Raw genomic sequence first — 56310 nt, 5'->3', positions numbered from 1 at the left:
CGCCTGCGAGCATCGCGGCGATGAGACCCACCCACGGGCTGCCGGTCGCGGATCCCACGACGGCGGCCATGAACGCACCGGCGAGCAGCTGCGCCTCGATGGCGATGTTGACCACACCCACCCGCTCGCCGATCACGCCGCCGAGGGCGCCGAAGATCAGCGGGGTCGCGAGCGCCAGCGCTCCGCCGAGCAGGCCGATCATCGGCAGGGTGCCGCCGGCGGATGCCCAGGCGAGGAACCCGACCAGCAGGACGACGACGTAGACGACCGTGAGCCACAGCGGCAGCCGGCGGCGGGCGCGCGTCCACACGATCGACAGGACGGTCACAGCCGCGAGCAGGACGACGGCGACCCACGCGGTGGCGTTGGCCGGCAGCACGAGCTCGGGGAGCTGGATCGCGGCATCCGCGGAACGGACCAGTCGGAAGGTGCTGTCGCCCTCCCGCGGCGCGAGCAGCGGGAGCAGTGCGAACAGGACGGTGAACAGGCCGAAGATGATCGGCGTCTTCCAGGAGGTGATCGTGACGTGACGCTGCTCGTCACTGACCACCGCTTCAGCCGTGATGGTCATGCGGACACCTCCTCGGCGATCTGCGCCGCATTCTTCTTCGGCTTCTTCGGTCTCTTCGGCTTTCTGCGAGCACCCGGCTGCGGCAGGCCGAAGATCGCGCGCACCAGCGGAGGCGCGGCGATGAACAGCACGATCAGCGACTGGACGACGAGCACGATCTCGATCGGCACGTTCTCGGAGGCCTGCATGGCGAAGCCACCGGCCTTGAACGCGCCGAACAGGATGCCGGCGGCGAGGATGCCCAGCGGCGTCGAGCGGCCGAGCAGCGCGACGGTGATCGCGTCGAAGCCGATGCCGGCGTCGATGTCGCCGCCGAAGCCGCTGGTGACGGTGCCGAGCACCTGGCTGACGCCCGCGATGCCGACGAGGCCACCGGCGATCAGCATGACGTACAGGTACATCCGGCCGACGCTGATGCCGGCGACCTTGGCTGCGGTCGGGTTCTCCCCCACCGCACGGAACCGGAAGCCGAGGCTGGAGCGCTCCAGTAGCCACCAGGTGAAGGCGACGGCGATCAGGGCGACGATGAAGCCCGCGTGCAGGTTGTACTGCGGACCGAGGATGTCGGGCAGGATCGCCGACTCGGCCATCGCCGCAGTCTTCGGGTTGTTGGAGCCAGGCGCCTGCAGGATTCCCTGCGTCGCCAGCATCCATGCCAGAAGGTAGAACGCGATGTGGTTGAGCATGATCGTGACGATCACCTCGTGCGCGCCGGTGCGCGCCTTCAGGATGCCGGCGATACCGGCCCACAGCGCTCCGGCGACGACGCCGGCGACCATGGCGACCAGCATGTGCAGCGGCCACGGCAGGTTCATGCTCGTGGCCACCCAGCCGGCGGCCGCTGCGGCCATCAGCATCTGTCCCTGACCGCCGATGTTGAACAGGCCGGCGCGGAACGCGAGCCCGACGCCGAGACCGGCTGCGATGAGCGGGGTCGCGAACTTGAGCGTCTCGGTCAGCGGCTTGACGCCGGCGGCGAAGCCGTCGACGCGGAAGTTGTAGACCGCTCCCTGGAACAGCGCCACGTAGGCACCGGAGACCGACTCCCAGACCGCGACCAGCATGTCCTGCGGGCGGGCGAAGAAGTAGCCCGCGGTGCGCTGGACCTCCGGATCGGTGAAGGCGATCATGATCGCACCGGCGATGAGCGCCAGGATCACCGAGAGCACGGAGATCAGGCCGTTGCCGGTGACGATGCGCCGGAACGCGCCGTGCCAGCGGCCGGGCTCGGCGCCGGCGGGCTCGGTGCCGAAGTCGGCGGGCGCCGCCGCGATGGGCTTCAGCTCGGGGCCGGTCATGCGCTGGTCTCCTCGGTCTCGGATGCCGACGCGGCGGCGACCGTCGTGTCGGTCTCGATCATTCCGGCCATCATGAGACCGAGCTGCTCGCGGGAGGTGTCGCCGGGCACGATGCCGACGACCTTGCCGCGGTACATCACCATGATGCGGTCGGCGAGAGCTGCCGCCTCATCCAGTTCCGTGGAGATCACGACCACCGGGATGCCGGAGTCGCGCGTCTCGATGATGCGCTTGTGGATGAACTCGATCGAGCCGACGTCGACGCCGCGCGTCGGCTGCGCTGCGACGAACAGCGACAGGTCGCGGCTGAGCTCGCGCGCCAAAACGACCTTCTGCTGGTTTCCGCCGGAGAGTCGGCCGGCCGCCTGCGCCGGCCCCTGCGTGCGGATGTCGAACTCGGCGATCTTCTCCTTGGCGAAGGTGTCGAGGGCGCCCAGCTGCAGAGTGCCCGCCTTCACGAACGGAGCGCCGACCGAACGGTCGAGCATGAGGTTCTCGGCGATCGAGAACTCCTTCACGATGCCGTCGACGCTGCGATCCTCCGGCACGAACCCGACGCCGTCGTCGAGGATGTCGCGCACCGAACGGCCGATCAGCTCTTGGCCGCCGAGCAGGATGCTGCCGTCGACGCGGGCCTGGAGTCCGACGATCGCCTCGGTGAGCTCGGTCTGCCCGTTGCCCTGCACACCGGCGATCACGAGGACCTCGCCGCCGCGCACCGAGAACGACACGTCGTCGACGAGGACGGTGCCGAACGGGTCCGTGACGGTGAGGTCCTTCACCACGAGTGCCTCGTCGCCGAGCTTCGGGGCTTCCTTCTGCACCTTGAGCTCGACGGCGCGGCCCACCATCAGCGAGGCGAGTTCCTCGTTGCTGGCTGTCGGCGAAGCCTCGCCGACGACCTTGCCGAGACGGATGACCGTGATGCGGTCGGCGACCTCTCGCACCTCGCGGAGCTTGTGGGTGATGAACACGATGGATGTGCCGCCGGCCTGCAGCTGACGCATCGTCGCCATCAGCTCATCGGTCTCCTGCGGCGTGAGCACGGCGGTCGGCTCGTCGAACACGAGCACCTTGGCATCGCGCGAGAGCGCCTTGATGATCTCCACCCGCTGCTGCACGCCGACCGGAAGGTCTTCGACGACGGCATCCGGGTCGACGTCGAAGCCGAAACGATCGGAGATCTCGCGCACCATCGCACGGGCCGCAGCGAGATCGAGGCGACCACCGAACGTCGTCTTCTCGTGACCGAGCATGACGTTCTCGGCGACGGTGAAGACCGGGATGAGCATGAAGTGCTGGTGCACCATGCCGATGCCCGCGGCCATCGCGTCGCCGGGGCCGGCGAAGTGCTGCTCGACGTCGTCCAGCAGGATCTCGCCCTCGTCGGCCTGGTACAGGCCGTAGAGCACGTTCATCAGCGTCGACTTCCCGGCGCCGTTCTCCCCGAGGAGGCAGTGGATCTCCCCCGGTTCGATCGTGAGATCGATGTGGTCGTTGGCCGTCAGCGCGCCGAACCTCTTCGTTATGCCGCGCAGTTCAAGCTTCATATTCAGATCCTAATCAGGGAAGGTGCTTCGTCCCAGGTTCCTGTGGGCACCCGGGCATCGGCGAGGGGAGGCCGGCGGGTCGCCGACCTCCCCTCGGTTTCGTCCTCGGTCAGCCGAGGTACGAGGTGACGGTGACCTCACCGTCGATGATCTGCTGCTGCAGGTCCTGGACCGCGGTCCAGAGCTCGGCGTCGACCTTGTCCTCGAAGTTGTGGAGCTCGGCGATGCCGACGCCCTCGTTCTCCAGGGTTCCGACGTACGCCTCGGCGTCGAACTCGTCGTTCGCGCTGCTCATGGTCGCCTCGTAGACGGACAGCTTCATGTCCTTGAGGATCGAGGTCAGCACGAAGTCGGCCGTCGTCGGGTCGGTGACGAACAGGTCGGCATCCGCACCGATCAGTGCGATGTCACGACCGGACTCCTTGATGGCCTGCAGGCCCGACTGGTAGATGGGTCCACCGACCGGCAGAAGCACGTCGACGCCCTGGTCGATGATGTTCTGCGCGACGGTCTTGGCCTCGGGGCCGGCCTCGAAGCCGCCGGTGAAGGAGCCCGACTTGCCGTCCCAGCCGACGACCTCGACAGCGGCGTCGTTCTGCTCGTTGTAGTAGTTGACGCCCTGGTAGAAGCCGTCCATGAAGATGGTCACGGTCGGGAACTCCATGCCGCCGTATGTGCCGACCTTGCCGGTCTCGGAGTAACCGGCGGACAGGTAACCGGCGAGGAACGCGGCCTGGGCAGTGTCGTACAGCAGCGGCTTGACGTTCTCGGCATCCTTCTCGCCGTCGAAGTCGTTGTCGGCGGCGTCGTCGACGAGGATGTAGTCGATGCCCTCGTTGGCCAGAGCCGACTCGACGGTCGCGGCGGACAGCGCGAAGCCGACCGAGACGACGGCGTTGCAGCCCTGCGAGACGAGGCTCTCCAGGTTCGGGGCGAAGTCGGTCTCGCTGTTGGACTCGACGTTCTTGTACTCGACACCGAGCTCGTCGGCTGCCTGCACGACGCCCTCGAAGGAGAGCTGGTTGAACGACTTGTCGTCGAATCCGCCGGCATCCGAGACGATGCAGGGCAGGAAGTCGATCGTCTCGCCTCCGGCGTTCCCGCCGTCATCCTCGGGAGCAGCTCCGCAGCCTGCGAGAGCGACGGCGACGCCGGTCGCCACGAGCGCGGCCAGAGCGCGCTTTCGGGTGGAAATGGTCACGTAAGCCTCCACGACTACTGGCCTGCGCCGATCGCTAGGCCCGTCTGGCTAAGTTACCCAGTGTTACCGCATCCAGAAGCGTCGCGACGGTTAATGGTTATGAACTCGCAATAGACGCGTCCACAGGGCTACAGGACGTCGCCGCGGCCGGAGAGCTTCAGCGACTCGACCACGCCCTTCACGCGCTGCGCGTGCTCGGTCGTCGTGACCAGCAGCGCGTCGGGGGTGTCCACGACGACGATGTCCTGCACGCCGATGAGGCTGATCACGCGCGAGGTCTGGCTGACGAGGATCCCCGTCGCGGCATCCGACAGCACTCGGGCCTTGGGACCGAGCACCGCGAGGTCGTTCTTCCGCCCTGCGGAGATGAGCTTCGTGAGCGAGGCGAAGTCCCCCACGTCGTCCCAGTCGAAGTGGCCGGGGATGACGGCCAGGCGCCCCTTGTCGGCGGCGGGCTCGGCGACGGCATAGTCGATCGCGATCTTCTTGAGCCTCGGCCACACACGGTCGACGGTGGGCCCGCGGCGCTCGCGGTCGTCCCACGCCTCGGCGAGCTCGAGCAGCCCCGCGTGCAGTTCCGGCTCGTTGGCTGCGAGCTCGTCGAGCAGCACGCTCGCCTTGGAGATGAACATGCCGGCGTTCCACAGGAAAGACCGGTCGGCGTAGTACTGCTTAGCAGTCTCCAGGTCGGGCTTCTCGACGAATCGCTCGACGGTGGCCGCTTCGGGTGCACCGTCGACGACCAGCTCATCGCCCTTGTGGATGTACCCGAAGCCGACCGAGGGCTCCGAGGGCTGGATGCCGATGGTGCAGATGTATCCGGCGCGTGCGACTGCGACGGCCTGCTGCACGGCGAACTCGAACGTGCGGGTGCCCCGGATGACGTGATCTGCGGCGAAGGATCCGATGATGACGTCCGGGTTGCGCCGATGGAGGATGGCCGCTGCGAGGCCGATCGCGGCTGCCGAATCGCGCGGCTCGGACTCGAGGAACACGTTCATGTCGGGGATGCCGGGAAGCTCGGCCTCGACGGCCGCCCTGTGCGCGCGGCCGGTGACGACGGAGATGCGCTCGGGGCCGGCGAGGGGCTCGAGGCGATCCCAAGTGTCGCGCAGCAGGGAGTTGCCGGAACCGGTCAGGTCGTGCAGGAACTTGGGCGCATCCGCGCGGGACAGGGGCCACAAACGGCTCCCGATGCCGCCGGCCGGGATCACTGCGTAGAAGTCGTCGAACGGCTCGCTCATGCTCCTCAGCGTAGTGCGAGGAAGGAATCTCGACGTCGAGAGACTTAGGTCACCCTTCGTCGCTCTCAGCGTTTGAACAGGAATAGGATGGATCCCGATCGGGCATGCCCTGAGGTCGGTTTCGGACCCAGCGCTTGCTACCTCGCATCGACTAGGGAGGACGACTGTGTCCGCAGGCTCACGCCCCGCACCGTCGATTTCGGAAACCACGTCCAGGACCCCGCGCGGAACGCTGTATCGCGGCCGTGAGGGCATGTGGTCGTGGGTGCTTCACCGCATCACCGGAGTCGCGATCTTCTTCTTCCTGCTCGTCCATGTGCTGGACACTGCGCTGATCCGGGTCTCCCCCGAGGCGTACAACGCCGTGATCGGCACCTACAAGAACCCGATCATGGCGCTCGGCGAGGTCGTACTGGTCGCCGCCATCGTCTTCCACGCCATCAACGGCCTGCGGATCATCCTCGTCGACTTCTGGTCGAAGGGCGCCCGCTACCAGAAGCAGATCTTCTGGGGCGTGCTCGCCGTATGGGTCGTACTGATGGCCGGCTTCGTGCCGCGCCACCTGATGCTGGCATTCGCCGGATTCGGAGGGGGTCACTGATGTCCGCGCAGACTGTCGCCGCACCCGCGCGCCGCCGCCGCGGCGTGAACCTCGAGAAGTGGGGCTGGGTGTTCATGCGCGCATCCGGCGTCGTGCTGATCGTGCTCATCTTCGGCCACCTGTTCATCAACCTCATGGTCGGCGAGGGCATCCACGCCCTCGACTTCGCCTTCATCGCCGGCAAGTTCGCCACGCCGTTCTGGCAGTGGTGGGACGTGCTGATGCTGTGGCTCGCGTTCATCCACGGCGGCAACGGCATGCGCACGATCGTCAACGACTACGTGACCACCGAGAAGGTGCGCAAGGCGCTGGTCTGGGCCATCGGCCTCGCCGCAGGCCTGCTGATCATCCTCGGCACCCTGGTCGTGTTCACCTTCGACCCCTGCCTCGGCGTGACGGAGTCCAGCACGCTGTGGGACACCTGCGTGGCCGCGGGCGTCGTCGGCAACTGAGAAGAGAGCAACGAGAAGTGACTACCGAGACTCAGGATTCCGTCGTCCGCGACGGCGTGCACTACCACCAGTTCGACGTCGTGATCGTCGGCGCCGGAGGCGCAGGCATGCGTGCCGCCATCGAGGCCGGCCCCGGTGCGAAGACCGCCGTGATCAGCAAGCTGTACCCGACGCGCTCCCACACAGGTGCGGCGCAGGGCGGTATGGCAGCGGCCCTCGCGAACGTCGAGGAGGACAGCTGGGAGTGGCACACCTTCGACACGGTCAAGGGCGGCGACTACCTCGTCGACCAGGACGCGGCGGAGATCCTCGCCAAGGAGGCCATCGACGCGGTCATCGACCTCGAGAACATGGGGCTGCCGTTCAACCGCACCCCTGAGGGCAAGATCGACCAGCGCCGCTTCGGCGGTCACACCGCCGAACACGGCAAGACCCCCGTGCGCCGCGCCTGCTACGCCGCCGACCGCACGGGCCACATGATTCTGCAGACGCTGTTCCAGAACTGCGTCAAGCTCGGCATCAACTTCTTCAACGAGTTCTACGTGCTCGACCTCATCACGGTGAAGGGCGAGGACGGCAAGACCGGCGTCGCCGGTGTCGTCGCCTACGACCTCTCCACCGGCGAGCTGCACGTATTCCAGGCCAAGGCCGTCATCTTCGCGACCGGTGGATTCGGCAAGATCTTCAAGACGACATCCAACGCGCACACCCTGACCGGTGACGGCGTCGGCATCATCTGGCGCAAGAACCTGCCGCTTGAGGACATGGAGTTCTTCCAGTTCCATCCGACCGGCCTCGCCGGTCTCGGCATCCTGCTCACCGAGGGCGCCCGCGGTGAGGGCGCGATCCTGCGCAACGAGTCGGGCGAGCGCTTCATGGAGCGCTACGCCCCGACCATCAAGGACCTCGCCCCGCGTGACATCGTGGCGCGCTCCATGGTGCAGGAGGTTCTCGACGGGCGCGGCGCCGGTCCCCACAAGGACTACGTCTACCTGGACTGCACGCACCTCGGCGCGGAGGTTCTCGAGACCAAGCTCCCCGACATCACCGAGTTCGCCCGCACGTACCTGGGCGTCGACCCGGTCACCGACCCGGTCCCGGTGATGCCGACCGCCCACTACGCCATGGGCGGCATCCCGACCAACAACGACGCCGAGGTCCTCGCCGACAACGACACCGTCGTGCCCGGTCTGTACGCCGCCGGCGAGTGCGCCTGCGTCTCGGTGCACGGCTCCAACCGTCTGGGCACCAACTCGCTGCTCGACATCAACGTGTTCGGCAAGCGCGCCGGCAACAACGCCGTCGCGTACGCCAAGACCGCCGAGTTCGTGCCCCTGCCGGAGAACCCGGCCGGCTTCGTCAAGGACATGCTCGAGAACCTGCGCCACAGCAACGGCACCGAGCGCGTCGCCGTGCTGCGCAAGAAGCTGCAGGAGGAGATGGATCGCGGAGCCCAGGTGTTCCGCACCCACGAGTCCCTCGAGCACGTCCTCGGCGTCATCGCCGAGCTGCGCGAGCGCTACAAGAACGTCTACGTCGACGACAAGGGCCACCGGTTCAACACCGATCTGCTCGAGGCCGTGGAGCTGGGCTTCCTGCTCGACATCGCCGAGGTCGTCGTCTACGCCGCGCAGAACCGCGAGGAGAGCCGCGGCGGTCACATGCGCGACGACTTCCCCAAGCGCGACGACGCCAACTGGATGAAGCACACCATGGCCTACCTGACGGGCGACCCGCACTCGTCGACCCCGGCCGACCACATCAAGCTCGACTCGAAGCCGGTCGTCCAGACCCGCTACCAGCCGATGGAGAGGAAGTACTGACCATGTCGAACGCTGTCGCCGAGGCTCCCGCCGCCGCAGATCCGGCGGTCCAGTCCTTCCTGGTCACCTTCATCGTCCGCCGCTTCGACCCCGAGAAGGATGCCGAACCCCGCTGGGTCGACTACGACGTCGAGCTGTTCTCGACCGACCGCGTGCTCGACGCGCTGCACAAGATCAAGTGGGAGGTCGACGGCTCGCTGTCGTTCCGCCGCTCGTGCGCGCACGGCATCTGCGGATCCGACGCCATGCGCATCAACGGCCGCAACCGCCTGGCCTGCAAGACGCTGATCAAGGACCTCGACATCTCGAAGCCGATCTACGTCGAGGCGATCAAGGGCCTGCCGCTCGAGAAGGACCTCATCGTCGACATGGAGCCGTTCTTCGCCTCCTACCGCGAAGTGCAGCCCTTCCTCGTCGCCGGCTCCACCCCGGAGAAGGGCAAGGAGCGCGTGCAGTCGATCGCCGACCGCGCGATCTTCGACGACACCACCAAGTGCATCCTGTGCGCCGCGTGCACCTCGTCGTGCCCGGTGTTCTGGACCGACGGTCAGTACTTCGGCCCTGCCGCGATCGTGAACGCGCACCGCTTCATCTTCGACTCGCGCGACGACAACGCCGATGTGCGCCTGGACATCCTCAACGACAAGGAAGGCGTCTGGCGCTGCCGCACGACCTTCAACTGCTCCGAGGCGTGCCCGCGCGGCATCGAGGTCACCAAGGCGATCGCCGAGGTCAAGCAGGCCGTCCTGCGCGGACGCCCCTGACCCGGCAGCATCCCTCGCACGCCCCCGCCCTGCAATAGGGTGGGGGCGTGTCTGATTCTGAGGCCGGTGCTTCCGAGGCCGGCCGGCTGGATGCCGCGGTCGTGCGAGCCACCGCGATCACGCGACGGACGCTCGGCCTGTTCCCAGTGCGCGTGTGGCGGCACTTCCTGCAGAACAACGGCTTCCTCCTCGCCGCCGGGGTCAGCTACCAGGCCCTCTTCGCGATCTTCGCGGCGATCTATCTGGCGTTCGCGATCGCTGGTCTCTGGGTGGGCGGCAGCACCGAGGCCGTCGACGCGCTGATCGGCGTCATCAACAGCTACATCCCCGACCTGATCACCGACGACAGCAAGTTCGTCACCCCCGCTCAGGCGCACGAGATCGCCGCAGGCACCACGGGTGTGCTGGGCGTGACCGGCGCGATCGCCCTCGGCGCCGTGATCTGGACGGCGATCGGGTGGGTCACCTTCTCGCGCCGCGCCGTGCGGGACATGTTCGGGCTGCCGCCGGATCGCCGCAACTACGTACTGCTGAAGGCACGGGACCTGGTCGCGGCGTTCCTGTTCGGCGTGGCGCTCCTGGCAGGTTCGGCGCTCAGCTACGCGAGTGCCGCCGTGCTGCAGTGGCTGCTCGACCTGCTCAATTGGGATGCCGGATCCTCGACGCTGAACCTCCTCATCCGTCTCGGAACCGTGCTCATCTCCTTCGTTCTGCTCTCCGGCGCGCTGGCGGCGATGGTTCGCTTCCTCACGGGCACGTCGCTGCGCTGGCGCACGATCTGGCCGGGCGCGCTTCTCGGCGGCGGCGCCATGACGGTGCTGCAGTACGGAGCCGGTTTCCTGCTCAGCTACACTCCCACCAATCCCCTGCTGGCGACGTTTGCGATCTTCGTCGGACTGCTGCTGTGGTTCCGCGTCACCGGCGTCGTGATGTTGGTCGCCGCAGCCTGGATCGCCGTGTCGGCGCAGGATCGGGATCTTCCGCTGCTCCAGGAGACGGAGTCGGAGCGCATCGCGGCCGAGTATCAGGCGCTGCTGACGGCGGCACGCGTCCGTCTGCGTGATGCTCGACGGGCACGGCGCGATGCCCCCTGGTATCGGAGCCTCGGCACCGCGCGCGCGGTGCGCAGAGCTTCGGCCGAGCTAGACGAACTCCTTGCCGATCCCCCGCAGACCGCGGCACCGGTGCCGTCCGGGGCGCAGCGGATGCTCTCGGAGTTCCTGCGCTCACGCGGCGATGTCCGGGGCCCTCAGTAGGCTGGAGGAATGCCTCATCTGCGTATCGCCTCGGTCAATGTCAACGGGATCAGGGCGGCGGCCCGCAACGGGATGAGCGGGTGGCTCGACGCCGCCGACATCGACATCCTGACGCTCCAGGAGGTTCGAGGGCAGGACGAGCATCTCGAGGCCGCGCTGCCCGGGTGGTCCATCGTTCACGACGAGGCGACCGCCAAAGGACGCGCGGGCGTCGCCATCGCGAGCCGCACGCCCGCGCTCGAGTCGCGCACGACCTTCGGGGCCGACGACTTCGACTCGAAGGGGCGCTGGATCGAGGGCGACTTCCTGATCGGAGACCGCCCGCTCACGGTGGTGAGCGCGTACGTGCACAGCGGCGAGGCCGATACCCCCAAGCAGGATGAGAAGTGGAAGTTCCTCGACGCCTTCGGCATCCGGCTCGCCGAGCTGAGTCACGACGGCGCTCTCGCCCTCGTCACCGGCGATCTCAACGTCGGTCATCGTGAGTTCGACATCAAGAACTGGCGCGGCAACCGCAAGAAGGCCGGGTTCCTTCCGCGCGAGCGCTCATACTTCGATCGCTTCCTCGGGGATGCCGGCGCCGAGGTGACCGGCGTGGACGGCACGATCGGCACGGGGCTCGGCTGGGTCGACGTCGGGCGCCGGTTCCACGGCGAGGTCGACGGCCCCTACACATGGTGGTCGATGCGCGGGCAGGCGTTCGACAACGACACCGGCTGGCGGATCGACTATCACCTGGCCACTCCCCCGCTCGCGGAGCGCGCACAGGACTATCGCGTCGCGCGAGCGGCCAGCTACGCCGAGCGGTGGAGCGACCACGCTCCGGTGATCGTGGACTACACGTACTGATCCCCACGCCCACTGCGTCGAAGGCGCGGGCATACGACGCCATAGGATTGAGACGTGACGAAACCTCGCCTTTACTCAGGAATGCAGCCATCCGCCGACTCGCTTCAGATCGGCAACTACATCGGCGCACTCCTGCAGTGGCGTGATCTGCAGGGTTCTTACGACGCGTTCTTCTCAGTCGTCGATCTGCACGCGCTGACGGTCGCCCAGGACCCCAAGGAGCTGCGCGAGAAGACCCGTCGCACCGCCGCACAGTACATCGCCGCGGGCATCGAGCCGTCGAAGTCGACCCTGTACGTTCAGTCCCACGTGCGCGCGCACGCCGAGCTCGCGTGGATCCTCTCCACCATCACCGGGTTCGGCGAGGCCGGACGCATGACGCAGTTCAAGGACAAGTCGGCACGCTACGGGCAGGACGCCACGAGCGTCGGCCTGTTCACCTACCCGGTGCTGATGGCCGCCGACATCCTGCTCTACCAGAGCGATGTCGTGCCGGTCGGCGACGATCAGAAGCAGCACGTCGAGCTCACCCGTGACCTCGCAGAGCGATTCAACTCACGGTTCGGGGAGGCCTTCGTGGTGCCGATGCCGGTCATCCAGAAGGACACCGCACGGATCTACGACCTGCAGAACCCCACGTCGAAGATGTCCAAGTCCGCCGAGAGCGATGCCGGTGTCCTGTGGATGCTGGATGACCCGTCGAAGTCGGCAAAGAAGATCATGCGGGCTGTGACGGACAATGAGGGGTCTGTGCGCTTCGACCGGGAGAACAAGCCCGGCGTCTCGAACCTTCTCACGATCTACGCAGCCCTCAGCGGCCGCCAGGTCGCGTCGATCGAAGACGAGTACGCCGGCCGCGGCTACGGCGACTTCAAGAAGGGCCTGGCCGAGGTCGTCGTCTCCGAGTTCGAGCCGGTGCGGGGTCGCGCCCTTGAGCTGCTCGACGACCCGGCAGAGCTCGACCGCATCCTCGCGGTGAACGCTGCTCGCGCAGATGCCGTCGCGGATGCGACGCTCTCCGACGTCTACGACAAGGTCGGGCTGCTCCGCCGCGTCTGAGCGCTTCTGTCACGCGCCATAGGATGGGTGCGTGACAGATCCGCAGCTTCCGCCGCCCTCGCCCTACGGATCGGCGCCGCCGGTTCCTCCCGCGCCTTCGTACCAGACGCCTCCGGGTGCGTACACGGCGCCGGTGGGTGGCTACAGCACGCCTCAGGGGGCATATCAGGCGCCCGTTCAGGCACCCGCGCCGCGGTCGGCGATGCTCGGCATCCTGTCCTTCGTGCTCTCGCTGGTCGCCGTCGTGGTCGCACCGATCATCGCAGGCATCGCCGGCTACGAGATGGGGTTCCGCTTGCCATCGGTCGCCGCCGACGTCAGTGCGGCGACGTCGGACCTGTCGATCTTCTCCCCCGTCCGCGATCAGGTCCTGCTGGGTGAGATCGGCTTCTGGGTGGGAACGCTCACGGGCATCGCCGCCATCGTTCTCGGCATCGTCGCCATCGCGAAGCGCCGAGGGCGCGTGTGGGGAGTCATCGCCCTCGTCCTGGCGATACTGGGCCCTGTGCTCTTCTTCCTCGTGTTCGGAATCGCATTGGGGGTCGGCGCCGGGACTGGCGCGGTCTCGCCGTACGGGGCCTGACCCGCGCGATTGGTCGACGCGCCCGCTCAGCGCGGCGCGTGATGCTTCTGCTGTGCGGCGAGGAGCCCCTCGGCGACGAGGAGCTCGACGGCATCCGCGGCATCCGACACCAGCACAGGGAGGGTCTCCCGTTCGGTCTTGCCGAAGGGCGAGAGCACCCAGTCGGCCGGGTCCTGCCGCCCCGGCGGGCGGCCGATGCCGACGCGCACGCGTGGGAAGTCCGCAGTTCCGATGGCACGGGCGACGTCTCGCACGCCGTTGTGGCCGCCGTGTCCGCCGCCGGTCTTGAGCTTGAGAACGTCGAACGGAATGTCCAGTTCGTCGTGGATGATCACCGTGCGCTCCGGAGGCACGGAGTAGAAGCGCGCCAGCGCCGCCACCGGGGTGCCGGAGACGTTCATGAACGAGTTCGGCTTGGCGAGGACGATCTTGTCCGCGCCCGGCCGCAGCCAGGTCTCGACGACGCGTGCGCCGCCCTTGTGCTCACGGAAGGTCTCGCCGCGACGCCCGGCGAGCTCATCGACGACCATCTGGCCGACGTTGTGACGGGTCGTCTCGTACCGGGGGCCAGGATTTCCCAGCCCCACGATCAGCCAAGTGTCGGCCATGGGCTCTCATCTCTCGACGTCCGTTGGGACAGGTCAGGATACGACAGAGGGGACGCGATGCTCTCGCGTCCCCTCTGCAGAAAGCAGGTGATTACTCTGCAGCAGCCTCTTCGGCCGGAGCCTCGGCAGCCTCGCCCTCAGCGGCCTCGGCGCCTTCCTCGGGCTCAGCGGCGGCCTCTTCGGTCGGCACGTAGACCGCGACGATGAGGGTCTCGGGGTCGGCGAGAAGCGTTGCGCCCTTGGGCAGCTTCACGTCGGCGGCCGTGATGTGCTGGCCCTCTTCCAGGCCCTCGACGGAGACCTCGACGTGCTCCGGGATGTGCGTGGCCTCGACCTCGACGGTGATCGACGTCGCGTCGAGGTTGGCGACGGTGCCGGCGAACGGCTCGCCCGTGACGATGACGGGAACGTCGACCTGGATCTTCTCGCCCTTCTTCACGACGAGAAGGTCGATGTGCTCGATGATCTGGCGCACCGGGTCCTTCTGGACGTCCTTGACGAGTGCGAGCTGGTCCTTGCCGTCGATGTCGAGCTCGAGCAGCGCGTTGGCGCGGCGGATGATGAGCGAGACCTGGTGGCCGGGCAGTGCGACGTGCACGGGCTCGGTGCCGTGACCGTAGATGACGGCGGGGATCTTGCCGGCAGCGCGCAGGCGACGGGCGAAGCCCTTGCCGAACTGCTCGCGGACCTCGGCGTGGACCTTGGTGTCCTCAGACATTGATTCTCCTTCGGGGCACGCGGCGAACTGCTCGCCGCGTGGTGGTCTTGTGATCGGCTTCCCGACGCAGACGTGCGAAAGAGCCACGGGGCTGTATTCGCCGCGTCGATTACGGATGCCGCGCACGCGAAGCATCCCTCGCCGAGGAACTCCTCTATCGTACCCGATGACCAGATAGGCTGAAACACAGTCCTCGTCCCCCTCAGAAATCGGAGTCCGGCATGTTCGACGGCGCTTTCCTCTCGCACGCCATCTTCTGGCTGATCGGCGCCATGACCGTGTGCGCCACGGTCTTCACCATCGGTGCGCTCTTCTCGATGGGACGCACGGGCTACCGCAAGGACTGACCCCGAGGCGGCAATTCCCGGCATCCGGTCGCCCCGGTGCATCTCGCTGTCGTTCGCAGCGATACCCTGAAGGCCTTCCCCCACTTCACGATCGAGGAGCTGTCTGTGCCCGAAACATCAGCGAACATCGGAGTCGTCGGACTCGCTGTCATGGGTTCGAATCTCGCCCGCAACCTCGCCAGCCGCGAGGGCAACACGGTGGCGATCTTCAACCGGAGCTACGAGAAGACGCAGACGCTGCTCGATGAGCACCCCGAAGCGGAGTTCGTCCCGGCGTCGACTTACAAGGAGTTCGCTGCGAGCCTGCAGAAGCCGCGCACCGCGATCATCATGGTCAAGGCCGGCGCGGGAACGGATGCCGTGATCGACGAGCTCGTTCGGGTGTTCGAGCCCGGTGACATCATCGTCGACGGCGGCAATGCCTACTTCCCCGACACGATCCGCCGCGAGAAGGCCGTCCGCGAGACCGGCATCAACTTCGTCGGCGCCGGCATCTCCGGCGGTGAGGAGGGCGCTCTGCTGGGCCCCTCGATCATGCCGGGCGGCTCGGACGAGTCCTGGGTCACCCTCGGACCGATCCTGAAGTCCATCGCCGCTGTCGCCGAGGGCGAGCCGTGCGTGACGCACATCGGCCACGACGGCGCCGGCCACTTCGTGAAGATGGTCCACAACGGCATCGAGTACGCCGACATGCAGCTCATCGCCGAGGCCTACGACCTCATCCGCCGCGGCACGGGCAAGACCCCGGCCGAGATCGCCGACATCTTCGCCGAGTGGAACAAGGGCGAGCTGGAGTCGTACCTGATCGAGATCACCGCCGAGGTGCTCCGCCAGGTGGATGCCGAGACCGGCAAGCCCCTCGTCGACGTCATCCTCGACCAGGCCGGAGCCAAGGGCACCGGCGCGTGGACCGTGCAGACCGCCCTGTCGCTCGGCGTCCCGGTCTCCGGCATCGCCGAGGCCACCTTCGCCCGCTCGCTCTCCAGCCACCCGGAGCAGCGTGCCGTCGCCGCGGGCCTCCCCGGCCCTGACGACGCCTTCTCAGTCGACGATGTCGACGCGTTCATCGAGGACGTCCGCCTCGCCCTGTACGCCTCGAAGATCGTCGCCTACTCGCAGGGCTTCGACGAGATCCGCGCCGGTGCCGCCGAGTACGACTGGAACATCGACCTCGGCGCCGTGTCGAAGATCTGGCGCGCCGGATGCATCATCCGCGCCCAGTTCCTCAACCGCATCGCGGACGCCTACGCCGCCGAGGCCGACCTGCCCGTGCTGATGACCGCCCCGTACTTCGCAGAGGCCATCACCCGCGCCCAGGCCGCATGGCGCCGCGTCGTCGTCGCCGCCGCGAACGCCGGCATCCCCTCCCCCGCGTTCAGCTCGTCGCTGTCTTACTACGACGGCATCCGCGCCGACCGCCTGCCCGCCGCCCTCGTCCAGGGGCAGCGCGACTTCTTCGGAGCGCACACCTACAAGCGCGTCGACAAGGAGGGCACCTTCCACACGCTGTGGTCGGGTGACCGCACCGAGATCGAAGCCGTCGACACGCACTGACACCGACACTTCGACAGGCTCAGCGATCGGTCCCTGAGCCTGTCGAAGGGCGGCCCTCACTGCGTCAGACGGCGATGTTGTGGTTGCGGCGGAACACGTTCTGCGGATCCCACTTCGCCTTGATCGTCCGGAGCCGCTCGTGCGCCTGCGGAGTGAACATGCCGGGCACGGCATCCGGGCGCTCGGTGTCTGCGAAGTTGCCGTACTCGGCGAGCCTCCCCGCCTGCATGCGTTCCCAGTCCGCACGGATCGCCGCGCGGGCGGCGTCGTCGATCACGCCCGGGATGTCGAAACCGCCGGCCATGACGAACCAGTTCGCCTCGCGGGCGGGGAATGCCGCGCTCTCCTGCGGCACATCGCCGTAGGCGCCGCCGAGCGAACGCAGGAACACCACCGACGCCGGGTAGGCCTCTCGAAACGCGACGAGCCGGTCGATGAGGTCGTCGTCGAGCTCGGCGAACAGTCCGTTGCCGCCGATGAATCCGGGAGGCGCCTCCGCGCCCTCGGGCGGCTCGGGCATCTCCAGGAGGATGTCTCGGTACACCGGCGTCGTGTATTCGGCGACGACGCCGTCGAGGTCGGCCACCGGCGCCATGACCTGTCGCAGGCGCTCGGGGTCGGCGTCCGCCCAGACCGCGCTGATGCGTGCGCCGGCCGGAGCGCTCGGGTCCATCGGCGGCACGTCCATGTACGTCACGGTCAACTCGCGCGGAGCATCGTGCATCAGGTCGCGCATGGCGCGCATCACGCCGCCCGCGTCCTCGTCGATCACGTGCTCGCCGAATGCGATGCCGTTGATCGGATGCGCCCGGAAGTCGAAGCGCGTCACGATGCCGAAGTTGCCGCCGCCGCCGCGCAGCGCCCAGAACAGATCGGGGTTCTCGTCGGCGGAGACCTCGACGATGTCGCCGGTCGCGGTCACGACCTGCGCGCCGACCAGTTGGTCGGCCGCGAGGCCCCAGGACCGGACCATCCAGCCGATGCCTCCGCCGAGGGTGAGTCCGCCGACGCCGACGGATGCCGTGTCGCCGGAGCTGATCGCAAGTCCGTCGTCGGCGAGAGTCGCAGCGACATCACCCCAGACTGCGCCGCCTCCGATGTGCACGACGGCGTCGTCGCCGTCGAGTGCCAGGCCCTCGATCTCGATGTCGGAGAGGGCACCGAGTTCGATCCGCATTCCTGGTTCCCGGGCCTGCGACCAGGGGCCGTGTCCGCCGGCGACGACGGTGATGGTGAGGGATTCGCGCTGTGCGCGCCGAACGAGGTCGGCGACCTCGGCGGCGGTGGTGGGGCGGGTCGTGACGATGTCATCGCTCATGCGAAGAACGCTAAACCCCGCATCTGACATTCAGCCACGCCGTGAGAATTGCCTTGCCTGCTCAGAATGGCGCTGGCAGAGCCATTCTCACGCGGCAAGGCAATTCTCAGGGTCTGCGCCCGGGGACCACGACGGTCTTCAGCCCCTCGCCCCTTGTCGCGGCATCCAGCGCGTCGAAGAATCCTGTCAGCGGCACCCGCTTGGTGATCAGCGGCGTCAGGACGACGTCGCCCGACTCGATGAGCCGCATCGCGGCGCGCCACGACGTCGGCGTGGATGCGAAGCCGCTCGTCACGGTCAGCTCTTTGTAGAGCACCAGGTCGATCGGCAGGGTGACATCGCGGCCGAAGATCCCGACCTGGACGTATCTCGCTCCACGTCGCGCTGCCCGCAGGGCCGCGGCGGCCCCCGGTGCAGAGCCCGAGCACTCGATGACGATGTCGTAGAAGTCCTCTTCCGGCGGCTCGGTCGTGGTGCGGATGCCGAGACCCTCGGCCACCGCGAGCCGAGACGAATCCGCGGGGAGTCCGGCGAGGGTCACGAGCCCTCCCGATGCCTTCGCGACCTGGGCGGACAGCTGCCCCATCGCTCCCGGTCCCGTGACCAGCACGCGGTCTCCCGGCTGCACGACGGGCGGGTCGAGCAGACAGTGCGCGACGCATGCCAAGGGCTCGCTCAGGACTCCGTCCAGCTCGCCCGGCGTCGCCGGCATCCGGTGCAGGTTGCCCACCGGAACCAGCATCTGCGCCGCGAATCCGCCGTCGCGGAACGAGCCGATCGAGCGACGGTCGGCGCACAGGTTCCGGCGGCCGGCACGGCACAGGTCACACGTCTCGCACGCCGAGAAGTACGTCTCGACCGCGACCTTCGCGCCCACCCACCCGGCGTCCTCGGCCGATCCGACGGACGAGACGACGCCCAGCACCTCGTGCCCCATGACGACAGGGCGCTCGTGCGCGTACTCGTCATGCGCGATGTGCACGTCGGTGCCGCAGATGCCGGTCGCGAGGACGTCGACGACCGCCTGGCCCGAGCCCGCCTCGGGCACCTGGGCCGTACCGATCTCGATGCCCGCGACGCCGTCACCGGCCTTGATGACGGCGGGCATCGTCCGCGTCTCGGCCGTCATGACGTCGCCCGGACGGCATCACGGAACGCCGCGGCGCGCTCCGCCAGTGCGCGCAGATCTCCCCCGGGGCGAGCCGCATCGCCCACCAGCGGACCCCCGACCCCGAAGCCGAAGGCTCCCGCGTCGAGGAAGCCCGGGATCGTCTCGAGCCCGACGCCGCCGACCGGGATGATGCGGGCGCCCGGGAACGGATCGCGTACGGCGCGGATGAATCCCGGTCCGAGCGCGGATGCCGGGAACAGCTTGACCGCCGCTGCCCCTAGGTCGAGCCCGCGCTGGATCTCGGTGGGCGTGTAGACACCGGGGAGCACTCCGATCCCCTGCCCGATCGCGTACTCGACGGATGCCGTGAGCGTGGGCGTCACGATGAACTGCGCCCCGGCGTCCACCGCCCGGTCGACGTCCGCCGCGGTGAGGACGGTGCCCGCACCGATCAGAGCCTCTGCCGGGGCGTCCGCCGTGATCTGCGCGATCGCCTCTTCGGCATCCTGGAGTGTGAGCGTGATCTCGAGCGTCGTCACGCCGGCGCCGATTAGGGTGCGCGCGGCGGTCACCGTCGCGTCGACGTCGGTCCCGCGGAGGATCGCCACCAGCCGATCGGCGCCGACCCGCTCGCGCAGCTGCGCATCGTCCACTGTCGTCATCTGATCACCATCCCGCTCACCATTCGGCCATGGATCCGTCTGCGTGCCGCCAGACCGGATTCTGCCATCTCTCCCAGCGCGCCGAGGCCTCGCGCACCGCCTTCTCGTCGATCTCGATCCCGAGCCCCGGCCCTGTGAGCAGCGGGAAGCAGCCGTTCTCGAATGCCAGCGGGGCCTTGTCGACGACATAGTCGAGAACCTCGGCGCCGGCGTTGTAGTGGATGCCGATCGACTGCTCCTGGATGAGGTGATTCGGCGTCGCGAATGCGATCTGCAGGCATGCCGCGAGCGCGAGCGGGCCCAGCGGGCAGTGCGGGGCGAGCAGAGCGTCGAAGGTCTCGGCGAGCGAGGCGATCCGCCGCACCTCCGAGATCCCGCCTGCGTGCGAGAGGTCGGGCTGGACGATCGACACCCCCGCCTGCAGCGCAGGCAGGAACTCCTGCCTGCTGTACAGCCGCTCCCCCGCCGCGATCGGGATGGACGTGGCATCCGCCACCCGCCCTATCATGTGCGTGTTCTCGGGGACGACCGGTTCCTCGATGAAGAACGGATGCAGCGGCTCCAGCATCGGCGCGAGCCGGCGGGCGGTGGCCACGGTGAACCGTCCGTGCAGGTCGACCGCGACGTCGCGGTCGGGGCCGAGCACCTCGCGGGCGCTGGCGACCCGTGAGACGACGCCGTCGAGCTCGGCGACAGAGCCGTTGAGGTTCATGCGCCCCGAAGCGTTCATCTTCACGGCTGTCAGGCCGGTCTCGATCTGCGCAGAGATGTGGTCGGCGACCTCGGCGGGGTCGTCCCCGCCCACCCAGCCGTAGGCGCGGATGCGGTCGCGCACCGGCCCACCGAGCAGATCGTGCACCGGCACCCCAAGGCGCCTGCCCTTGAGATCCCACAGCGCCTGATCGATCCCCGACACGGCACTCGCGAGCACAGCGCCGCCGCGGTAGAACTGGCTCTTGGTGAGCACCTGCCAGTGGTCCTCGATCGGGCCTGGATCGCGTCCGACCAGATATGCGGAGAACTGATCGACGGCGGCGCGGACGACATCGGCGTACCCCTCGAGCGACGCCTCGCCCCAGCCGACGAGACCGTCGTCGGTCTCGATCCGCACGAACAGCCAGCGCGGCGCGACGGGGAAGGATTCGACTCGGGTGATCAGCGATCGTACGGTCAACGCTCAGCCCTTCGTCGCGCCGGCGGTGAGACCCGAGACGATGTAGCGCTGCGTGAACAGCGCGATCAGCATGATCGGGGTCGTCACGACGACGGATGCCGCCATAAGCGCACCCCAGTCGATCGAGGCATATCCGATGAAGTCGAAGATCGCCACCGGAAGGGTCTTGGTGGCGGCGCTGGAGAGCACGAGCGCGAACATGAAGTTGTTCCACGAGAAGATGAACGACAGGATCGTGGCCGTCGCGATGCCGGGCACCGACAGCGGCAGCGTGATCCGGAAGAACGCCCCGATCGCGGTCAGGCCGTCCACTTGCGCGGACTCCTCCAGTTCTTCGGGCATCTGGTCGAAGAACGACATCATGATGTACAGGATCAGCGGCAGCGAGACGAACATGTGCGAGAGCACCAGCGGAAGGTATCCGCCGGTCATCTTCAGCTGGGCGAAGATGAAATACCACGGCACCAGCAGGCTCACACCGGGGATGATGCGGGCCAGCAGCACCACCATCGCGGACTTGTTCATGATGAACCGGCTCATCGCGTACGCGGCGGGTACCGCGAGTACGAGCGAGAGGGCGGTCGCCATGAACGCGACGAAGAACGAGTTCCAGATGTAGACGAGGTAGTTCCCGCGGCGCGGGTCGAACACCGTGCCGTAGTTGGTCAGCGTCGGATCGAAGATGAACGCCTTGCTGGCGTCGTGGATCTGCACGTTGTGCTTGAAGCTGGCCAGCACCATCCAGACGATCGGTCCGAGGAAGGCGAGCACGATCAGCGCGAGCCCGACGAACCGGCCGACCGTTCCCCAGCGGATCTTCCGCCTGCGGCGGGTCACGGGCGCGGGCTTCGGCGCGACGGTCGCGCGGGTGTCGAGGGCGGTCATGAGTCCTTGCCCTTTCTCTGCATCTGCAGGACCCAGATCACGGCGAGGATGATCAGGAAGAAGAGGATCAGCACGGCCGAGGCGAGGCCGTACTCGTTGTAGTCGAAGCTCAGGCCGTAGGCGTAGACGTTCAGCGTCTCGACGTCGTGGAACGCGCCGCCGCCCTTGCCCTTGGTCGCGTAGAGGATGTCGAACGTCTTCAGCGCGTCGATGCCGCGCAGGAGCACGGCGGCGATGATCACGGGGCGCATCAGCGGCACAGTGATGTACCAGAAGCGCTGCCATCCGTTCGCTCCGTCGACCCGTGCGGCCTCCTGCGGCTCCTCGGAGAGGCTGGTGAGGCCCGCCAGCAGGATCAGGGCCACCATGGGCGTCCACTGCCAGATGTCGACGAAGGTCAGCGTCGCCAGCGACGTGGACGGGTCTGCCAGCCAGGGCTGGGGCGGGATGCCGACCCAGGACAGCATCTCGTTGACGAAGCCGATGTTCGGCTCGAAAAGCAGCCGCCACATCATTCCGACGGCGACCGGCGTCGCCACGAGCGGAAGCAGCACGATCGTGCGGACGATGCCCTGGCCGCGGAACGGCTTCCACAGCAACAGGGCGATCACCATCCCGAGGATGAGTTCGAACGTGAGCGCGCCGCCGGTGAACGCGAAGGTGCGCCACACCGACGGCCAGAACCGCTCGGTGTCGGTGAGCACTTCGACGTAGTTCTCGACGCCGTTGAAGCCGAAGTCCCGCCGCACTGACCGCCTGGCATCTGTGAAGCTCAGGAACAACGTCCACGCGAGAGGGATGACCAGCAGCAGTGCGGTGAAGGCGATGGACGGCGCGGCGAACAGCCACTTGCGGTGCCGGTCGGCCCAGCGGCTGAAGCGCTCGCGCGTGCTGAGCTCGTCGGGGGTCTTGAGTGCAGTCATGTGTTCTTCCCTCGAGAGGGGTCGCCGCCGCCGTGGGGACGGAGCGGCGGCGACCCGAAGGCGATTACTCGGAGTCCTCGAGGAGGAACTCGTCGAAGGCCGCGTTCGCTTCATCGATGGCGGCATCCACGTCTCCGCCGGCGATCGCGACCACGATCGGGTCGCCGACGATCTCGCGCGCCTTGGCGACGTCGATCACGAGCGGGCGGTCCTTGCCGACGCCGTTCTCGCCGTTGACCTTGATGGCCTCGACGAGCTCGGTCGGGAAGTCGGCGATGGCGGCGTCGTCCTCCCACGCGGAGGTGCGTGCACCGGTGACGCCGAGCTTGGTCATCTCGATGGTCTGCGCCTTGGAGGTCGCCCACTTGATGAACGCCCATGCCGCGGACTGGTTCTCGCTGGTCTCGTTGACGGCGAGTGCCCACGCGGCGACGTTGTACGGCTTCGCGCCGTCGGCACCGGCGGGGAAGGCCGCGAAGCCCACCTGATCGGAGACCGTGGACTGCTCGGGGTCGATCATGTTCTTGTAGAGGCTGTCTGCATCTGCGATGAAGGCGGCCTTGCCCTGCTGGAAGACCGCGAAGGCCTCTGCCCAGCTCATCTCCGGGTTGATGGTCGCATCCGTGTGGTTGCGGATGAGGTCGCCGTAGTACGTGTACGCCTCGCGCGCCTCGTCGCTGCCGATCACGGAGGTGCCGTCCTCGCCGATGAAGTCCCCGCCCGAGCTGAACAGGAAGGCGCTGAACTGCGTGACCGCGGCGGACTTGCCGGTGCGGCCGATGTAGCCGGCGACGTCGGGGTTCTGCTCGTGGATGGTCGCGGCTGCGGCTTCCAGCTCCTCGAGCGTCGTGGGGACCTCGAGGCCGGCCTGCTCGAGCAGGTCCTTGCGGTAGTAGAGCACCGTGCGCTCGGTGATGATCGGCACGCCGACGACCTCGTCCTCGTACGTGGTCAGGGCGGCGGGGCCGTCCTGGAAGTCGTCCCAGTCGAACTCCTCGTCGTTCTCGACCAGTTCGGTGAGATCGGAGAGGTAGCCGTTGCTGGCGAACAGCTTGTTCTCCTGCAGCGGGCGGTACATCAGGACGTCGATCTCGTCGGTTCCCGCGTTGAGCTTGACGTTGTACTGGTCGGAGAGCTGGTCCTCGGCGAGCTGCGAGATCTCGACCTTGGCGCCGGTCTCCTCCTCGAACTCCGGGATCATCTCCTTGATCGTCTCGGTCCAGACGTGGTTCGCGAGGGTGACGCGGATCGTCGTGCCCTCGATGCCCTCATCCGGGTCGATCTCCGATCCTGCGCTGCAGCTGACCAGCGCACCGGCGACTACAGCTGTGGTTGCCGCCGCGAGGAAGCGGGCGGTCTTGGATCCGTACTTCACTGTGACTCCATCCTGAGCGTCGCGTCATCGCGAGGTCTCCTGGCGCAGATGCTGCGTTACATCTGCTCAGTGGCCAAGATAGCCATGACAAGTCATACTTTTCAACCCGTGATACCTAAAAGATAAGATCAAGCCATGGCCACCCCTTCGGGCATCGATGTCGATCCCGCCCGCACCCCCGCGCGTGATCTGCGCGATCTCGTGCTCGACACCCTCGGGCGCGAGATCTGCGCCGGCATCATCGCGGTGGGGATGACCTTCACGACGGAGTCGATCGAGAGTCGTTTCCATGTGTCTCGCCCCGTCGTCCGCGAGGCGCTGCGCGCGCTCGAGGCGCTGGGCCTCATCGAGGCGAAGCGACGGGTCGGCGTCCGCGTGATGCCGGCGACCCGCTGGAACGCCTACGACCTGCAGGTGATCCGCTGGCGGCTGGCGGGCCCCAGCCGTGTGGCGCAGCTGCGCTCGCTCACCGAGCTGCGCGGGGCGATCGAGCCGGCAGCTGCCAGGCTCGCCGCGATCCGGGTGCCGCTGAACGAAGCCGGGGAACTGGTCGGGCTCGCCGGCCGCCTGTGGGCTGCCGGCAAGCAGGGCGACGCGGCGGAGTTCCTGCGACTGGACCTGCAGTTCCATCAGATGATCCTGCGCCTCAGCGGTAACGAGATGTTCGAGCAGCTCCACCACCTCGTCGAGGAAGTGCTGCGCGGCCGTGCGCAGTACAACCTGATGCCGAAGTATCCGGCCACCGAGGCGCTGCAGTGGCACGTCGACATCGCGACGGCGATCCAGACCGGCAACGCCGAGAAGGCGTCGCAGTCGATGGTCGCCATCACGGAGCGGGCGCTCACCGAGATGAGCACGATCTGGGACAGAGACGGGGACGCCCCGATCAGCGAGGAACGCTGACCGGGGCAACCGAGGTGTGCAGCCTCAGGCGGTGATGTCGGTCACCACTCCCTTCGCGAGGCGCAGCCGCCGTGATGCGCGTCGGGCGACGGCAGAGTCGTGCGTCACCACGATCAGCGTCAGCCCCTCGGCGCACAGCCTCTCCAGCAGGACGAGGATCTCGTCGCGCATGCTCTCGTCGAGGTTGCCGGTCGGCTCGTCCGCGAGCAGCACCTTCGGCCGCTTCACGATCGCGCGGGCTATCGCGACGCGCTGCTGCTGACCGCCGGAGAGCTCGGAGGGCAGGTGGCCGCCGCGGTCGGCGAGCCCGACGTGCGCGAGGGCCTCATCAACCCGGCCCTGTCGCTCGGCCCTGTCGAGGCGGGTCGTCTCCAGCGCCATGTCGACGTTCTCCGCGGCCGTGAGCGTCGGGATCAGGTTGAACCCCTGGAAGACGAACCCGATCTCCTCCGCGCGCAGGCGGGTCAGCTCGGCGTCGGACGCTGTCGCCAGCTCAGTGCCTCCCAGCGTGAGCGATCCGCCGGTCGGACGGTCCAGCGCACCGAGCAGCTGCAGCAGCGTCGACTTGCCGCCGCCGGTAGGGCCCTGGATCGTGACGAACTCGCCGGGCGCGATCTCGACGTCGATCCCGGTCAGGGCGCGGACGACGCGGTCCTTCTGGGTATAGGTGCGGGTGACGCCCGACAGCCGGTAGACCGGCTCTGCAGTGGTGGTCATGTTCTCTTCTCTCGCCTGTGTCGTCTCGCTGCTCATCAGGCCACCGACCGCAGGGCCTCGGCCGGGCTCAGGCGTGCAGCGCGCCATCCGCCGAACATGCCGGCGAGCAGGCCGCCGAGCACGGCGATGCCCACCGCGACGAGGATCACCACCGGTGTGAACGGCGCGCTCAGCACGATGTCGCTCGCCGCGGCCGCGGTGTCGAACATCCCGCCGCCGGTCGGGCCACCGCCCGGGCCGCCCGCTCCGCCGGGCATCCCGCCGTCCATCGACGGCGACGCGGATGCCGATGCCGAGATCGTGGGGTGCACGACGTTGATCACGACGATGCCGATGATGCCGAGCACCAGGCCGCCGATGCCGCCGATGAGGCCCTGGACCATGGACTCGCCAGCCACCTGGCGAACGACCCGGCTATTCGACCAGCCGATCGCCTTCAGGGTGCCGAACTCGCGAGTGCGTCGCGAGACGCCGGAGATCGTGAACAGCACCGCCATGAGCAGAGCGACGGCGAGCACGATGACCGACAGCCAGGTGCCGAGGTTCGTGATCATCGAGGTCGCGCTGGTCAGCGAGCCCGAGACGGTGGAGGCGAGATCGGACTGCGAGCTGACCGTGGCATCCGGCAGCGCGGTTTCGAGGTCGGACTGGAGCGCGTCGATGCCCGACGCGGATTCAGCCTGCACGTAGACGGTCGAGATAACGTCGTCGACGCCGGCGAGAGTCTGCGCGGTCTGCAGCGGCAGATACACGTCCGACGCGGTGTCGGCGGAGTCGGAGGTGGATGCCACGACGCCGACGACCTCGACGTCGGAGCCGGCGACGTCGATCACGTCGCCCACGGCGATCTCGGCCGTCACCGCGTAGGAGCCGTCGACGAGCGCGACGAGGGCGTCAGCGTCATCGGAATCGAAGCCGCGTCCGTCGGAGACTTCCACGGACGCGAGTGGTCCGATGGCCGAGCCCGCCGCATCGATGCCGAGCACGCTGAAGGAGTCGAGCCCGAATGCGCTGCCGCCGGCGCCGTCTGCTCCGCCCTGCGGCGGTTGCCCACCACCGGACATTCCTCCCTCTGCCGACTGCTGGTCGCCGCCGAGACCACCGGTGGGCAGTTCGCCGGAGAATGTCGTGTTCGTGAGGCTGAGGGCTGCCGTCGCTGCGCTGACGCCGGGGGTCGCGAGAACATCGTCGAGCACGCTCGAGTCGAGCGTCGCCCGCATCATCTCGGTCATCAGCTGCGACGAGCTCAGAGTCGTCGTGTCGTCACCGGCCTCACCGGCATCCGCGCCGAATTCGAACCGTGGGCCGCCGCCCTCTCCCGGCTCGGCCATCGCTCCCGTCACGGTCAGATCCGTGCCCACCCCGTAGACCGACTCGAGGGCCTGCGCCTGCGCGTCGCGCACTCCCGCGGTGAGCGCGTTGACGATGATCACCAGTGCGATCGCCACCGCGAGTCCGACGGCGACGATCACCGTCTGCTTCTTGCGTCCGGCGAGCTCTCGCCGGAGATATCTTGCGTACATCTCTCTCCTTCGGTCGGGACGATCCGCGACTCGACTCGACGCTATGGAGAGCGGATATGGACATCAGATGACGAAGTGATGAGATTCCTATCGGCGGGACTCACAGGGCACGCATAGCGCACTCCATAGAAATCACATAGACGATTCCACAGAATGGAGGCATGACCTCCGACCAGCCCGAACTGCGCCATCCCGATGGATCCGCGCTCCGCATCCTCGCCGTCGACGATGAGCAGATGCTCACCGACCTGCTCGCGATGGCGCTTCGCATGGAGGGCTGGGAGGTGCGCACGGCATCCTCTGGTCTCGAAGCGCTGCAGGTCGCGCGCGACTTCGAGCCCGACGCCCTCGTGCTCGACATCATGATGCCCGACCTCGACGGGATGAGCGTGCTGCGGCGCCTCCGCGAGTCCGGCAATCTCGTCCCCGTGCTGTTCCTCACCGCGAAGGATGCCGTCGGCGACCGCGTCGCGGGACTCACCGCCGGCGGCGATGACTACGTCACCAAGCCGTTCAGCCTGGAGGAGGTCATCGCACGCCTGCGCGCGATCATCCGCCGCACCGGCGTCGCGACGGCCGACGACGGCCAGTCGATCCTGCGCGTCGGCGATCTCACCCTCAACGAGGACAGCCACGAGGTCGAGCGCGACGGCACCGAGATCGAGCTGACCGCGACCGAGTTCGAGCTGCTGCGCTACCTGATGCGCAACGAGCGCCGCGTGCTGTCGAAGGCGCAGATCCTCGATCGGGTGTGGAGCTACGACTTCGGCGGCAAGTCGTCGGTCGTGGAGCTGTACATCTCGTACCTGCGCAAGAAGATCGACGCGGGCCGCACTCCCCTGCTGCACACCGTCCGCGGCGTCGGATACATGATCAAGGCGCCGCAGTGATCGAGAAGAGGATGCACCGACCGCACACCCTGCAGACGCGGCTGATGACCGCCGTCATCGGGTTCGTGTCGCTCATCCTCATCATCGTCGCCGTGATCACCAGCGCGACGCTCGGGCAGGCGCTGGAGGGTCGGCTGCAGGATCAGCTGCGCTCGGTCTCGGCCCAGACATCCGTGCTGGTCAAGCAGGCGCAGTACCTGACGGTCACCGGCCGACCCCTCACGGCCCAGACCGTCCTCGCCGGCCAGCACTACCCCGGTCTGCTGCTGGCCATCGCGACCGAGGGCGGCACCAGCGGGGCCATCGTGACGCCGGATGGCACGACGGCCCTCACCGCCGACGAGCTTCGCACGCTGAGCGAGGCCGTCCAGCACGCTCCGAACACCGCAGTGACCCTCGACAAGCTCGGCTCGTTCCAGGTCACAGTGCAGGAGAGCGACGGCGTCGGGATCGTCACCGGCCTTCCACGAGACGAGATCCAGAGCACGATGGCGCAGCTGCTGACTGTGATCACGCTCGCGACGCTCGGCGGTCTCATCCTGCTCGCGCTCACGACGGCGGTCACGATCAGATTGAGTCTGCGCCCGCTGCGTGCGGTGGCGGGGACCGCGACGCGCGTCGCCAACCAGCCCCTCGATCGGGGTGAAGTGGAGATCACCGAACGCGTGCCGGAGTCGGAGGCGGATCCGCGCACCGAGACCGGGATCGTGGGGGCATCGCTGAACAAGCTGCTCGACCACGTCAACGACTCGCTCGCCGCGCGTCAGCGCAACGAGGAGCTGATGCGGAAGTTCGTCGCGGACGCCAGTCATGAGCTGCGCACGCCGCTGGCATCCATCCGCGGATACTCGGAGCTGTCGCTGCGCTCCCTTCGGCAGGCTCAGGGCTCGGGGGCGGGAGCGGACGCCGCCGGCACCGAGACCGCGCTGGAGCGCATCCAGGCGCAGTCGCTGCGGATGACCCGGCTGGTGGAGGATCTGCTCCTGCTGGCACGGCTCGATGAGGGCCAGGAGCTCGTGCACGGGACCGTCGATCTCACGCAGCTCGCCCTCGAGGGGGTCTCGGATGCTCGGCCGACAGCGCCGGATCACGAATGGGCCATCGATGTACCCGAGGAGCCGGTCGTGATGCTCGGCGATGCCGGACGGCTGCATCAGGTCGTCGCGAACCTGCTCGCCAACGCGCGCACGCACACGCCCGCCGGAACCCGGATCACGTTGCGGGTCTCCCGCGAAGAAGAGGAGGCCGTCATCCGCGTGCACGATGACGGCCCCGGCATCGACCCCGCCGTGCGCGACGAGCTGTTCGCGCGCTTCGCCCGCGGCGACAGCTCGCGCGCACGTCAGACCGGCGGCACGGGCCTCGGCCTCGCGATCGCGAAGGCCATCGTCGAAGGCCACCACGGGACGATCTCGGTGCAGTCGGAGCCGGGCGACACGACGTTCACGGTCCGGTTCCCGATCACGCCGGTGCCCACCGCCGCACCGTCGCCCCCCTGAAGAGATCCGGCCGTTCCAAGCGTGTCTCAGTTGTGGTGAGCGGCTGCAGCTCCAACCCACAACTGGGACACGCTGTCCGGGCGTGTCTCAGTCGCGGCGGGTACCGGCGGTCCGCAGCAGCCACAAGTGAGACATGCCGTGCGCGCCCGAGCGGCCCCGTCAGTACCCGGCGAACGCGTCGGTGGTGACCGAGTGTGCCTTCTGCAGAGCAGGGGCGAGATCGGCGATCAGGCGTGGCGGCCCTGAGATGAACGTGTGACGCGCGGCGATGTCCGGAACCACGCGCTCGAGACCCGCGGCGTCGAGGCGGACGCCCTGCGCCCACGTCCAGTGCGCGGGCAGGTTCTCGGGCCGGTCGCGGCAGAACACGATCGTCGGCACGCCGGTCGCCTCCAGCTCGGTGCGGAAGGCGAGTTCCGACGCCTCGGATGCCACATACACGAGCACGACGTCGCGCTTTACGCCGTCGGCCTGCAGCTGACGCAGCTGCGACACGAAGGGCGTGACGCCGATTCCGGCGGCGACCATGAGCACAGGCGCCTCGCCCTTCGGCAGCAGGAAGTCGCCCCAGGTCCCGGTGACGGCGAGCACGGTTCCCGGCTCGGCGGCCGCGAGGGCCCGCTTGTACGACGACGGATGCTTCTGATCGCCGTTCTTGTACGCGATCCGCAGCGTCGGCAGATCAGCCGGCGCCGAGACGATGCTGAACTCGCGGCGCGTCCCTCGCGCATCGGGCCGGTGATGCGGGACATCGAGCTCGAGGTACTGCCCCGGTCGGAATCTCAGCTTGCCCCTGGCCCTGAACGTCAGTTCCTGTGCGGTCGGGGTGATGAACTCGCGCTTCTCGAGCGTGAGACGTACCGATCCGCGGAGCGCGAACGTGAGAGCGAGGAGGTTGCCGATCAGCAGCGCCCGCTCCTGGCCCAGCGTGAAGAGGTCGCCGATCATTATCGGCCAGCCCGCGAGCACACCGACGACACCGGCGACCCAGAACTGCTGCCAGCGGCGCGGCGGGCTGGTCAGCGGCTCCGAGACCATGAACACCCCGAGGAACAGGAACGGCGACTGCAGTACCGCGAATGAGAGCGCCGTCGGCAGCGCGAACTCGATGTCGAACTGCTGCGACTGCACTGCCTGACGCACCACCGAGGTCCCGACGGCGATCAACAGGAAGACCAGCACGACGCGCACCTTCTCGGTGCGCCACAGCACGGCAAGGCCCAGCACGGCGACCGGGATCGCCATCGCGGCTGTCCCGACCCACCAGGATGCCGATGTCCCGAGCCACTCGAAAGCGCCGAACGCACCTGCGATCGACACGACCGCGGCGCCGAACGCCGCCGGGTTGAAGATATGCCGCCCGCGCCATGCGATGAGGTACTTCGAGATGCTCGCAATGGCGCCGGCGAGTGCCAGTCCGATCAGAGCAGGGCCGTCCACGCCTGGCCGCATCACGAACAGGAGGATCAGGGCGGTGACCAACGACGACTCCACGCGCCACGGCAGATGCAGCAGCCGCTGTGCCGCAGCATCCACCGCCGAGATCACCACGGCGAGCACCACGAACGACACCACGAGCTCGAGCGGCGAAGGACCGACGAGACCGAACAGAGAAAGGATCAGCGCGATGCCGGCGAGGATGGCCAGGCTCGACAGGGCCAGGCGGTACATCGACACGGCGCCGAGGACGGCGAGCACCCGCTGGCGCATGGAGGTGAATGAGGTCACGACATCAACTCTTCCCTATGAACAGCTCCACTGGCGCGTCCGGCGACCGTTCCGCGATGCCGTTCGTGCTCATCCGCACCCACTCGACTCCCCACCGCTCTGCCAGTGCCGGACCGCCGTCGAAGAACAGGGCCGTGGCGACGGCATCCGCGTGCATCGCATCGGGGGCGAACGCCCATGTGGCCGCCCAGGTGCGCACAGGGATGCCGGTACGGGCGTCAAGCACGTGATGGAGGCCGTCGCCCCACGCGCGCCGGTTCGTCGCAGACGCGCACAGCGCCTGATCGCGCACGTTGGCGTTGCCGATCGCCTTGGTCGTGTCGAAGGGATGCTCCAGGCCGACGCGCGTCTCGCCGCGCACGGCCATGTCGCCGCCGGCATCCACGACGAGGGCGCCGGCGACATCGTCGAGCGCTGCGGCCACCAGGTCGACGAGCCGTCCCTTACCGAGGGCTCCGATGTCGATGAGCGCGGCGGATGCCAGGCTCATTCGGTCCGCGTCCCAGGTGAGGACCTCCGGCCAGTCCTGCGGCGCCCCGACCGGGTCGCCGGCGCTGAGCGAGTACGAGGCGTCGTAGCCGAGCGCGCTCAGGCTCGCACCGACCAGCGGGTTCACGGCACCGGCGGTCGCCGCGGAGAGCTCGCGATACGCGTCGAGCATGGCGACCGCATTCGCCGGCGTCGTGACCGTGCCGCCCGACTGCGCGAGGCGGCTCACGACCGAATCGTCGCGGAACCGCGACCAGGTCGCATCGAACTCGGCGACCACCGCTTCGACACGTGCGCGGCGCTGAGGCTCGAGCGGCTCGACGGTCTCGATCTCCCAGCGCGTGCCGATCGCATCGAACCGCCACGTCGACATGTCAGGCCGCGGCCTGGTCCTTGATGTCCTCGACGGCGGCGTTGAATCCGCCACTGGTGAGCGAGGAGCCGGCGACGCGACTGACGTCGAGCTCGTCGATCGGCCGGCCTTCGACCTCTTCGGCGATGCCGGCGATGAACTGGCCCTGGTACTGCTCGGTCTCGCGGGCCTGCGGGTCGCCGGTCACCTCGACGTCGGTCACGACGCCGTCCTCGAGGGTGAGGGTGACCGAGATCTGCTCGACGGTCTCGGGCGTCTGGTAAGAGCCCTCGGCAGTGTAGGTGCCATCGGTGTACGAGCCGGCGCCGGAGCCGGAGTCGGCGGACGTGCCGGAATCCGCCAGCGGGTCCTCGGCGTCGGCGGCGCCGGAGCATCCGGCGAGCACGAGCATTCCCGCGATGCCGGCGACGGCGGCACCCTTGCGAACAGACGGTGAGACGGCCTGACTGATCATGGGATCGAGCCTAAGAGCCACCGCTATGCGCGGGCTGTGTCTCAGGCGTCGCCACCGAACATGCTCGTCACGGACCCGTCCTCGAATACCTCGTGGATCGCCCTGGCCAGCAGCGGAGCGATGGGGAGGACCGTCAGGTTCTCCCACCGGCGCGACTGCGTGAGCGGGATGGTGTCGGTGACGACGACCTCGTCGATCGAGGCATCCTGCAGGCGCTCGCTGGCGGGATCGCTGAAGATCGCGTGCGTTGCGGCGACGATGACGCGGCGTGCACCGTTGGCCTTCAGCGCCTGCGCGGCCTTGACGATCGTGCCGCCGGTGTCGATCATGTCGTCGACGAGCAGGCAGGTGCGGCCCTCGACCGCGCCGACGATCTCGTGGACGGACACCTGGTTGGCGACCTTGGGGTCGCGGCGCTTGTGGATGATCGCGAGCGGGGCGCTCAGGCTGTCGGACCACGTGTCCGCCACGCGCACACGACCCATGTCGGGAGAGACGATCGTGAGGGTCTCGCGGTCTTCCTCGGTGAGGTTCGCGCGGAAGTGCTCGAGCAGCACGGGCTTCGCGAACAGGTGGTCGACCGGACCGTCGAAGAAGCCCTGGATCTGCGCGGCGTGCAGGTCGACGCTCATGACGCGGTCGGCACCGGCGGTCTTGAGCAGGTCGGCGACCAGGCGGGCGCTGATCGGCTCGCGGCCGCGGCCCTTCTTGTCCTGGCGCGAGTACGGGTAGTAAGGGGCGACGACCGTGATGCGCTTGGCGGATGCGCGCTTGGCCGCGTCGATCATGATGAGCGTCTCCATGAGCCACTCGTTGACCGGTTCGCCGAAGGTCTGGATCAGGAAGAGGTCGCAGCCGCGGATCGACACCTCGAACCGGGAGTAGATCTCGCCGGAGGCGAAGGTGCGGTGCTCGACGGGGACCATCTGCGTGCCGAGGACCTCGGCGACCGCATGGGTCAGCTCAGGATGAGAGCGGCCACCCGCGACGACGAGGCGCTTCTTCGTCTTCGCGATGAGGCCGGGGGCCACACCGTTGTCCCGATCCAGTGCAACGGTCTTCTTCTTCTGGCCCATGACCCGCCTTTACTTTTCGGTTCTGCTGGCCCGGCTCGCCGCCTCAGCGGCTCCCGTACCGGCCCGATTCTTCTCGACCCACCCCTCGACATTGCGCTGAGGGGCGACACTCAAGGCCAGAGCACCCGCGGGAACGTCCTTGCGGACGACCGCTCCCGCTCCGGTCTTCGCACCGTCTCCAATCCTAACCGGCGCGACGAAGACGTTGTGCGAGCCCGTGTGCACCTCATCGCCGATCTCGGTGCGGTGCTTGACGATGTCGTCGTAGTTCGCGGTGATGGCGCCGGCGCCGAGATTGACGCGCTCGCCGATCGTGGTGTCGCCGATGTATGAGAGGTGGGGAACCTTGCTGCCGGCGCCGATCTGCGAGTTCTTCGTCTCGACGAAGGTGCCGATCTTGCCCTTCTCGCCGAGCACAGTGCCGGGCCGGATGTACGCGAACGGTCCGACGGTGGCGCCCGCGCCGATGACGGCGAGGGTCGCGTCGGAGCGGCGGATGACGGCATTCTCACCGACCTCGCAGTCGAGGAGCGACGTGTCGGGGCCGATCACGGCGCCGGACTCGACGACCGTGGCCCCCGCGATGTAGGTGTTCGGCATGAGTGTCACGTCGGGGGCGAGCTTCGCGTCGTCGTCGATCCAGGTGGTCGCCGGGTCGACGACGGTGACGCCTTCTCGCTGCCAGCGCCGGACGATGCGGTCGTTGAGCACGCGACCGGCCTCGGCGAGCTGAACGCGGTCGTTCACGCCGAAGGTCGCGGCGGTGTCGGCGGCGATCTCGGCGGCGACCGTCTCCTGCGCCTCGCGCAGCAGGCCGATCACGTCGGTCAGATACAGCTCGCCCTGAGCATTGTCCTGGTCGATCTTGGTGAGGAAGGTGCGCAGGGATGCCGCGCGGAAGACGTAGACGCCCGAGTTGATCTCGTTGACCGCAGCCTCGTCGGCGGTGGCATCCTTCTGCTCGACGATGCGCGCGACCGTGCCGCTGTCGTCGCGGATGACGCGGCCGTACCCGCTCGGGTCATCGAGCAGCGCGCTGAGGACGGTGGCGGATGCCGCGGCGGACCGGTGCGCGTCGACGAGCGCCTGCAGCGTGCCGGCCTCGAGCAGCGGGACGTCGCCGGAGAGCACCAGCACGTCGCCGCTGAAGTCAGCGGGCAGCGCGTCGATCGCGACCTGGACCGCGCGCCCCGTGCCCGGGATGTCGTCCTGGTCGACGATCACGGCATCCGGATAGCTCTGGCTGAGGACCTCGACGACGCGATCGCGCTCGTGACGCACGACGACCTCGATGTGCTCCGCGCCGAGATGGGATGCCGTGGTGAGCACGTGCCCGACGAGCGGGCGCCCCGCGATCGGATGCAGCACCTTGGGAAGGCGTGACTTCATGCGGGTGCCCTGTCCTGCTGCGAGGACGATGATGGCGAGTCTGTTCTCCGTCATGCTCCGCCGCCAGGACTCGAACCTGGACCTAACAGCTCCAAAGGCTGTCGTGCTGCCATTACACCACGGCGGACCACAGCCCGCGGGCTGCCAGACAAGTCTGCCATGACCGGCCGGTGTGTCCCTGCGGGATCGATTCGGTCGGTGATGGGGCACTCGGAACGGACGCTTTCCATCCCGCGTCCGTCCGCATCGGATAATGGAGGGATGAACGAGGCAGACGAGGTCGACAGGATCGTCGGCGCATGGAACACCCAGCGTCCCGATCTGGACTTCTCCCCCCTCGAGGTCCTCTCCCGAATGGACCGGCTCTCCCGCCATCTCGACCGTGCCCGACGCGACGTGTTCCGTCGCAGCGACATCGAGCCCTGGGAGTGGGATGTGCTCTCGGCGCTGCGTCGCGCGGGCGCTCCGTTCCAGCTCTCCCCCAAGCAGTTGCTGCAGCAGACCTTGGTCTCGAGCGGCACGATGACCAATCGCATCGACCGCCTCGTCGGACGCCGCTTCGTGCGGCGGGAGGCCGACCCCGGCGACCGGCGCAGCGTGCTGGTCACGCTCACCGACGATGGCCGCATCCGCGTGGATGCCGCCATCACCCGCCTCGTCGATGTCGAAGCCGAGCTGCTCAAGGCGCTGTCCCGCTCCGACCGGGATCGAATGGCGTCCCTGCTGCGCAAGCTCAGCCTGAGCTTCGACTCGTGATGGCGGCATCCTGATGGCGATGCGCTCGCCCCTCCCCATCCGCGACGGCGTCGGCGCCACTCGTCTGCATGTTCCGCTCTCGGGCCCGTGGCCGACCGTGAGCGCGTACATGGTCGAACGCTTCTTCCATCTCGACCCCGAGCACCTGCGGGAGCGCTTCGACCGCGGCGAGATCGTGGCCTTCGACGGATCCGCCCTGACGCGCGACACCGCTCTAGGCGCCGAGGAGTTCGTCTGGTACTACCGCGAACCACCCGTCGAGGTCGACATCCCGTTCGACGTGGAGATCCTCCACCAGGACGACGATCTCCTCGTCGTCGACAAGCCGCACTTCCTCCCCACGACACCTGCCGGCAAGTACTTGCAGAACTCCGCCCTCGTGCGCCTGCGGCGAGAGCTCGACAACCCCGACCTCGCGCCGGTGCACCGGCTCGACCGTGCGACAGCGGGTCTGCTGATGTTCTCGACTCGCCCGCAGACCCGCGGCGCCTACCAGATGCTCTTCCAGGCTCGTGCGATCGAGAAGGTCTACGAGGCCGTCTCCGCCCGGCCAGAGGGGTGGGAGGACCGGTTCCCGCTGACCGTGCGACTGCACATCGAGAAGCTGCGCGCCCAGGTGTGCGTCGACGTCGACCTCGCGCGCGAGCCGAACTCGGAGACGCTCATCGAGCTGATCGACGCCGACGAGCGCGTCATTCACACCCTGCTACGACCGCACACGGGCAAGATGCACCAGCTGCGCGTGCACCTCGCTTCGATCGGGGCCGGCATCCTGCACGACAATCTCTACCCGATCCTCACGGACGAGAAGCCGGACGACCACGAGCGACCCCTGCAGCTGCTGGCCAGGGAACTCCGGTTCGTCGACCCGCTGTCAGGTCAGCAGCGCGAGTTCGTCACGCGCCGCACGCTGCGCTACGCGCCCGGGCGAGCGGATCGGTTCTGATCAGTCGAGCTGCTCGCTGAGCTCCAGCCAGCGCATCTCGTTCTCCTCGACCTCGGTCTCCAGAGCGCTGATCGCCTTCATCTTCTCGGCGAGGCCTTCGTAGTCGGACTGGTCATGCTCGACGAGCGCGTGCTTGGACCTGTCGATCTGCTGCGTGAGCTTCTGGATCTTCCGCTCGAGTGCGGCGACCTCTTTCTGCGCGGCGCGCAGCGCCGCTCCGTCGAGCCGCGGAGTCGCTGCCGCTGCGGATGCGGCCGCGGGCGCGTTCTGCTCGGCGGACCGCAGGCGCAGGTACTCATCGACCCCGCCGGGCAGATGCCGCAGGTGTCCGCCCATCACGGCGTACTGCTGGTCGGTGACGCGCTCGAGGAAGTACCGGTCGTGGGAGACCACCAGCAGCGTTCCCGGCCATGAGTCCAGCAGGTCCTCGATCGCGGCGAGCATGTCGGTGTCGAGATCGTTGGTCGGCTCGTCGAGGATGAGCACGTTCGGCTGGTCGAGCAGCACGAGCAGCAGCTGCAGGCGCCGCTGCTGACCGCCCGAGAGATCCTTCACCGGCGTGGAGAGCTGTGCCGACGAGAAGCCGAGCCGCTCGAGCAGCTGGCCGGGCGTGAGCGCCTGCGCCTTGGAGCCGTTGCCGAACGTGTACTCGGTGCGAAGGCTCGAGATGACCACCCGCACCGGATCGTTCCACACGTCGGTGAGTTCGTCGAGCCGCTGGGTGAGCGTACGCACCTGAACGGTCTTGCCGCGCTTGACTCGCCCGCTGGTCGGCTCGATCGCGCCTGACACCAGTCCGAGCAGCGTGGACTTGCCGGCGCCGTTCACACCGAGGATGCCGGTGCGCTCCCCCGGCGCGATCCGCCACTCGACGTCACGGAGGACCTCGCGGTCACCGTAGGTCACTCCAGCATCGAGCAGATCGACGACGTCCTTGCCGAGCCGCGAGACCGCCAGCGATTGCAGCGAGACCTTGTCGCGGATCTCGGGGACATCCTCGATCAGGACGTTCGCCGCATCGATGCGGAACTTCGGCTTGCTCGTACGCGCGGGAGCTCCTCGGCGCAGCCAGGCCAGCTCCTTGCGAGCGAGGTTCTGGCGCTTCGCCTCGGTGGCGGCGGCCATCCGGTCACGCTCCACGCGCTGCAGGATGTACGCGGCGTACCCGCCCTCGAAGGGCTCGACGATCCGGTCGTGGACCTCCCAGGTCTCGGTGCACACCTCGTCGAGGAACCAGCGGTCGTGGGTGACGACGAGGAATGCGCCGGCGTTCGCTGCCCAGCGCTTCTTCAGGTGTCCCGCGAGCCAGGTGATCGCCTCGACGTCGAGGTGGTTCGTCGGCTCGTCGAGCGCGATGATGTCCCAGTCCTCCACCAGCAGCGCGGCCAGCGCCACTCGGCGACGCTGTCCGCCGCTGAGGCCCGCGACCGGAGCATCCCACGCCAGATCCGCGAGCAGACCCTGGATGACGTCCCGCACCCGTGCGTCGCCCGCCCACTCGTACTCGGGAACGTCCCCGACGACCGACTGCGCGATCGTGAGGGCGTCGTCGAGCGTGTCCGCCTGGTCGAGCACGCCCACGCGGGTCCCGGCGCGCATGGTGACGCGTCCGCCGTCCGGTTCCTTGCGGCCGGCGAGCATCGCGAGCAGCGAGCTCTTGCCGTCGCCGTTCCGGCCGACGATGCCGATCCGGTCGCCCTCCTCGATGCCGAGCGTGATGGAGTCGAAGACGACCTTGGTCGGGTATTCCAGGTGGAGGCCCTCGGCCCCGAGAAGATGTGCCATGTCCTTACCAGGCTACGGCAGACGCCGCCCCCGCCGGTCGTGGCGATGAAAGAGCGAGCCGCCCGGACCCGAAGGTCCGGACGGCTCGCGATCCCAGCGCTGGATTACTTGTAGGACTCGACGATCTCGAGGAGGCTCGGAACGTTGGCGTAGGCCTCCGCGGCGTTCTCCTTCGTGACGATCAGCGGCTCGAGCAGGTACGCCGGAACGATCTTCGCACCGTTGTCGTACTGCTCTTCGTCGTTGACGTCGACCTCTTCGCCCTTCTGGAGCTGACCGATCATCTTGATGGTCTGCTCGACGAGGAGCGTGGTGTCCTTGTTGATCGTGGAGTACTGGACGCCCTCCATGATCGACTTGACCGACTCGACCTCGGAGTCCTGGCCGGTGACGACCGGGACGTCCTTGCCGGACTGCTGCACCGAGGTGATGATGGCACGCGCAAGCGTGTCGTTCGGGGAGAGGACGCCGTCGATGACCGCGTCGCCGCTGTACGAGCCGGTCAGCAGCGTGTCCATACGGTTCTGCGCGTTCTCGGCCAGCCAGCCCTCGGTCGCGGTCTGCGCGATCTCGGTCTGACCCGACACGACGTTCAGCGTGCCGTCGTCGATCTTCGGCTGCAGCACGTCCATCGCGCCGCCGAAGAACACGGCCGAGTTGGCGTCGTCCGGCGAGCCGGAGAACAGCTCGATGTTGTACGGCGCATCGTGGCCTGCGCGCTCGGCGAGCCCGTCGAGCAGCGCCTGGCCCTGCAGCTGACCCACCTTGAAGTTGTCGAACGCGACGTAGTAGTCGACGGCCTCGGTGTTCTCGATGAGACGGTCGTAGGCGATCACATAGGCGCCGGCATCCTGCGCCGCCTGCACCTGCGTGGCCAGCTGCTTGCCGTCCTTCGCGCCGATGACGATGACCTTGGCGCCGTTGGTGACCATGGCCTGGATCTGGTTCTGCTGCTCGGCGACCGTGTTGGATGCCGGGGCGTACTGGACGTCGGCCTTGAAGCCGGCCTCTTCCAGTCCGTCCGTGAACAGCTGGCCGGCGAGGACCCAGTTCTCACTGGTCTTGTCGGGAAGCGCGATGCCGATCGACGAACCGGCCTCGAAACCGGCCGCCTCCTCGGAACCGGCGTCGCCCCCGGTGTCGCCTCCGCGCTGCCCTGAGCAGCCGGTGAGGGCGAGTGCTGATGCGGCGACGAGCGCTGTCGCCGCGAACGCGATTCTCTTCATGCGATCTCTTTCTCTGATTTGTTGGTGCGGTTACTTGGACTTGGGGAAATCGGTGAGGTTCGGGGCATCCGGCTTGTTGCGCTTGCGCATGATGAAGCCGATCAGTGAGGGCCGGCCCTGCTGCTTGTTCCACACGTCGATGCCGACGGCGACCAGAAGCACGAGGCCCTTGATCATCGAGACGACGTCGGCGCCCTGACCGAGCAGTGCGAGGCCGTTGTTGAGGAAGGCCATCACCAGACCACCGATGATCGACCCGATCACGGTGCCGATGCCGCCGGCGACCGCTGCGCCACCGATGAAGACCGATGCGATGGCATCCAGCTCCCAGCCGGTGCCGTCGTTCGGGCCGGATGCCTGCGAGCGGGCCACGAAGATCATGCCGGCAAGAGCGGCGAGCGTCGACATGTTCATCATCACGAAGAAGTCGATCCAGCGGTCCTTCACGCCCGACAGGCGCGCGGCCTGCCGGTTGCCGCCGACCGCGTAGATGTGGCGGCCGAACACCGTGCTGTTCGTGACGAACGAGTAGAGGATGACCAGCGCCAGCAGGATGAGGCCCGGAACCGGGAAGCTCGTGCCAGGCCTGCCGGTCGCGAACATCCAGGCCGCCGCGAGGACGACGATGGAGAGGAGGACGACCTTGGTGACGCTCACCCAGAGGGGCGCCATGTCCGACCCCATCTTGCGCTGGATGCGGCGCGTGCGGGCCTCCCAGAAGATCAGCCACGCGACGCCGAGAAGCGCCAGGACCATGGTCAGCACGTTGAAGTTCAGCGGCAGCGCCACCTCAGGCAGGTAACCGGTTCCGATGATCTGGAAGCCCTTGGGCACCGGGATCGTCTGGGCGTCGCCGATGAACTGCTGCGCACCGCGGAAGAACAGCATGCCGGCCAGCGTCACGATGAACGCCGGCACGCCGACGTACGCGACCCAGAATCCCTGCCAGGCCCCGACCAGAGCTCCCACGACCAGGCCGAGCAGGATCGCGAGCGGCCAGGGGAGGTTCCATTCGGCCATCGACTTGGCCACGATGATGCCGACGAAGGCCGCGACCGACCCGACGGACAGATCGATGTGGCCCATGATGATGACCATCACCATGCCGATCGCCAGGATCAGGATGAACGAGTACTGGTTGATGACGTTGATCAGGTTGCCGGGCGTCAGGGTCGCACCGTTGGCGCCGTTGCGCAGCAGCGTGGTGATCTCGAAGAAGATCACGATGACGATGAGGCTGCCGAGGATGCCGAACTGGCGCAGTGAGGACGTTCCGCCTCCGCCGAACATCTTCCTGATGTCGGAGAAGTGGAACCCGCGCTTCTGGGTCGGGGTCGTGCTGCTGCTCATGCGCTCGCCTTCTGATTCGTGGAGGTCATGCTGCGCATGAGCGCCTCCGGGGTGGCCTGGTCGGCGGGGATGCAGTCGGTGACGCGTCCCTCGAAGATGGTGTAGATGCGGTCGGAGATGCCCATCAGCTCGGGCAGCTCGCTGGAGATCACGATGACGCCCTTGCCCGCTGCCGCGAGCTCGTTGATGATCGAGTAGATCTCGTACTTGGCGCCGACGTCGATGCCGCGGGTGGGCTCATCGAGGATCAGCAGATCCGGGTCGGTGAACATCCACTTGGCGAGCACGACCTTCTGCTGGTTGCCGCCGGAGAGCGTGGAGACGCCCTGGTTGACGGTCGGGGTCTTGATGCGCAGCGCCTTGCGGTAGCGCTCGGCGACCGTGAACTCCTCGCGCTTGTCGACGACGCCGCGGCGGGCGATCTTGGCGAGCTTGGCCGAGACGACGGAGCGCTTGATGGAGTCGAGCAGGTTCAGCCCGAGGCTCTTGCGGTCCTCGCTGACGTAGGCGAGCCCATGGCGGATGGCACTGGAGACGTCGCGGAGCTCGATCTCCTCACCGTCCTTGAACAGCTGTCCGCCGAGGAACGTGCCGTAGGAGCGTCCGAAGATGCTGCGCGCGAACTCAGTGCGTCCGGCGCCCATGAGCCCGGCGATCCCGACGACCTCACCGCGACGCACGTTGAGCCCAGATCCCTTCACGACCATCCGCTCGCTGACGGTCGGATGCTGGACCCACCAGTCCTTGACTTCGAAGAAGACCTCGCCGATCTCGGGCGTGCGGTCGGGGTAGCGGCTCTCCAGCGAGCGACCGACCATGCCGTGGATGATGCGGTCTTCGTTGATCTCGCCCTTGGTGATGTCGAGGGTCTCGACCGTGCGGCCGTCGCGGATGATCGTGATCTCATCGGCGATCTGCTCGATCTCGTTGAGCTTGTGGCTGATCATGATCGACGCGATGCCCTTGGCCTTCAGACCGAGGATCAGGTCGAGCAGGTGCTGGGAGTCGTTCTCGTTCAGCGCGGCGGTGGGCTCATCGAGGATGAGGAGCTTGACGTCCTTGTTCAGCGCCTTGGCGATCTCGACGAGCTGCTGCTTGCCGACGCCGAGGTGCTTGATGGCGATGTCGGGGTCTTCCGAGAGGCCGACGCGCGCGAGCAGCTCGGTTGCGCGCGTCTTGGATGCGCGCCAGTCGATGACGCCGCCGTGGCGGATCTCGTTGCCGAGGAAGATGTTCTCGGTGATCGACAGTTCAGGGATCAGCGCGAGCTCCTGGTGGATGATCGCGATGCCGGCCTGTTCGCTGGCCGCGATGTCCTTGAACCGCTGCTCCTCGCCGTACAGCAGGATCTCCCCGGTGTAGCTCCCGTACGGGTACACCCCGGAGAGCACCTTCATAAGGGTGGATTTGCCTGCGCCGTTCTCACCGCAGATGGCGTGGATCTCTCCTGCGCGCACGGCGATCGACACATCGGAAAGAGCCTTCACCCCGGGGAACTCCTTGGTGATGCTGCGCATCTCCAGGATCGGCCCTGACACGGTCGGCAACGTCGCTGTGCTGCTCACTGATCTTCCTCGATTACTGACGGCCACCCGCAATGTGACCGTTCACATGAGACACCATCTTGCGCTTCCGGAACCCCGGTGTCAAGTGGAGCCGGATTCTCGATGCGGATTCGAGATCTCGGCGCTCGGGCTACCTCGCGGCGCTGGAGGAGCGCAGGCGCAGCTGCGGCGCGACGGCGCCGAACTGGGGCACCTGCTCGCCCCTGATCTCAGCGAGGAGGATGTCCACCGCACGGCGCCCGAGTTCGGGGAACTCCTGATGCACGGTGGTCAGCGGCGGCCAGACATGTGCCGCCACGGGAATGTCGTCGAACCCGACGACGCTGACCTCGCGCGGGACGTCGATCCCGGCATCCCGGAAGCCGTGCAGAAGGCCGATCGCCATCAGATCGTTCGCTGCGAAGACGGCGGTGAAGTCGCGTCGCCGCGCCAGTTCGAGGCCGGCGAAGTGACCGAAATCTGCGCTCCAGTCCCCGCGGATCGGCGGGAACGTCGGCAGGTCGGCCTCGCGCAGCGCGTCGAGATAGCCGCGCATGCGCGACTCCGCCTCGATCCAGTCCTGCGGTCCGGCCAGGTGCAGGATGTCGGTGTGTCCCAGATCGATCAGGTGCTCTGTGACAGCCCGAGCTCCGGCGACCTGGTCGGCCGAGAGCGTGTATCCGTCCGAGCCCGACGCCGTCTGGAGGCTCACGAACGGCACCCCGACGGCCATGCCGCGCAGCACGTTGAACACCCGCACCTGGGGCGCGAGCGCGACGATGCCGCTGACCTGCTCCCTGCCCAGCTGACGGATGGCATCGCCGATCGCCTCGGGTGTCGTGGCGGGCAGGTTCACGGTGGTGACCGAGTACCCCTCGGCGCGGGCGGCATCCTCGATGCTCGCGATCGACGAGGTCGGGCCGAACTCCCCGATCGTGGCGGACAGCACCCCGATCGTGCGCGTGTGGCTGGTCACGAGGGCGCGCGCCGCGAGGTTCGGCTTGTAGTCGAGGACGGCGATCGCGTCCTCGACGCGCTTGCGCGTCTCCGGCCGGATGCTGGGATGCTCGTTCAGCACCCGTGAGACGGTCTGATGCGAGACGCCTGCCAGGCGCGCGACATCGCGGATGCTGGGTACTCGTGCCCGCTCGCCGGAGGGAGCCATCGCAAACTCCTCCTTCGGATGTGCACGGTCACATGGATCATCCCATTATGTCCTCCGCGCACAACTCGCGCATCTGCGGAGGGCATCGCGTTGTCAGATCCGCACGATCCGAGCCCGCGCCCCGGGTCAGGAGATGATGCGAGCGCCGGCCACGGGGCCGTGCACGTGCAGCGCTGTGCGGCCGGCATCCGCCAACGCGGCCTGCACGTACTGCGCGCTCTCCGGCGTCTCGCACAGGAAGGCGAGCGTCGGCCCCGAGCCCGAGACGATGCCGCTGAGGGCGCCGGCGTGCAGGCCCTCCTTGATGATGTCGTCCAGGACGGGGCGCTCCAGCAGAGCGGGCACCTCGAGGTCGTTGAACATGCTCGCAGCGAGCGAGTGCGGGTCACCGGCGCGCAGCGCCTGCAGCACGGGGATCGGCACGTCCAGCGAGAGCGGAGGGTCGTCGGCGAGCGCGCCGTTCTCGGCGCGGTGCGCGTCGAGCCGTGCGTAGATCTCGGGAGTCGAGAGCCCCTCGTCGCTGGTCACCAGCACCCAGTCGAAGCGCCCGCGCGCGAGTGCGGGGTTCAGCTGGTCTCCGCGTCCGGTGCCGACGGCCGTGCCGCCATGCAGGGCGAACGGGACGTCGGCGCCGAGGCGTGCGGCGAGTTCGTGCAGATCGTGCGGCGAGAGACCGGTGCCCCACAGTGCGTCGCACGCGACCAGTGCGGCCGCGGCATCCGCCGATCCCCCGCCCATCCCACCGGCGACCGGCACGCTCTTACGCAGCTCGAGGTGCACGCCGCCCTCGTACCCGGTGGCGGAGGCGAGCATCTTCGCCGCGCGCATCGCGAGGTTGCGGTCGTCGACGGGCACGGTGTCGGGGTTCAGGGCGCCCGACACCGTCAGTGTGAAATCGGAGGCTTCCGTCGCGATGACGTCCTCGTAGAGCGACACGGCCTGGAACACCGTCGCCAGGGCGTGATAGCCGTCGTCGTGGCGGCCGCCGACGCCCAGGTAGACGTTGATCTTCCCCGGCGCGCGCACGTGCACGGATTCGGGGAAGGCGGCGAGACTCATGGTCGGCTCACAGTGAGGATGAGGATGCCCACAGGTCGACGTCGATGCCGTTCGACAGCGCGTCGATGCGGGCGAGTTCATCTGCCGTGAACGCGGGACCGTTCACCGCGGCGATGTTCTCGTCGAGCTGCTCCGTGCGGGATGCTCCGATCAGGGCCGAGGCGACCACGGGGTCGCGCAGGGTCCACTGCAGCGCCATCTGCGCGAGCGACTGTCCCCGCTCCTGCGCGATCGCGTTGAGCCCGCGCAGGATCTCGAGTCCCTCCGGCGAGAGGGGCTTGTCGGAGATCGATCCGCGCTTCTGCGCGCGCTGAGCGGTGCCGTCGCTCAGGTACTTGTCGGTGAGCAGCCCCTGCGCGAGCGGCGTGAACGCGATGGCACCGAGGCCCTCGGTGCGCAGAGTGTCGTTGAGCTCGGCCTCGGTCCAGCGGTTGAGGATCGAGTAGGAGGGCTGGTGGATCACGAGCGGGGTGCCGAGTTCGCGGGCGACCTCGACGGCCTTGGCCGTGCGCTCTGCGCTGTAGGAGGAGATTCCGACGTAGAGCGCCTTGCCCTGACGCACGAGGGTGTCGAGCGCCCCGACGGTCTCCTCGATCGGGGTGACGGGGTCGACGCGGTGGGAGTAGAAGATGTCGACGTAGTCGAGGTTCATGGCCTTCAGCGACCGCTCGGCGCTGGAGAGGAGGTACTTGCGGCTGCCGAAGTCGCCGTAGGGGCCGGGCCACATGTCCCAGCCGGCCTTGGACGAGATGATCAGTTCGTCGCGGTACGGACGGAAGTCCTCGCTGAAGATGCGGCCGAAGTTCTTCTCGGCCGAGCCGTACGGCGGGCCGTAGTTGTTGGCCAGGTCGAAGTGGGTGATGCCGCGGTCGAGGGCGTGGCGGAGGAGCGCGCGCTGGTTGTCGAGCGGGATGTTGTCGCCGAAGTTCCACCACAGCCCCAGCGAGATCGGCGGGAGGAAGAGCCCTGACGTGCCGACCTGCCGGTACTCGAACTGCTGGTAACGGTCGTCCTTCGCCACGTAGGGGCGGTGGATCTCGGGGACATCGGGGCGGAAGCGCGGCGAATCGGTCACGCCTCCAGGTTAGCCCTGAAGCGTCAGCGCCCTCTCGTCAGTGCTGAATCGTCTGGGCGATTCTCACGAAATCGTCGACAGTGAGCTGCTCGCCGCGGGCCGTCGGCGCGACACCGGCGCGCTCGAGAACGGCGGATGCTTCGGCAGCCGTGCCTCCGAGGACGGCTGCGAGCGCCTGCCGGAGCATCTTGCGACGCTGCTGGAACGCGGCATCCACGATGCGGAACGTCGCGCGCCGCATGTCTTCGTCGCCGCGCGGCTGCGCATCGCGTTCGAAGGCGACCAGCACGCTGTCGACGTTCGGGACCGGCCAGAACACCTGCCGCGATACGTGTCCCGCCAGACGCCACGGGCCGTACCAGGCGGCCTTGACGCTCGGCGCGCCGTAGATCTTGCTGCCGGGAGGGGCCGCGAGGCGCTCGCCGACCTCGGCCTGCACCATGACGACGCCGCGCTGGAGGTTCGGGAACGTCTCCATGAAGTGCAGCAGCACCGGAACCGAGACGTTGTACGGGAGGTTGGCGACGAGCACAGTGGGGTCGCCGGGGAGCTCGGTGACCCGCAGCGCATCGGCGTCGACGACGGTGAGGGCGTCGTTCGGAACACCGTGTGCGGCGGCGGTCTCCGGCAGGCGTGCTGCGAGCCGGTGGTCGATCTCCACGGCAGTGACGGACGCCCCGGTCTCGAGGATGGCAAGGGTCAGGGAGCCGAGGCCAGGGCCGACCTCGACCACGCGCTCCCCCGCCTGCACGCCGCCGACGTGCACGATCTTGCGCACGGTGTTCGCGTCGACGACGAAGTTCTGGCCGAGCTTCTTGGTCGGGGTGACGTCGAGCTCGGCGGCAAGTCGGCGGATCTCGGTGGCGCCGAGCAGTGTGACGGTCATCCTGCCATTGTCCCCCATGCGCACTATTGTGATCGGGTGCCCACACTCGGCGAGCTCATCGCACCCCGTCGCATGGGGCGCGATTTCCGCTGGCTGCTCGCGTCGTCGTGGACCAGCAACGTCGGTGACGGCATCGCCCTGGCCGCCGCTCCCCTGCTGATCGCGTCGTTGACGTCGTCGCCGATCCTGGTCGCGTCCGGCGCGGTGCTCCAGTTCCTTCCGTGACTGGTCTTCGGGTTGCATGCCGGCGCGATCGCCGACCGGTTCGATCGCCGCCGGCTGGTGATGTTCGCCAATGCCGCCCGGATGATCGTGCTCGCAGCGCTGTGCGTCTTCATCGTCACCGGCACCGCGAACATCTGGGTCGTCCTGGTCGTGGCGTTCCTGTACGGCACGGCAGAGGTCTTCGTCGACACCTCCGCCAGCACTCTGCTGCCGATGCTCGTGAAGCCCGCCGATCTCGGGATCGGCAACGCCCGCCTGCAGGCCGGCTACCTGGTGGCCAATCAGTTCGCCGGCCCGCCCATCGGAGCCTTCCTGTTCGCCGCCGGTGCGGCGTGGCCGTTCCTCGTCGAGGTCGTCTGCATCGGGTTCGCCATCGTCCTGATCGCGCGAATGGCCTCGACGCCGGTTCCGCCGCGTGAGACCGAGGCGCGGACCCCCGTGCACACCGACATCGCCGAGGGCGTCCGGTGGATGTGGCGCAATCCGCCCGTGCGCACCCTGATCCTGATCATCCTCGTCTTCAACGTCACCTGGGCGGCACCCTGGGGCGTGCTGGTGCTGTACGCGACCGAACACCTGAACATGGGACCGGTGGGCTACGGCATGCTGACGACCGCGTCGGCCGCGGGCGGCATCCTCGCGACGCTGAGCTTCGGCTGGCTGGAACGGCACGTGTCCTTCGCGACGCTGATGCGCGTGGCGCTGAGTCTCGAAGTGCTCATGCATCTGGCGTTCGCCCTCACCACCGTCGGCTGGGTGGCGCTGGTGATCATGTTCGTGTTCGGCAGCTATGCGTTCGTGTGGGGGACGATCTCCACCACCGTGCGGCAGCGCCTGGTACCCCATGCGCTGCAGGGGCGCGTCGGGTCCGTGAACATGGTCGGCGTCTTCGGCGGCATGGTGATCGGTCAGGCACTCGGCGGAGTGATCGCGCAGGTGTGGGGACTCACGGCGCCGTGGTGGTTCGCCTTCGCCGGCGCGGCCGTCACGCTGCTGCTGGTGTGGAAGCCGATCTCGCACATCGTGAACGCTCCGGTCGTGGTCGACGAGCCGGAGACCGCCGAGTGACCGGTCAGTCCGCGAAACTTCCGTAGACGCGCAGCGTGTTCTCCGCGATCTGCGCGGCGAGCTCGTCGACGGGCAGATCGAGCTCTGCGGCCATGAAGCGCACGGTCAGCGGCACGAGGTACGGCGCATTCGGGCGACCCCTCAGCGGCACAGGCGTGAGGAACGGGGCATCCGTCTCGACGAGGATGCGGTCGAGAGGCGTGACCTGCAGCGCATCGCGCAGGTTCTGCGCGTTCTTGAACGTGACGTTGCCGGCGAAGGACAGGTGGTAGCCGGCATCCGCGCAGACTCGCGCCATCTCGTCGTCGCCGGAGAAGCAGTGGAACACCGTCTTCTCCGGAGCGCCGACGCGGGCAAGCGTCTCCAGAACCGCGTCATGCGCGTCACGGTCGTGGATCTGCATCGCGATGCCGTGCTTCTTGGCGAGCGCGATGTGCGCCTCGAAGGACTCGAACTGGGAGGCGTGGCCCTCAGGTCCGGTGCGGAAGAAGTCCAGACCGGTCTCACCGATCGCGCGCGCACGCGGGTGCGCGGCGAGCTCGTCGATCACGCCGATGGCGTGGTCGAGCTGCCCTGCCTCGGCGTAGACGGGAGCGTCGTTCGGGTGGATCGCGACGGCGGCGAGGACGCGCGGGTCGGATGCCGCGGCATCCACCGCCCATCGGGATGACTCGATGTCGCCGGAGGCCTGCACGACGCCCAGGATCCCGACCGCCTCGGCCCGATCGAGCTGCTCGGTCAGCGAGAGCGGGTCGTCGCCGTCCGTGATCTCGAGGTGCGCATGGTTGTCGTACACGGGCACGGTCAGCGGTTCGGGAGCGGGCGGATATCGGAGGTCCTTGCGGCCCTCGGTCGCCCGCTCCCGAACGTACTGGCTGGGGTTCTCGGTCAAGGTTGGGATTCCACACGGGGGAACAGCGGGGCAAGCGCGTGCACAGTGGTGCCGGGGCGCAGCGCGCCCCAGGTGCCGGCTTCGCGGATCGGCTGCTCCTGCAGGGCGCCGAGCGTCTCGGTCGCACCGAGCGCTGACCAGAGCTTCGAGGTCGACTGCGGCATCACCGGCGACAGCAGCACGCTGAGCGCGCGCAGTCCTTCGGCGCAGGTGTACAGCACGGTGCCGAGGCGGCCGCGCTGCTGCTCGTCGCGGGCCAGCGCCCACGGCTCGTTCTCGGTGATGTAGCCGTTCAGGGCGTCGACGATGGTCCAGATCGACGAGATCGCCTCGTCGATGCGGAAGCTCTCGATCGCGGCATCCGCTGCTGTGGCCGCATCCGCGACGATCTTCTGGATCGCGAGATCCTGCTCGGTGTACGCGGCGGGCTCGGGGACGACACCCTCGAAGTACTTCTCGATCATCGCCACGGTGCGCGAGGCGAGGTTTCCGAAGCCGTTCGCGAGCTCGGCCTGGTAGCGGGCCGACAGGTCCTCCCAGGAGAACGAGCCGTCCTGTCCGAACGCGATCGCGGAGAGGAAGTAGAACCGGTACGCGTCGGAGCCGAAGACGTCGGTGATCTCGGTCGGCGCGATGCCCGTGAGCTTCGACTTCGACATCTTCTCGCCGCCGACGAGCAACCAGCCGTGTGCGAAGACGCCCTTGGGCACCTCGACGCCGGCGGCCATCAGCAGCGCGGGCCAGATCACGGCGTGGAAGCGGAGGATGTCCTTGCCGACCACGTGGTACGCGGGCCAGCGCCGCTGGAAGTTCTCGTCGTCGCTGCCGTAGCCGACCGCAGTGGCGTAGTTCAGCAGCGCGTCGACCCAGACGTAGATGACGTGCGACTCGTCCCACGGCAGCGGGATGCCCCAGTCGAAGGTGGAGCGCGAGATGGAGAGGTCCTTCAAGCCCTGGCTCACGAACGAGACGACCTCGTTGCGGGCGGAGTGCGGGCGGACGAAGTCCGGCTCGTTCTTGTAGAGCTCGAGCAGGCGGTCCTGGAACTCGCTCAGCTTGAAGAAGTAGTTCTTCTCCTGCAGCAGTTCGAGGGGCTTGGAGTGGATCGCGCAGACCTTCAGCCCCTCGAAGGGGCCGGTGCCGTCGACGATCTCGGACTCCGGCTTGAACTCCTCACAGCCCACGCAGTACAGCGCCTCGTATTCACCGGCGTAGATGTAGCCGGCGTCGTACAGGCGCTGGAAGAACACCTGCACGTTCTTCTCGTGCCGCTCCTGGGTGGTGCGGATGAAGTCGTCGTTGGCGACGTCTAGCGTCTCCAGCAGCGGGAACCAGCTCTCCGAGACGAGCTTGTCCACCCACTGCTGCGGGGTGACGTCGTTCGCCGCGGCGGCGCGGAGCATCTTCTGCCCGTGCTCGTCCGTGCCCGTCAGCATCCAGGTGTCATCGCCTGCCTGGCGGTGCCAGCGGGCGAGCGTGTCGACCGCCACCGACGTGTACCCGTGGCCGATGTGCGGCACATCGGAGGGGTAGTAGATGGGCGTGGTGATGTAGAAGGAATCGCCTGCGGGCATGGCTTCGATTCTAGGCCGGATGGGCGGGTCGGCCATTCGTGTGTCGTGCTGTCTCGACGCCTGCGGCTCCACTCACCCCGTTTCGTCTCGCTCCGCTCACTCAACGACCCGTGCGGACAGCTGTTGCGGGTCGTTGAGCGGAGGCGGCGGAGCCGCCGAAGCGATGTACTGAGCGAGCGAAGCGAGTCGAAGTGACGAAACGGGCTGAGCGAGCGAAGCGAGTCGAAGCCTTTGAACCTGTGTCGAGCGAGCGCGCCCGTCAGTGACGAGTCGCGATCAGTGCGCCGTGGGGGCGGATGCTGACTTCATCGGATGCGCGTTCGCGACGCTCCTGGTGCGACACCGTGAAACCGGCGGGCGCGAGGAGGTCGGAGAGCGCTTCCGCTGACCAGAAGTAGGCCTCGGTCACCGCGTGCGCGAACGGCTGGCGCGGCGGCCCGTCGAAGAAGCCGATGAGGAGGGAGCCGCCGGGAGCGACCGCGCGTGCGAACTCCTCGAGCACTGCGGGGAGCTCGGCGGGCGGGGTGTGAATAAGCGAGTACCAGGCGAGGATGCCGCCGAGCGATGCGTCTGCGACCGGAAGCGCATAGAAGGAGCCCTGCTCGAGGCGCAGGTGCGGATGGCGGCTGCGCGCGGCGGCGAGAAGCTCTTCCGAGATGTCGAGGCCGATGACGTCCCGGTTCTCATCGTCGAGAAAGTCGGTCCACAGTCCCGGGCCGCAACCTGCGTCCAGCAGCCGACCGGGCGTGGCATCCCGCCACTGTGAAATCAGCGATCGGTCTGCGGCATCCATCTGCTCGACGTCGCCGGCGAGTTCGACGTACTCCGCGGCGCGTGCGTCGTAGGCCGCGCCGATCGACGCGGACGTCATCGCGAGCGTGACGCGAGCGCCTGCTGATAGAGGTCGCGGGAGCTGAGGCCGGTGGCGGCGGCGACTTCGGCGCAGGCGTCCTTCAGGCGCATACCGCCCTCGACCAGCGCCTGCACCTGCGCGCCGGCATCCTCTGCGGATGCCGTGATGGGGGCTGCGCCCTCGACGACGATGACGATCTCGCCCTTGACGCCGGCTTCCGCCCACTCCACAAGTTCGGATGCCGTCCCGCGGCGCACCTCTTCATAGAACTTGGTCAGCTCGCGGCACACGGCGATGCGACGCTCGTCTCCGAACGCCGCGCCCATGTCGGCGAGCGCAGAGGCGAGCCGCGATGGGGACTCGAAGAAGATCATGGTGCGCGGCTCGGCAGCCACTGCACGGAGGGCTGAACGCCGCTCCCCCGGTTTGCGCGGCAGGAATCCCTCGAACGTGAACCGGTCGGTAGGCAGCCCCGAGATCGCGAGCGCCATGATCACGGCGCTCGGACCGGGGATCGCCGTGACCGTCACCCCCAGCTCCACGGCCGCCGCGACAAGACCGTATCCGGGGTCGCTGACCGCCGGCATCCCGGCGTCGCTGACGACGACGATGTCTTCGTCGACCGCGAGCGCGGCGAGTTCTGCGGCCTTGTGCTTCTCGTTGTGGTCGTGCAGGGCGATCAGCCGCGGCCGGTTCTCGATCTTCAGCGCCTGCAGCAGGCGCTGAGTCGTGCGGGTGTCCTCTGCGGCGACGATTTCGGCGTTCTCGAGCACTTCGATCAGACGGCGGGACGCGTCGCCGAGGTTTCCGATCGGGGTCGCCGCGAGGATGATCACGTGTTCAGCTTAGGCGTGGCTCTCGTCCTGAGCCGGCGGGAGGATGAGCGGCACGCCTTAGGCTTATGCCGTGTCTGCGCCCGTGCCTCTGCTGCCGCCTCCGGAGACGCGCCTGACGGTATGGGGGCGGGTACGCGACCGGGTCCTGCTCGATCCGGAGTGGAGCCGCGTCATCCGCTGGCTCGCGCCGCTGGTGATCACGGCGCTCGCTGCCGTGCTGCGGCTGGCGAATCTGGCGCACCCGCAGACCCTGGCGTTCGACGAGACGTACTACGTCAAGGACGCCTGGTCGCTCTGGGTTCTCGGCTACGAGGGAACCTGGGCCGACGGCGCGAACGAGGCGTTCATGACCGGCGACACGAGCACGCTGAGCGATGCCGGCAGCTACGTGGTGCACCCGCCGCTGGGCAAGTGGCTGATCGCGCTCGGCATGGGCGCGTTCGGTATGGGCAACAGCGCCGCATGGCGACTGCCGGTGGCGCTGATCGGCACGGCGACCGTGCTCCTGGTCTACTTCGTCGCCAAGGAGCTGACCCGTTCGATCGTCGCGGCGAGCGTCGCAGGCCTTCTGCTCGCGATCGATGGCCTGAGCATCGTCATGAGCCGTATCGGGTTGCTCGACGGCATCCTCACGTTCTTCATCCTGCTGGGATTCCACTTCATCCTCCTGGACCGGCGGCGTTCGATTCCGCTGGTGGAACGCGCGCCCGACGACGATCGGGAGTACCTGTGGGGTCGCATCGTCTGGCGCCGCCCATGGGTGATCGCGGCAGGTGTCGCGCTGGGCGCGGCGACCGCCGTGAAGTGGTCGGGACTGTACGCGCTGGCGGGACTCGGCATCTACCTCGTGGTCACGGACGCGCTGGCCCGGCGACGTGCCGGCGTCGCGTACTGGCCGATGGATGCCGTCGCCAGGCAGGGCGTGGTCTCGTTCCTGCTGCTGGTGCCGGTGGCCTTCATCACCTACCTCGCCTCATGGACCGGCTGGCTCGTGACCGCCGGTGGTTATGACAGGCGGTCCGACGCCAACCCGCTCGTCGCGCTGTGGAACTATCACGAGTCGATCTACGGGTTCCACGTCGGTCTCAGTTCTGGGCACACCTACTCCAGCCCGGCGTGGCAGTGGCCGTTCCTCGTCCGTCCGACCGCCGTGTGGGTCGGCGACGACCCGAGCTGCGGCACCGGCCACTGCATGTCGGTGATCTCCACCGTGCCGAATCCGCTGATCTGGTACGCCGGCGTCGCCGCGGCGATCTACCTGCTGTACCGGCTGGTGCGCGGGCTCATCGAACGCCGGCCGATGCCGTGGACGTACGGTCTCCCGCTGGTCGGCCTCGGTGTCACATACGTGCCGTGGCTGCTGTACCCGGAACGCACGATCTTCCAGTTCTACACGGTGGTGATGGTGCCGTTCCTCGTGCTGGCGCTCGTGCTCGCGCTGCGGGATGTCGCCGGCCGCCGCGACGATCCGCTGTACCGTCGGCAGGCCGGCGAACGCACCGTGATGGTGTTCCTCGTCGCCGTCGTGCTGGTCTCGGCGTTCTTCTACCCGGTCTGGACGGGCATGAGCGTGCCGTACGAGTTCTGGCTCATCCACAACTGGCTGCCGACCTGGGTGTAGCGCACGTCGCGCGCCGAACCTGAGATCATCGACCCATGCTCCGAGCCGTACTCTTCGACCTCGATGGCGTGATCCGGCACTTTGCAACCGATCACATCGCGGCGGTCGAGCAGCGCCACTGCATCGAACCGGGAACCATCGCACGATTCGCGTTCGCAGACGACGTGCTCGAGCCTGTCATCACCGGCGTAGTCACGCGTGCGGCCTGGATCGAGCAGATCGGCGCGCATCTCGGCAATGCCCGCGCCGCAGTCGAGTGGGGTCGGACGCCGTCCGAAGTCGACTGGGAGATGATCCGCGTCGTGAAGAAGATTCGCGGGGCAGGATGGCGTACTGCGATCCTGACCAACGGCACCGACACCGTGGAGGCAGAGGTCGACGCGCTCGGGCTGACGCCGTACTTCGATCATGTGTTCAACTCGGCTCGACTCGGCTTCGCCAAACCTGACAGGCGAGCGTTCCAGCGTGTACTCGACAGGCTCGAACTGCCTGCGGCCGAGGTCTTCTTCACGGATGACTCGCCGAGCAAGCTCGCGGGAGCAGAGGCGCTGGGCATGCCGACGCATCACTTTCGCGGGGCGCCAGACCTTCGAACCGCGCTGCGGATCCTCGGCATCGACGCCTGATCGGGCTCAACCGGGCACAGTTGGTCGCCGGTGCGGACTTCGCGTTCGGTGCCAGTGCTGGTGGGGGTCCCACCACGCCGGGCCCCGCACTTCCGGCACACCACGGTTCATGCGGACCACCCACTCGGTCAGATGAAGTGTGCGGTGATGGAACCAGCACAGCAGCACGCCGTTGTCAGTATGAGTCGGACCGCCGTCCGCGTGCTCGTCGACGTGATGGATCTCGCACCACGTCGCGGGGATCGTGCAACCGGGAATGATGCATCCGCCGTCACGGGCGGTGATCGCGCGGCGCTGCAGCGCGTTGAAGATGCGACCGGTCGTGCCGATCGAGACGATGCGGCCGTTTTCGTCGAACAACACGCGCTGGACACCACCCGCGCATGCGGTCTGCGCCGCGACCCGCTGCGGGATCAGGTCGCCTGTGTGAGCGACCTGCGCCCACCCCGTACCGGAGGCGTAGTCCTCTGGGGCGGTCGAGATGACGAGCGTCGGCGCCGCACCGCCGAGGTGCGGGAACAGATCGGTGCGAGCTGCGGTGTTCAGAATCGACGCCAGCGCGTCATGCTGCTTCTGCGCGCGGGTGCGCGTATCTCTGAACTCGAGGTCGTCGGGTGCATGATCCACCGCGAGCCCACAGGCACAATCCTCTGAATGGGTGCCGGCACCGCAGTGCCGATCGGGGTCGAGCTCGTGCGACGGCTCGAACCGCACGCCGGTCTGTTCGGGATTCTCCGGACCCTCCACGCGGGGATTGAGAATGGAGTCGAGAAGCAGACTGAGCTGGCCGGCGACCTCCGGGAGCAGACCGCCGTGAACCGGTGCGAGCCCGTCGGCGCGAACCCGCCCGATCGTGAACGATCGTCCGCACATCGCGATGTCGTCGGTGGGCTCGGCGCCGTCGGGGTCGAGGTAGGCGGCGATCACCTGCGCGAACACGCGAAGGTCTTCCGGAAGCGGCAACGGGCGAGGCGCAGCCTCGGGCACAGCGTCAGCCTCCACTCCGCAGGCGAGGTCCGCGAGCTGCCGGTCCGCTTCGACGCGCGCGTCTGCGGTGAGGCGTCGCGCGGAGCGCTCGATCGGATCGGTCGCCGCGACCAGACCGGCAAGACCGAGTTCGCCGCCGACCAGAGCGTCGCGCAGAGCCTGATAGCGCGCGGGGAGGAACGACCCCTCGGTGAAGCTCCTGTCGCGGCGCACGTGTCCTGCCGCCTTCACCAACTGCGTGGCCTGCCGAGAGTCGGAGCCGATCAGCATCCGTACGAGATCGGCGGGCCGCGAGCAGCCGTAGGCCAACGTCATCTTGTCGTCGCACATGCCTTCGGAGCGGTCGCGCACCTGCACCGTCGCCTCGATCTGCACCCCCTCCAGACGCCGCTGAATGCGCCCAGTCGTCGCCAGCACGTCGGCGATCTCGACAGCGGACAGCTCGGGGATCGCTTCGTCGGCGAAGGCATCGCACGCTGCTGAGTCAAGGTTCTCCTCGATCTCTCTCAGCTGAGCGACGATGCTGTTCATACCTCCATTCAACAGGGGGCCACCGACATTACGAGCCGCATTTTCGGGCCGATCAAGGAAGAAATTCCGAGAATCGTCCTCGATGTCGGAGGCACTCAGGATCATGAACGCATGAGCACGCAGCGACCGCACATCGACGAGATCCTGACCGCTTTCCTGAGCGCGCAGCTCAAGAACAAGACGGGGCTGCGCCGACGACGAATCGTCACGGCCGAAGTGCAGTTGCGCCGCTGCATGGAGACCGACGGTCACCGTATCCTCACCGACGGCGACCGGTCCGTGCTCGAGCTCGAGCAAGAGATCAGTCCGGAGAGCGCCTTCGCCCGAACGATGTTCGC

Annotated in this window: 52 protein-coding genes, 1 tRNA gene and 1 pseudogene (2 of these 54 only partly in view); 19 read left to right on the top strand and 35 right to left on the bottom strand. The window is 67.9% G+C overall.

From position 1 onward, the window contains the following. The 5 genes from MAE01_RS11690 to MAE01_RS11670 all read right to left on the bottom strand — a co-directional run. On the bottom strand, positions 1 to 571 hold the 5' portion of the coding sequence (locus MAE01_RS11690) for an ABC transporter permease (protein ID WP_147039731.1). 710 nt of this gene lie to the left of the window's left edge; 571 of the gene's 1281 nt are visible here — the first part of the coding sequence; it begins with the start codon at positions 569 to 571; its stop codon lies beyond the left edge, outside the window. Next, the gene (locus tag MAE01_RS11685; RefSeq protein ID WP_147039730.1) at positions 568 to 1869 is read right to left on the bottom strand and encodes an ABC transporter permease; all 1302 of its coding nucleotides are present in this window, start codon (positions 1867 to 1869) and stop codon (positions 568 to 570) included. Before MAE01_RS11685 ends, MAE01_RS11690 begins: the two co-directional genes overlap by 4 nt. Beyond that, positions 1866 to 3419 carry an ABC transporter ATP-binding protein gene (locus tag MAE01_RS11680; RefSeq protein ID WP_147039729.1) on the bottom strand — a complete coding sequence of 518 codons (1554 nt, stop codon included), beginning with the start codon at positions 3417 to 3419 and terminating at the stop codon, positions 1866 to 1868. The genes MAE01_RS11685 and MAE01_RS11680 overlap by 4 nt, the downstream gene beginning before the upstream one ends. A gap of 109 nt (positions 3420 to 3528) precedes the next feature. Beyond that, positions 3529 to 4620 carry a BMP family lipoprotein gene (locus MAE01_RS11675; protein ID WP_222591678.1) on the bottom strand — a complete coding sequence of 364 codons (1092 nt, stop codon included), beginning with the start codon at positions 4618 to 4620 and terminating at the stop codon, positions 3529 to 3531. Between the two features lie 128 nt (positions 4621 to 4748). Continuing rightward, positions 4749 to 5864, bottom strand: a complete 1116-nt coding sequence (locus tag MAE01_RS11670) for a mannose-1-phosphate guanylyltransferase (protein ID WP_147039728.1) — start codon at positions 5862 to 5864, stop codon at positions 4749 to 4751. Positions 5865 to 6030: 166 nt separating this feature from the next. Between MAE01_RS11670 and sdhC the strand changes: the two genes are divergently transcribed. From sdhC to MAE01_RS11630, 8 genes are read left to right on the top strand one after another with little or no spacing between them, the layout of a single operon-like run. Further along, positions 6031 to 6465 carry a succinate dehydrogenase, cytochrome b556 subunit gene (sdhC, locus tag MAE01_RS11665; RefSeq protein ID WP_147039727.1) on the top strand — a complete coding sequence of 145 codons (435 nt, stop codon included), beginning with the start codon at positions 6031 to 6033 and terminating at the stop codon, positions 6463 to 6465. Beyond that, the gene (locus tag MAE01_RS11660; RefSeq protein WP_147039726.1) at positions 6465 to 6917 is read left to right on the top strand and encodes a succinate dehydrogenase hydrophobic membrane anchor subunit; all 453 of its coding nucleotides are present in this window, start codon (positions 6465 to 6467) and stop codon (positions 6915 to 6917) included. Before sdhC ends, MAE01_RS11660 begins: the two co-directional genes overlap by 1 nt. A gap of 17 nt (positions 6918 to 6934) precedes the next feature. Next, positions 6935 to 8740 carry a succinate dehydrogenase flavoprotein subunit gene (gene sdhA, locus MAE01_RS11655; RefSeq protein ID WP_147039725.1) on the top strand — a complete coding sequence of 602 codons (1806 nt, stop codon included), beginning with the start codon at positions 6935 to 6937 and terminating at the stop codon, positions 8738 to 8740. A 2-nt stretch (positions 8741 to 8742) separates the two neighbouring features. Beyond that, positions 8743 to 9504 (top strand): succinate dehydrogenase iron-sulfur subunit, encoded by a 762-nt coding sequence (locus MAE01_RS11650; protein WP_147039724.1) that lies wholly within the window; start codon positions 8743 to 8745, stop codon positions 9502 to 9504. A 47-nt stretch (positions 9505 to 9551) separates the two neighbouring features. Next, positions 9552 to 10760: a YihY/virulence factor BrkB family protein gene (locus MAE01_RS11645; RefSeq protein WP_147039723.1), complete on the top strand. Its 1209-nt coding sequence runs from the start codon at positions 9552 to 9554 to the stop codon at positions 10758 to 10760. A gap of 9 nt (positions 10761 to 10769) precedes the next feature. Beyond that, positions 10770 to 11609, top strand: a complete 840-nt coding sequence (locus MAE01_RS11640; protein ID WP_147039722.1) for an exodeoxyribonuclease III — start codon at positions 10770 to 10772, stop codon at positions 11607 to 11609. A gap of 54 nt (positions 11610 to 11663) precedes the next feature. Further along, the gene (trpS, locus tag MAE01_RS11635; RefSeq protein WP_147039721.1) at positions 11664 to 12668 is read left to right on the top strand and encodes a tryptophan--tRNA ligase; all 1005 of its coding nucleotides are present in this window, start codon (positions 11664 to 11666) and stop codon (positions 12666 to 12668) included. A gap of 31 nt (positions 12669 to 12699) precedes the next feature. Continuing rightward, entirely contained in the window at positions 12700 to 13251 is a 552-nt protein-coding gene (locus MAE01_RS11630; RefSeq protein WP_147039720.1) for a hypothetical protein, read from the top strand. Between the two features lie 26 nt (positions 13252 to 13277). On the opposite strand, the gene pth is transcribed toward MAE01_RS11630, so the two are convergent. Then, positions 13278 to 13859 (bottom strand): aminoacyl-tRNA hydrolase, encoded by a 582-nt coding sequence (gene pth / locus MAE01_RS11625; protein ID WP_147039719.1) that lies wholly within the window; start codon positions 13857 to 13859, stop codon positions 13278 to 13280. 91 nt (positions 13860 to 13950) lie between these two features. Then, positions 13951 to 14577 carry a 50S ribosomal protein L25/general stress protein Ctc gene (locus MAE01_RS11620; RefSeq protein WP_147039718.1) on the bottom strand — a complete coding sequence of 209 codons (627 nt, stop codon included), beginning with the start codon at positions 14575 to 14577 and terminating at the stop codon, positions 13951 to 13953. A 221-nt stretch (positions 14578 to 14798) separates the two neighbouring features. Between MAE01_RS11620 and MAE01_RS16250 the strand changes: the two genes are divergently transcribed. Together MAE01_RS16250 and gnd are read left to right on the top strand one after the other, a co-directional pair. Further along, entirely contained in the window at positions 14799 to 14924 is a 126-nt protein-coding gene (locus MAE01_RS16250; protein WP_267901866.1) for a hypothetical protein, read from the top strand. 105 nt (positions 14925 to 15029) lie between these two features. Continuing rightward, complete coding sequence (gene gnd / locus MAE01_RS11615; protein ID WP_147039717.1) at positions 15030 to 16478, top strand: NADP-dependent phosphogluconate dehydrogenase; 1449 nt, start codon at positions 15030 to 15032, stop codon at positions 16476 to 16478. Positions 16479 to 16542: 64 nt separating this feature from the next. Here the strand turns inward: gnd and MAE01_RS11610 are convergent, their stop codons facing one another. The 7 genes from MAE01_RS11610 to MAE01_RS11580 form a co-directional block, all read right to left on the bottom strand. Further along, complete coding sequence (locus MAE01_RS11610; RefSeq protein WP_147039716.1) at positions 16543 to 17796, bottom strand: FAD-binding oxidoreductase; 1254 nt, start codon at positions 17794 to 17796, stop codon at positions 16543 to 16545. A 106-nt stretch (positions 17797 to 17902) separates the two neighbouring features. Further along, a complete protein-coding gene (locus MAE01_RS11605; protein WP_147039715.1) occupies positions 17903 to 18904 on the bottom strand; it encodes a zinc-dependent alcohol dehydrogenase in 1002 nt (333 codons plus the stop codon). A gap of 17 nt (positions 18905 to 18921) precedes the next feature. After that, the gene (locus tag MAE01_RS11600) at positions 18922 to 19569 is read right to left on the bottom strand and encodes a bifunctional 4-hydroxy-2-oxoglutarate aldolase/2-dehydro-3-deoxy-phosphogluconate aldolase (protein WP_147039714.1); all 648 of its coding nucleotides are present in this window, start codon (positions 19567 to 19569) and stop codon (positions 18922 to 18924) included. A gap of 16 nt (positions 19570 to 19585) precedes the next feature. After that, positions 19586 to 20743, bottom strand: coding sequence for a galactonate dehydratase (gene dgoD, locus MAE01_RS11595; protein ID WP_186806223.1), 1158 nt, complete (start codon positions 20741 to 20743; stop codon positions 19586 to 19588). Between the two features lie 3 nt (positions 20744 to 20746). After that, positions 20747 to 21628 carry a carbohydrate ABC transporter permease gene (locus tag MAE01_RS11590; protein WP_147039713.1) on the bottom strand — a complete coding sequence of 294 codons (882 nt, stop codon included), beginning with the start codon at positions 21626 to 21628 and terminating at the stop codon, positions 20747 to 20749. Next, positions 21625 to 22551 carry a carbohydrate ABC transporter permease gene (locus MAE01_RS11585; RefSeq protein ID WP_147039712.1) on the bottom strand — a complete coding sequence of 309 codons (927 nt, stop codon included), beginning with the start codon at positions 22549 to 22551 and terminating at the stop codon, positions 21625 to 21627. Before MAE01_RS11585 ends, MAE01_RS11590 begins: the two co-directional genes overlap by 4 nt. Before the next feature lie 64 nt (positions 22552 to 22615). Next, the gene (locus tag MAE01_RS11580) at positions 22616 to 23926 is read right to left on the bottom strand and encodes an ABC transporter substrate-binding protein (RefSeq protein ID WP_147039711.1); all 1311 of its coding nucleotides are present in this window, start codon (positions 23924 to 23926) and stop codon (positions 22616 to 22618) included. A gap of 135 nt (positions 23927 to 24061) precedes the next feature. Between MAE01_RS11580 and MAE01_RS11575 the strand changes: the two genes are divergently transcribed. Further along, on the top strand, positions 24062 to 24829 hold the full coding sequence (locus MAE01_RS11575) for a FadR/GntR family transcriptional regulator (protein WP_147039710.1): 768 nt from the start codon (positions 24062 to 24064) through the stop codon (positions 24827 to 24829). A gap of 24 nt (positions 24830 to 24853) precedes the next feature. On the opposite strand, the gene MAE01_RS11570 is transcribed toward MAE01_RS11575, so the two are convergent. Continuing rightward, on the bottom strand, positions 24854 to 25546 hold the full coding sequence (locus tag MAE01_RS11570) for an ABC transporter ATP-binding protein (RefSeq protein WP_147039709.1): 693 nt from the start codon (positions 25544 to 25546) through the stop codon (positions 24854 to 24856). 35 nt (positions 25547 to 25581) lie between these two features. Then, entirely contained in the window at positions 25582 to 27069 is a 1488-nt protein-coding gene (locus MAE01_RS11565; protein ID WP_147039708.1) for an ABC transporter permease, read from the bottom strand. Between the two features lie 161 nt (positions 27070 to 27230). On the opposite strand from MAE01_RS11565, the gene MAE01_RS11560 reads away from it, so the two are divergent. After that, a complete protein-coding gene (locus tag MAE01_RS11560) occupies positions 27231 to 27959 on the top strand; it encodes a response regulator transcription factor (RefSeq protein ID WP_147039707.1) in 729 nt (242 codons plus the stop codon). An 11-nt stretch (positions 27960 to 27970) separates the two neighbouring features. Continuing rightward, positions 27971 to 29458: a sensor histidine kinase gene (locus MAE01_RS11555; RefSeq protein ID WP_147039749.1), complete on the top strand. Its 1488-nt coding sequence runs from the start codon at positions 27971 to 27973 to the stop codon at positions 29456 to 29458. A gap of 159 nt (positions 29459 to 29617) precedes the next feature. Here MAE01_RS11555 and MAE01_RS11550 read toward each other — a convergent pair whose 3' ends face one another. The 6 genes from MAE01_RS11550 to MAE01_RS11525 all read right to left on the bottom strand — a co-directional run bounded on the left by MAE01_RS11550 (position 29618) and on the right by MAE01_RS11525 (position 35094). Continuing rightward, positions 29618 to 31168 carry an FAD-dependent oxidoreductase gene (locus MAE01_RS11550; RefSeq protein WP_147039748.1) on the bottom strand — a complete coding sequence of 517 codons (1551 nt, stop codon included), beginning with the start codon at positions 31166 to 31168 and terminating at the stop codon, positions 29618 to 29620. Positions 31169 to 31190: 22 nt separating this feature from the next. Then, entirely contained in the window at positions 31191 to 32048 is an 858-nt protein-coding gene (locus tag MAE01_RS11545; RefSeq protein ID WP_147039706.1) for an FAD:protein FMN transferase, read from the bottom strand. A gap of 1 nt (position 32049) precedes the next feature. Continuing rightward, positions 32050 to 32502: an FMN-binding protein gene (locus tag MAE01_RS11540; protein WP_147039705.1), complete on the bottom strand. Its 453-nt coding sequence runs from the start codon at positions 32500 to 32502 to the stop codon at positions 32050 to 32052. Between the two features lie 41 nt (positions 32503 to 32543). Beyond that, positions 32544 to 33578, bottom strand: coding sequence for a ribose-phosphate diphosphokinase (locus tag MAE01_RS11535; RefSeq protein WP_147039704.1), 1035 nt, complete (start codon positions 33576 to 33578; stop codon positions 32544 to 32546). A 9-nt stretch (positions 33579 to 33587) separates the two neighbouring features. Beyond that, positions 33588 to 35021: a bifunctional UDP-N-acetylglucosamine diphosphorylase/glucosamine-1-phosphate N-acetyltransferase GlmU gene (glmU, locus tag MAE01_RS11530; protein ID WP_147039703.1), complete on the bottom strand. Its 1434-nt coding sequence runs from the start codon at positions 35019 to 35021 to the stop codon at positions 33588 to 33590. Position 35022: 1 nt separating this feature from the next. After that, a tRNA-Gln gene (locus MAE01_RS11525) sits at positions 35023 to 35094 on the bottom strand. A gap of 134 nt (positions 35095 to 35228) precedes the next feature. On the opposite strand from MAE01_RS11525, the gene MAE01_RS11520 reads away from it, so the two are divergent. Together MAE01_RS11520 and MAE01_RS11515 are read left to right on the top strand one after the other, a co-directional pair. Next, entirely contained in the window at positions 35229 to 35723 is a 495-nt protein-coding gene (locus MAE01_RS11520) for a MarR family winged helix-turn-helix transcriptional regulator (RefSeq protein WP_147039702.1), read from the top strand. 19 nt (positions 35724 to 35742) lie between these two features. Then, positions 35743 to 36669, top strand: coding sequence for a pseudouridine synthase (locus tag MAE01_RS11515; RefSeq protein WP_222591677.1), 927 nt, complete (start codon positions 35743 to 35745; stop codon positions 36667 to 36669). Here the strand turns inward: MAE01_RS11515 and MAE01_RS11510 are convergent, their stop codons facing one another. The 8 genes from MAE01_RS11510 to rsmA all read right to left on the bottom strand — a co-directional run bounded on the left by MAE01_RS11510 (position 36670) and on the right by rsmA (position 46759). Next, on the bottom strand, positions 36670 to 38454 hold the full coding sequence (locus MAE01_RS11510; RefSeq protein ID WP_147039700.1) for an ABC-F family ATP-binding cassette domain-containing protein: 1785 nt from the start codon (positions 38452 to 38454) through the stop codon (positions 36670 to 36672). A gap of 104 nt (positions 38455 to 38558) precedes the next feature. Further along, the gene (locus tag MAE01_RS11505; RefSeq protein WP_147039699.1) at positions 38559 to 39680 is read right to left on the bottom strand and encodes a substrate-binding domain-containing protein; all 1122 of its coding nucleotides are present in this window, start codon (positions 39678 to 39680) and stop codon (positions 38559 to 38561) included. A 30-nt stretch (positions 39681 to 39710) separates the two neighbouring features. Next, positions 39711 to 41030 carry a multiple monosaccharide ABC transporter permease gene (mmsB, locus tag MAE01_RS11500; protein WP_147039698.1) on the bottom strand — a complete coding sequence of 440 codons (1320 nt, stop codon included), beginning with the start codon at positions 41028 to 41030 and terminating at the stop codon, positions 39711 to 39713. Beyond that, positions 41027 to 42547, bottom strand: coding sequence for a multiple monosaccharide ABC transporter ATP-binding protein (gene mmsA, locus MAE01_RS11495; protein WP_186806224.1), 1521 nt, complete (start codon positions 42545 to 42547; stop codon positions 41027 to 41029). The genes mmsB and mmsA overlap by 4 nt, the downstream gene beginning before the upstream one ends. A gap of 178 nt (positions 42548 to 42725) precedes the next feature. After that, positions 42726 to 43739, bottom strand: a complete 1014-nt coding sequence (locus MAE01_RS11490; protein ID WP_147039697.1) for a LacI family DNA-binding transcriptional regulator — start codon at positions 43737 to 43739, stop codon at positions 42726 to 42728. A gap of 126 nt (positions 43740 to 43865) precedes the next feature. Continuing rightward, positions 43866 to 44798 carry a 4-(cytidine 5'-diphospho)-2-C-methyl-D-erythritol kinase gene (locus tag MAE01_RS11485; RefSeq protein WP_147039696.1) on the bottom strand — a complete coding sequence of 311 codons (933 nt, stop codon included), beginning with the start codon at positions 44796 to 44798 and terminating at the stop codon, positions 43866 to 43868. Between the two features lie 7 nt (positions 44799 to 44805). Beyond that, entirely contained in the window at positions 44806 to 45873 is a 1068-nt protein-coding gene (gene mgrA, locus MAE01_RS11480) for an L-glyceraldehyde 3-phosphate reductase (protein WP_147039695.1), read from the bottom strand. Between the two features lie 37 nt (positions 45874 to 45910). Further along, positions 45911 to 46759 carry a 16S rRNA (adenine(1518)-N(6)/adenine(1519)-N(6))-dimethyltransferase RsmA gene (gene rsmA / locus MAE01_RS11475; protein ID WP_147039694.1) on the bottom strand — a complete coding sequence of 283 codons (849 nt, stop codon included), beginning with the start codon at positions 46757 to 46759 and terminating at the stop codon, positions 45911 to 45913. Positions 46760 to 46831: 72 nt separating this feature from the next. Between rsmA and MAE01_RS11470 the strand changes: the two are divergent. Then, positions 46832 to 48052 (top strand): annotated as a pseudogene (locus MAE01_RS11470) (MFS transporter). Positions 48053 to 48056: 4 nt separating this feature from the next. Here MAE01_RS11470 and MAE01_RS11465 read toward each other — a convergent pair. The 4 genes from MAE01_RS11465 to rsmI all read right to left on the bottom strand — a co-directional run bounded on the left by MAE01_RS11465 (position 48057) and on the right by rsmI (position 52207). After that, positions 48057 to 48944 (bottom strand): TatD family hydrolase, encoded by an 888-nt coding sequence (locus MAE01_RS11465; protein ID WP_147039693.1) that lies wholly within the window; start codon positions 48942 to 48944, stop codon positions 48057 to 48059. After that, a complete protein-coding gene (metG, locus tag MAE01_RS11460) occupies positions 48941 to 50518 on the bottom strand; it encodes a methionine--tRNA ligase (protein ID WP_147039692.1) in 1578 nt (525 codons plus the stop codon). Before metG ends, MAE01_RS11465 begins: the two co-directional genes overlap by 4 nt. Before the next feature lie 259 nt (positions 50519 to 50777). Continuing rightward, positions 50778 to 51389: a class I SAM-dependent methyltransferase gene (locus MAE01_RS11455; protein ID WP_147039691.1), complete on the bottom strand. Its 612-nt coding sequence runs from the start codon at positions 51387 to 51389 to the stop codon at positions 50778 to 50780. After that, positions 51386 to 52207, bottom strand: coding sequence for a 16S rRNA (cytidine(1402)-2'-O)-methyltransferase (rsmI, locus tag MAE01_RS11450; RefSeq protein ID WP_147039690.1), 822 nt, complete (start codon positions 52205 to 52207; stop codon positions 51386 to 51388). Before rsmI ends, MAE01_RS11455 begins: the two co-directional genes overlap by 4 nt. Before the next feature lie 70 nt (positions 52208 to 52277). Here rsmI and MAE01_RS11445 point away from each other — a divergent pair, with 70 nt between their 5' ends. Further along, complete coding sequence (locus MAE01_RS11445) at positions 52278 to 53828, top strand: dolichyl-phosphate-mannose--protein mannosyltransferase (protein ID WP_147039689.1); 1551 nt, start codon at positions 52278 to 52280, stop codon at positions 53826 to 53828. Positions 53829 to 53863: 35 nt separating this feature from the next. Next, a complete protein-coding gene (locus MAE01_RS11440) occupies positions 53864 to 54454 on the top strand; it encodes an HAD-IA family hydrolase (protein WP_147039688.1) in 591 nt (196 codons plus the stop codon). A 6-nt stretch (positions 54455 to 54460) separates the two neighbouring features. On the opposite strand, the gene MAE01_RS11435 is transcribed toward MAE01_RS11440, so the two are convergent. Further along, on the bottom strand, positions 54461 to 55972 hold the full coding sequence (locus MAE01_RS11435) for an HNH endonuclease signature motif containing protein (protein ID WP_186806222.1): 1512 nt from the start codon (positions 55970 to 55972) through the stop codon (positions 54461 to 54463). Positions 55973 to 56083: 111 nt separating this feature from the next. On the opposite strand from MAE01_RS11435, the gene MAE01_RS11430 reads away from it, so the two are divergent. Next, on the top strand, positions 56084 to 56310 hold the 5' portion of the coding sequence (locus MAE01_RS11430; RefSeq protein ID WP_147039686.1) for a hypothetical protein. Its footprint extends 226 nt past the window's final position; only the first 227 of its 453 coding nucleotides appear in the window; the start codon lies at positions 56084 to 56086; its stop codon lies beyond the right edge, outside the window.

Source organism: Microbacterium aerolatum, from assembly GCF_007988825.1.
GTDB lineage: Bacteria > Actinomycetota > Actinomycetes > Actinomycetales > Microbacteriaceae > Microbacterium > Microbacterium aerolatum.
The sequence above is the reverse complement of the archived record's forward strand: the minus strand, read 5'-3'. Positions and strand labels throughout refer to the sequence as shown.

What these genes read in the sequence shown, in the direction of transcription:
- MAE01_RS11685 (WP_147039730.1), bottom strand. Translation starts at nt 1,869, where the DNA reads ATGACCGGCCCCGAGCTGAAGCCCATCGCGGCGGCGCCCGCCGACTTC.
- MAE01_RS11680 (WP_147039729.1), bottom strand. Translation starts at nt 3,419, where the DNA reads ATGAAGCTTGAACTGCGCGGCATAACGAAGAGGTTCGGCGCGCTGACG.
- MAE01_RS11670 (WP_147039728.1), bottom strand. Translation starts at nt 5,864, where the DNA reads ATGAGCGAGCCGTTCGACGACTTCTACGCAGTGATCCCGGCCGGCGGC.
- MAE01_RS11660 (WP_147039726.1), top strand. Translation starts at nt 6,465, where the DNA reads ATGTCCGCGCAGACTGTCGCCGCACCCGCGCGCCGCCGCCGCGGCGTG.
- MAE01_RS11650 (WP_147039724.1), top strand. Translation starts at nt 8,743, where the DNA reads ATGTCGAACGCTGTCGCCGAGGCTCCCGCCGCCGCAGATCCGGCGGTC.
- MAE01_RS11640 (WP_147039722.1), top strand. Translation starts at nt 10,770, where the DNA reads ATGCCTCATCTGCGTATCGCCTCGGTCAATGTCAACGGGATCAGGGCG.
- pth (WP_147039719.1), bottom strand. Translation starts at nt 13,859, where the DNA reads ATGGCCGACACTTGGCTGATCGTGGGGCTGGGAAATCCTGGCCCCCGG.
- MAE01_RS11620 (WP_147039718.1), bottom strand. Translation starts at nt 14,577, where the DNA reads ATGTCTGAGGACACCAAGGTCCACGCCGAGGTCCGCGAGCAGTTCGGC.
- MAE01_RS16250 (WP_267901866.1), top strand. Translation starts at nt 14,799, where the DNA reads ATGTTCGACGGCGCTTTCCTCTCGCACGCCATCTTCTGGCTGATCGGC.
- MAE01_RS11610 (WP_147039716.1), bottom strand. Translation starts at nt 17,796, where the DNA reads ATGAGCGATGACATCGTCACGACCCGCCCCACCACCGCCGCCGAGGTC.
- MAE01_RS11605 (WP_147039715.1), bottom strand. Translation starts at nt 18,904, where the DNA reads ATGCCCGCCGTCATCAAGGCCGGTGACGGCGTCGCGGGCATCGAGATC.
- MAE01_RS11600 (WP_147039714.1), bottom strand. Translation starts at nt 19,569, where the DNA reads ATGACGACAGTGGACGATGCGCAGCTGCGCGAGCGGGTCGGCGCCGAT.
- MAE01_RS11590 (WP_147039713.1), bottom strand. Translation starts at nt 21,628, where the DNA reads ATGACCGCCCTCGACACCCGCGCGACCGTCGCGCCGAAGCCCGCGCCC.
- MAE01_RS11585 (WP_147039712.1), bottom strand. Translation starts at nt 22,551, where the DNA reads ATGACTGCACTCAAGACCCCCGACGAGCTCAGCACGCGCGAGCGCTTC.
- MAE01_RS11575 (WP_147039710.1), top strand. Translation starts at nt 24,062, where the DNA reads ATGGCCACCCCTTCGGGCATCGATGTCGATCCCGCCCGCACCCCCGCG.
- MAE01_RS11570 (WP_147039709.1), bottom strand. Translation starts at nt 25,546, where the DNA reads ATGACCACCACTGCAGAGCCGGTCTACCGGCTGTCGGGCGTCACCCGC.
- MAE01_RS11565 (WP_147039708.1), bottom strand. Translation starts at nt 27,069, where the DNA reads ATGTACGCAAGATATCTCCGGCGAGAGCTCGCCGGACGCAAGAAGCAG.
- MAE01_RS11560 (WP_147039707.1), top strand. Translation starts at nt 27,231, where the DNA reads ATGACCTCCGACCAGCCCGAACTGCGCCATCCCGATGGATCCGCGCTC.
- MAE01_RS11555 (WP_147039749.1), top strand. Translation starts at nt 27,971, where the DNA reads ATGCACCGACCGCACACCCTGCAGACGCGGCTGATGACCGCCGTCATC.
- MAE01_RS11550 (WP_147039748.1), bottom strand. Translation starts at nt 31,168, where the DNA reads ATGCGCCAGCGGGTGCTCGCCGTCCTCGGCGCCGTGTCGATGTACCGC.
- MAE01_RS11545 (WP_147039706.1), bottom strand. Translation starts at nt 32,048, where the DNA reads ATGTCGACGTGGCGGTTCGATGCGATCGGCACGCGCTGGGAGATCGAG.
- MAE01_RS11540 (WP_147039705.1), bottom strand. Translation starts at nt 32,502, where the DNA reads ATGATCAGTCAGGCCGTCTCACCGTCTGTTCGCAAGGGTGCCGCCGTC.
- MAE01_RS11535 (WP_147039704.1), bottom strand. Translation starts at nt 33,578, where the DNA reads ATGGGCCAGAAGAAGAAGACCGTTGCACTGGATCGGGACAACGGTGTG.
- glmU (WP_147039703.1), bottom strand. Translation starts at nt 35,021, where the DNA reads ATGACGGAGAACAGACTCGCCATCATCGTCCTCGCAGCAGGACAGGGC.
- MAE01_RS11520 (WP_147039702.1), top strand. Translation starts at nt 35,229, where the DNA reads ATGAACGAGGCAGACGAGGTCGACAGGATCGTCGGCGCATGGAACACC.
- MAE01_RS11515 (WP_222591677.1), top strand. Translation starts at nt 35,743, where the DNA reads ATGCGCTCGCCCCTCCCCATCCGCGACGGCGTCGGCGCCACTCGTCTG.
- MAE01_RS11510 (WP_147039700.1), bottom strand. Translation starts at nt 38,454, where the DNA reads ATGGCACATCTTCTCGGGGCCGAGGGCCTCCACCTGGAATACCCGACC.
- MAE01_RS11505 (WP_147039699.1), bottom strand. Translation starts at nt 39,680, where the DNA reads ATGAAGAGAATCGCGTTCGCGGCGACAGCGCTCGTCGCCGCATCAGCA.
- mmsB (WP_147039698.1), bottom strand. Translation starts at nt 41,030, where the DNA reads ATGAGCAGCAGCACGACCCCGACCCAGAAGCGCGGGTTCCACTTCTCC.
- mmsA (WP_186806224.1), bottom strand. Translation starts at nt 42,547, where the DNA reads ATGCGCAGCATCACCAAGGAGTTCCCCGGGGTGAAGGCTCTTTCCGAT.
- MAE01_RS11490 (WP_147039697.1), bottom strand. Translation starts at nt 43,739, where the DNA reads ATGGCTCCCTCCGGCGAGCGGGCACGAGTACCCAGCATCCGCGATGTC.
- MAE01_RS11485 (WP_147039696.1), bottom strand. Translation starts at nt 44,798, where the DNA reads ATGAGTCTCGCCGCCTTCCCCGAATCCGTGCACGTGCGCGCGCCGGGG.
- rsmA (WP_147039694.1), bottom strand. Translation starts at nt 46,759, where the DNA reads ATGACCGTCACACTGCTCGGCGCCACCGAGATCCGCCGACTTGCCGCC.
- metG (WP_147039692.1), bottom strand. Translation starts at nt 50,518, where the DNA reads ATGCCCGCAGGCGATTCCTTCTACATCACCACGCCCATCTACTACCCC.
- MAE01_RS11455 (WP_147039691.1), bottom strand. Translation starts at nt 51,389, where the DNA reads ATGACGTCCGCGTCGATCGGCGCGGCCTACGACGCACGCGCCGCGGAG.
- MAE01_RS11440 (WP_147039688.1), top strand. Translation starts at nt 53,864, where the DNA reads ATGCTCCGAGCCGTACTCTTCGACCTCGATGGCGTGATCCGGCACTTT.
- MAE01_RS11435 (WP_186806222.1), bottom strand. Translation starts at nt 55,972, where the DNA reads ATGAACAGCATCGTCGCTCAGCTGAGAGAGATCGAGGAGAACCTTGAC.